This is a genomic window from Alcaligenes sp. Marseille-Q7550, assembly GCF_965112015.1.
In genome coordinates this window covers 1,761,541-1,816,418 of record NZ_CBCOPU010000001.1, presented here as the reverse complement: position 1 = coordinate 1,816,418, position 54,878 = coordinate 1,761,541, and the positions used below count along the sequence as shown (strand labels likewise).

Genomic DNA, 54,878 nt, shown 5'->3' with positions numbered 1-54,878 from the left:
TGAGCACTCCGGACATACCCGCGAAGATCAACGGCCGCCAGATGGGGGACTTTCTTGTCGCACATGCCCGCAGCGACACGCTTGAGTTTGTTGCCGACGCCTGGTGGCAGCCCGGAAACTTCGACCCCGCGCAGCGTCCCGTCGTTCGCGAGTCGATCCGCCAGAGGCTGCTGGAGCGTCACGACATCGACCTGATGCTGGCCATGGGCACCTGGGCCGGGCAGGACATGGTGGCATTGGGCGTTCCCGTCCCGACGGTGGTGGCCTCGGCCAGCGACGCCGTGGGCGCCCGCATCGTCGCCAGCGCAAGCGACAGCGGCCTGGACAATCTGCACGCCCGTGTGCAGCCCGAACGCTACCAGCGCCAGGTCCAGCTCTTTTTCGACATCGTGAAATTCAAGACCCTGGGAATGGTCTACGAAGACAGCCTCGAGGGACGCAGTTACGCGGCAGTGCCCGCTGTCGAGCAGGCGGCCCGGAAAGACGGTTTTCAAATGGTATCCTGCACCACCGGCACCAATGAACTGACCACGGCCCAGGCCACTCAGAACGTCATCGAATGCTACCGCAAGCTGAGCAACGAAGTCGATGCCGTGTACGTCACCACGCACAGGGGCATCACGTCCGAAAACATAGGCGAGATCGCCAGCGTCCTGCGCAAGGCTAAAGTGCCCAGCTTCGCCATGCTCGATTCCGCGCAGGTGCGCGCCGGATTGCTCATGAGCCTGGCGCAAGCGGATTATTCCTATGTCGGCCTCTTTCATGCAGAAGTCATTGCGCGCATCTTCAATGGCGCCAAACCCCGCCAGTTGAGCCAGATCTGGGTGGACCCCGCCAAGATCGCCCTGAACCTGGATACCGCCCGCATCATTGGCTTCGATCCGCCGGTGGACATCCTGCTGGCCGCTGACGAGGTCTACACCCAGCAGGACAAGCAGACGCCCTGAGAGGGGACAAGTCTTCGCGCTCCAGGCAGCCCGTTGTTTCAGGACAGGCTGGGCCTGAACTGCAAGGCCTCGGCCACATGCGCGCGCTGCACATCGGGCTCGTCCGCCAGATCGGCCACGCTGCGCGCCACGCGCACGAGCCGCCCATGGGTGCGTTCGGACCAATGCCAGCGGCGCCGCGCGTCAAGCAGCAGTTGGCGCGCATCGCCGGCCAGGCGTGCATGTTCGGCCAGCGCCGCCCCGGTCAGCCGCGCATTGCAGCCCCCTTGGCGCGCCAGTTGCCGCTCCCGCGCCCTGGCGACGCGCTCGCGCACGCGGCTGGAAGACTCCGCGGCCAGTTCCGGATCCTGAGACGGTTCGGTCATGGTCACGCACAGATCGATACGATCCAGCATGGGACCGGAAAGGCGCTGCCGATAGAGCTCCCGGCGCACGGGCGAACAACGGCAGGCCTGGTGCCGGTGTCCCGCCCAACCGCAGGGACAAGGATTCATGGCGGCCACGAACTGGAAGCGGGCCGGATACGTGGCCCGCTTCTGGGCGCGGGAAATGCGCACGCAGCCTTCTTCCAGCGGCTCGCGCAAGGCCTCCAGCACGCGCCGGTCGAACTCGGGCAACTCGTCCAGGAACAGCACGCCGTGATGCGCCAGGGATACTTCTCCCGGCCGGGGCAGCGCCCCGCCCCCAATCAGAGCGGCCGCCGATATGCTGTGGTGCGGCGCCCGGAACGGCGGACGGGCGCTGAAGCGCGGCGCCGCGTGCGCCAGGGCATGCAGCGCGGCCAGCTCAAGCTGCGCCTGCTTGTCCAGCACGGGCAACAATCCCGGCAGGCGCTGCGCCAGCATGGTCTTGCCCACGCCCGGCGAGCCGCTGAGCAGCAGGCTGTGCCCGCCGGCCGCCGCCACTTCCAAGGCGCGGCATGCCAGGGGCTGGCCGAGCACATCGGACAGGCAGAGTTCGGGGCCGTGTTCCTGCTCCGGCCAGGACGAGGCCGGCATGAGTCCCAGCTCCAGTTCGCCGCGCAGATAGGCGGCGGCCTCGGCCAGACTGGCCACGCCGCGCACCGGCAGATCGGGCACGTGCGCCGCCAGAGCCGCACTGTCCTTGGGCAGTATCAGACACAGCCCCGTATGGCGACGGGCCATGCCCAGGGCGATGGTCAAGGCATTCTGTACCGGCACCACCGCGCCGGTCAGGGACAGCTCGCCGGCCATGACGTAGCGCTCCAGATCCGGGACGGCGCGTTCCCGCCCCTGCCCGTCGGGGCGGCTGAGCTGGCCGCTGGCCAGCAGAATGGCCAGCGCCACCGGCAGGTCGAAACGGCCCGAATCCTTGGGCAGGTCGGCGGGCGCCAGATTGATGGTCAGGCGCGCCGCGGGGAAATCGAAGCCGCTGGCCTGCAAGGCGGAGCGCACCCGCTCGCGACTTTCGCGTATGCCGGCATCGGGCAATCCGACAATGTGGAAAGCCGGCAGGCCCGGCGCCACATGGGCCTCCACCCGCACAGCAATGAAATCCAGGCCCGACAGGGCGCAACTGTTCAGCACGGCCAGGGACATGAGCCCTACCCCCTTATGCGCAAATCCCCAGTCTGCCTGTCGCCGCCGGCGGATTCCATACGACGGACGCTGCAAGACGATGCGGACTTGTACCTATGCGCCGTGTTTCCTGAACCAATACGCTACAAGAACGCCCAGCCCGCCAGAGCGCTGCACAGCACCACCAGCCATGGCGGCATCCGCCATTGCGTCAGGACGAGGAAGGCGATCAAGGCAAGGGAGAAATCAGGCGCGCCGCGGATGGCGCTGGTCCAGACCGGATCGTAGAAAGCCGCCAGCAACAAGCCGACCACGGCGGCATTGACGCCTTTGAGGGCCGTCCGCGTCCTTCGCATCTGGCTCAGTCTGTCCCAATGGGGCAAGGCCGCGACCACCAGCAGCATGCCCGGCAGGAAGATCGCCAACAGGCACAGCACACCGCCTGCCGCGCCGCCCGCCCCACAAATGCCGCCGCGCCCAGAAAACCCGCTAGGGAGAACAAGGGCCCCGGCACGGCCTGGGCCGCTCCGTAACCTGCCAGGAATGTCGGCGCATCCACCCAGCCGGACGCGACAACTTCGCTTTGCAGCAAAGGCAGTACGACGTGGCCGCCGCCAAAGACCAGAGAGCCCGTGCGATAGAAGGCGTCGAATAACTGCCAGATTTGCCCGCCCTGCCCCGTCAACCCCGGCGCAAGCAGCAAGACCAGAAACAGCCCGCCGGCGACAAGGCTGGCTCGCCAGCCCTGGCTCAGACTGGCAGGCTGGGGCACGGAGGCTGGCTCAGCCGGAAAAAGCAGCACGCCCGCCAGCGCCCCCAGCATTATGCCCCCCAGCTGCCCCCAGGCAGACGGGATGGCCAGGGCCAGAATCGCCGTCAAGCCGGCCAGCGTGAGACGGCCGCGGTCCGGACACAGACTGCGGCCCATGCCCCACACAGCCTGCACCACCACCGCCACGGCGGCGATCTTCAACCCTTGCAAAAGCCCATCGGGCGTGTTTCCCGCCCAGGACTCCAGCCCCCAGGCCAAGGCAATCATGATCGCGGCGGATGGCAAGGTAAAGCCCAGCCAGGCGGCAATCGCCCCGCCCAGCCCCGCCCGCCGCAAACCCAGGCCCATGCCGACCTGGCTGCTCGTGGGACCCGGCAAGAACTGGCACAGAGCGACCAGGTCCGTATAGCGCCCGTCATCCAGCCATCGTCGCCTGTCCACGAACTCCTGGCGAAAAAAGGCAAGATGAGCCATGGGCCCGCCAAACGACGTGCAACCCAGCCGCAGGAATATCCAGAAGGTTTCCGCCGCAAGCCGCCAGGGCGGCCGGGCGGAATGTGTCGATGATGCCATCCCGTCCCCCGATTCAGTCATGGCGCAGTATACGGGCTCTGGATGACGAGCGGCGCATGCGGCAAGACTATATGCTTATTCAGAAAGCATGAATCCGGAGCAGGAACGCACCGCGCGCGGCGGAGCTGGGCAAACGCGGGCGCGAAACGATTCAGACGCTTTTGGCCGGGCGCAGACGGGCCAGCCGCAGCGACATCAACAGACCGACAATGGCAAAGCCGGCCGTGGCGACCCAGGCCCATTGCCAGCCGCCCAGCATCTTGACCGACCAGGCCACCACGGGCGGGCCCACGAACTGCCCCAAAGACGAACACTGCTGGACCCAGCCCACCGAGGAGGACGTGGTCTGCGGCGACGGCGCGACCGTGACCGCCAGGAAGAACAGAGTGGCCGGTATCAAGCCGCCCGTGATGGAGAACAGCAGGACGGCGACGAACTGGACCGTAATGTCCTGCGTCAGGCCGAATGCCACCACCGCCGCGCCCATCATGCTCAGGAAGCCGATCTGCAGCAGCCGGTATGCCGCCATCCCGGCATGAAGCAGGCGCCCGGCGCCCAGGTTGCCGATCACATTGCCGCCGGCGATGACGGCCGTGAGCAGTCCCGCGACGGCTACCGAGATATCCGCCTGGTTGTAGATGGTCGGCATGAAGCCCACCACGGCCGCCCATTGCGCGGCGTATACCCCGAAGCTCAGGGCCACGAGCCAGACGCGACCCGAGCCCAGCGTCTCGCGCAGCAGCAAGGCCAGGACAGGCCTTGCGCCCGATGCCGCAACGGCACGGGCGGGATCGCGCGGAACCAGCCAGAACGTCAGCAGCAACACGGTAAAGGTCAGCGCGGCCAGCGCCAGCCACAGGACGCGCCAGGAACCTGCGCTCAGCCAGGCGGCGCCCGCCCACAGCATCAGGACCGCGCCGGCCGGCATGTAGCAGCCCCACAGGCCCATGATGCGGCTGAGCATGGCCGCATCGGTCGTGCGCTTGATGAGCGCCGGCACGGGCAGCACGACCATCAGAAAGCCGCAGCCTTCGACGGCGCGGCTGAGCAGGATGAAACTGCCGTGATCGAAGAAAGGAGCGGCCAGGGACGTCAGGCTCAGAATGCCCAGGCCGACCAGGATGCAGCGGCGCAGGCCCACTCTTTCGGACACCAGCCCGATCAGCAGGCCCAGCAGCATGCCCGCCGTCTGTACGCTGGAGAGCAGAAACCCCGACTGGACCAGATCCAGCCCCAGTTCGCGCTGCATGGCGGGCAAGGCCGGCGGCACTTTCCAGATATGCAGCGCCGCGCACACGCCCGTCAGCACCAGGAACAAGGAACTGAAGACTCCAGATTTCGCCGTGCCGCGGGCCGGCGTCACGATGGCCAAGTTGCCCGCCGGATCAGTCTTGGCCCGGCTCCTTGTCCATCAAGGGCGCATCGGGTTGCACAACCGGCGTCTGCCGGCCTTCCAGGGCCTGCAGGCGGGTCTCCAGGGCGGCGATGCGCGCCAGGGCGCGCTCCAGCATCAGCTTGTAGGTGTCGAACTCGTCGCGTGTCACCAGGTCCATGCGATTGAATGTCTGGCCCATGAAGGCCTTGACGTTGCGCTCGATGTCGGCGGCCGGACTCTTGGCGATCAGCTCCGATACGTTTTTCTGCAGATCTTCCAGCCAGTCGCTGCGATTGATCATGACCTTCTCCTGTAAACATTCACAATATGAGCAGTATAAAAAAAGCGGGCGCCAAAGGCACCCGCTTTTAGGGTCGAACGGCCGGAACCGGTTCTGCTCTATCAGGGCTTGGCCTGCTCGGAAGGCACATTCGATGGCGCAGAGTTCACGCCATTGCCCAGTTCACGCTGGATGGCGTTGTCGGCCTTGGCGGCGCCTTCCTTGATGGCATCGCCTGCGCGATGAGCGGCGTCGGACACGGCATCCTTGGCTTCACCGGCCTTTTCCGACACCTTGTTGGCGGCGGCCTTGGCATCTTCCTTCAGGGCGGCCGTGTTGTCTTTGGCATTTTCCTTGGCTTCGTGAGCATCTTCCTTGACCTTGTCGGCCGTATTGGCAGCGGCCTGCTTCAGCTCTTGCGTCTTGTCGGCGGCCGACTGGTCAGTCGATGGAGCCGGAGCGGCAGGCGCAGGCGTGGATGGAGACGAAGTTCCAGGAGTAGTGGCAGCAGGCGGCGCGCCGTTGGCTGGAGCGGCGTTGTCGTCCTCTTTGGAGCAGGCTGCCAAAAGAGTCATCGAAGCAGCGACGGCCATCACAGCAAAATGAGCACGAGTCGTTTTCATAAGATTTCCTTCCTACTAGTCCAAAGTCGCTAGAAAAAATGATGCCGGGCCTGAAGCGACTGCCGGCTCGGCAGTGGGTCTGTTACAACTCCCCTAAGCACCATTCTAGCGAGGCGGACGGACGCGACCACCCTATTAGTGTAAATCCTGATTTCAATATTCCCGTGCCGTCCGGCCGCCAAGCGCCGGAAACCCTTTAAGGACAAGCGCCTGCGTCCCCAAGCCCTATGACAGGGTTGTTACAGACGGAATCATCGGAAAAGCCGCAAGCTCGCCCTGTTACAAAATAACGGCGAGAAACAGCAATGATTTCACATGCTTAGGCGGCTAATGTGGCCAGATCGATGCGCTCGGCCCGGTTCAGGGCGCTGGCCACCTTCACGCGCAAGGCATTGGAATGGGAAAGGCGCACTTCTTTCTTGACGTCCAGCAACTGCTGCGGATGCATGGAGAATTCCTTCAAGCCCAGGCCCAGCAGCATCCGCGTGACGGACGCATCGCCCGCCATTTCCCCGCACACGGCCACGGGCTTGCCTGCACGTTCGGCGGCGTTGATGGTGTGCGCGATCAGGCGCAGGACGGCCGGATGCATGGGGTCGTACAGATCCGCGACCTCGGCGTCGCCGCGGTCCACCGCCAGCACGTACTGGATCAGGTCATTGGTGCCTATGGATAGAAAGTCCAGTTCCTCGACGAAGGGATCGATGGCGATGGCGATGGCCGGCACTTCCACCATGGCGCCCAGCAGGTAATTGCGGGCGAAAGGCGTGCCGGATCTTTCCAGCTCGCGCGCCGCGGCCTCGATGGCCTGGCGCGTTGCGTAGACCTCGCTCATGGAAGAGATCATGGGAATCAGGATGCGGATCTGGCCATGCACGCAGGCGCGCAGCAAGGCGCGCAACTGGGTGGCGAACATCTCGGGCCTGTCCAGGCAATAACGGATGGCGCGCAGGCCCAGGGCCGGATTGGTGGCCACCGTGGCATCGCCATCCAGCGTCTTGTCCGCCCCGATGTCCAGGGTCCGGATGGTGACGAGCTTGCCGTTCATGGCCTTGACCACGCGCGCGTAGGCTTCGTACTGCTCCTGTTCGGAAGGCAGGTCGCTGCGCCCCATGAACAGGAATTCGCTGCGGAACAGGCCGATGCCGTCGGCCCCTGCCTTGAGCGCCAGTTCGGCCTCTTCAGGCAGCTCGATATTGGCCTCCAGACGGATGGGAATGCCATCCAGCGTCACGGCCGGCGCATCGTGCAGGGCTTCGAGTTCCTCGCGCTCGCGCAGATAGGCCTGCTGGCGGTCGCGGTATTCGGCCAGCACCGCCGGCGAAGGATTGACCATGACCGCGCCGGTGAAACCATCCACGATCAGCCAGTCGCCATCCCGGATCAGGCTGCGGAAGCCTCCCAGGCCGACCACCGCCGGCACGTTCATGCTGCGCGCCACGATGGCGGTATGGGAAGTCGGGCCGCCCAGGTCGGTCAGGAAGGCGGCGAAGTGCCCGCCGCGCAGGCGCAGCATGTCGGCCGGGGATATGTCGCGCGCCACCACGATCAAGGCCTCGTCCTGCGCGGCGGAGAAGCCCGGCAGCAGGGCTGGCTTGCCCGCCAGCACGCGCAGCACGCGCTCGATGACCTGGCGCACGTCCGCGCCGCGCTCGCGCAGGTAGGCGTCCTCCATCTGGGAGAACTGCTCCACCAGCATCTGCCCCTGGGTGGTCAAGGCCCATTCGGCGTTGTACTGGCGTTCGGCGATGATGGCGCAGGTCTGCTGCGTCAGCATGGGATCGTCCAGCAAGAGGCTGTGCACCGTCAGGATGGGCGCTAGCTCGCGCGGCGCATCGGCCGGCAGATGATCCACCAGCGCCTTGAGCTCGTCGCGGGTGCTGGCCATGGCGCTGAGCAGCCGCTGGCACTCCGAATCCACGTCCTCGACGCCGATGCGGTAGTGCGGCACCTCCAGCGCCGCCGCGCTCATCACCGCCGCCTTGGCGATGGCATAGCCCTTGACCACCGCCTGGCCCTGGGCCGTGAACATGGCGGTGAAATCGGACGCGGAGGGACGAGCGGCAGCAGAATTCATGTCGGACTACGTTGTTTTATTCGTTTTCGCCAAACTTGGCGTCGAACAGGGCCTGGATATCGCGCAGCGCCTGTTCGGCGTCCTCGCCTTCGGCGTCGACCACTACCGTCACGCCCATGCCGGCCGCCAGCATCATGACGCCCATGATGCTCTTGGCATTGACGCGCTGCGAACCGCGCGAGATGAACACTTCACTGGCATAACGGCCCGAAAGCTGCGTCAGCTTGGCAGCGGCCCGGGCATGCAGACCCAGCTTGTTGCTGATGACGATGGAGACTGTTGGCATAAGGTCGATCTGGAAAAGTGAAAAGAAAAATCCGGCTCAGCAATGGCAGTCGGCGTCGACGATGCCGCGCATGGCGCCTTCCATGACGTCCTGGGCCAGGCGCTCGGGATTGTCGCGGCGCTCGGTCAGGGCTTTCAGAACCATGCACATATTGGTGCCGGTCAACAGATGCACCGCCTGCCCCTTGTCCTGCAGGCCCTGCTGCACGCGGCGCGCCACATTGAAGGGCGTGGCGCCGTACAGGTCGCACAGGATCAGGGTGGCCGGCTCGGTCCGGGCTTCCAGTTGCGCGAGCAGCCGCTCCACCGCCTTGTCCGTGCACTCGTCAGCCTGTATGTCGAAGACGAACAGGTCGGGCTGCTCGCCCAGCACATGCTCGGCGCAGCTGGCAAAAGCGCTGGCCAGCGGCTCGTGCATGATCAAGGCCAGGCGGATCACGTTCGCTCCGTCGCGTTCTCGACGGCCTTCACGAAGAATTCGGCGACGTCAAAGCCCGTCTGCTGCGTGATTTCCACGAAACAGGTGGGGCTGGTGACGTTGATTTCGGTGACATAGTCGCCGATCACGTCCAGGCCCACCAGCAGCAGGCCGCGTTCGGCCAGCCGGGGTCCCAGCGTGCGGGCGATGCGCCAGTCGTGCTCCGACAGCGGCTGCGCGACGCCGCGCCCGCCCGCGGCCAGATTGCCGCGCGTCTCGCCGGCCAGCGGAATGCGGGCCAGGGCATAAGGGACGGGTTCGCCGCCTATGATCAGGATGCGCTTGTCGCCGTTCACGATTTCGGGAATGTAGCGCTGCGCCATGATGGTCTGGCTGCCATTGGCCGTCAGGGTTTCCAGGATGGCGCCCAGGTTGGGTTCGGGATCGCGCAGGCGGAAGATGCCCATGCCGCCCATGCCGTCCAGCGGCTTGACGATGACGTCCTTGTGCTCCTGGTGAAAGGCGCGCAGGCGCTGCATGCTGCGGGTGACCAGGGTTGCGGGCGTGAATTCGGGGAATTCGGTGATGGCCAGCTTTTCCGGATGGTTGCGGATGGCCGCGCCGGCGTTGAACACGCGCGCGCCCTGAGCCTGGGCAAAACCGAGCAGGTGCGTGGAATAGGCGTATTCCATGTCGAAGGGCGGATCCTTGCGCATGATCACCGCATCGAACACGTTCAGCTCGTCGTCGCCCGCCGGGCCCGGATGGGTCCACCAGGAGCGGCCCTGCAGGTCGGCGTCCTCGGCGATGTCCACGCCGATGTGGCTCGTGCGCACCCGGCTGTCGGCGATGTACAGCTCGGACTGCAAGGCCACGCTGACCTGGTGTCCGCGCGCGAGAAAGGCGCGCATCATGGCGACGGAGGAATCCTTGTAGGCCGACAGGCTGGGCAAGGGATCAATGATGAACAGAACGTGCATGCTCACACCTAGAGAAAAACGCCTTTGCAGGCGGGCTGCAAAGGCGGTTGCGTCCTGCCCGCCTGAACACGGCGGGCAGGACGGACAGCGGCCGCAGGCTGGGCCGGGGCGCTGAAATACGGAAGATCAGGCGGCCTTCTTGCGAGGAGCCAGCACCATGACCATCTGGCGGCCTTCCAGCTTGGGCATGGCTTCAACCTGACACAACTCGCTGACATCGTCGCGAATACGCTCCAGAACCCGCATGCCCAGCTCCTGGTGCGCCATTTCGCGGCCGCGAAAGCGCAGCGTCACCTTGACCTTGTCGCCATCGTCGATGAAGCGCTTCACGTTGCGCAGCTTGACCTGGTAGTCGCCCTCGTCCGTACCCGGACGGAACTTGACTTCCTTGATCTGGATGACTTTCTGCTTGGCCTTGGCTTCCTGCTGGCGCTTCTGTTCCTGGTAGCGGAACTTGCCATAGTCCATCAGGCGGCAGACGGGCGGCTGCGCGGCAGGCGCGATCTCCACCAGGTCCACATCGTGCTGTTCGGCCATGGCCAACGCCTCGGACACCTTCACGATGCCCAGCTGTTCACCCTCGATTCCAATGAGTCGCACCTCTGGGATACGGATTTCACCGTTGATGCGATGTTTTTTCTCGGTTGCGATGTCGAAAACTCCTAAAAATGTCGATAAAAACGATGCCGTCCTGATTTTAGTAACGGCTATCGATCTCTTGCTCCAATCGTGCGGAAAAATCGGCCAAAGGCATCACGCCCAGGTCCACGCCGCCTCGCGCGCGCACAGCGACCGTGCCGTTTTCGCGTTCTTTTTCGCCCACGACCAGGATATAGGGCACTTTTTGCATACTATGCTCACGGATTTTACGAGTGATTTTTTCACCGCGCAAATCGGAGGAGACGCGCAAACCCCGTTTCTTCAATTCCTGGGCCACGGCCTGGGCATAATCGGCCGAGCCTTCGGAGATGCAGCAGACCACGGCGTGCTCGGGCGCCAGCCAGGCCGGCAGCGCGCCGGCATGGTTCTCGATGAGCATGCCGATGAAGCGTTCGAGCGAGCCCAGGATGGCCCGGTGCAGCATGACGGGCACGCGCCGCTGGTCCTGCGCATCGACGAATTCGGCGCCCAGGCGGGCCGGCATGGAGAAGTCCACCTGGATGGTACCGCACTGCCAGTGGCGGCCGATGGCGTCCTTCAGGGTGTATTCGATCTTGGGGCCATAGAAAGCGCCCTCGCCTTCGGAAATCTCGAAGTCGCACCCGGTGCGGCGCAGGCTTTCGATCAGGGCCTGTTCGGCCTTGTCCCAGACGGCGTCGTCGCCAATGCGCTTCTCCGGGCGGGTCGCCACTTTATAGAGGATCTCGGTGAAGCCGAAATCCGCATAGACTTTCTGCAGCAGGGCCGTGAAAGCGGCGCATTCGTCCTGCAGTTGGTCTTCCGTACAGAAGATATGGCCGTCGTCCTGGGTGAAGCCGCGTACGCGCATCATGCCGTGCAGCGAACCGGCAGGTTCGTTGCGGTGGCACTGCCCGAACTCGCCGTAGCGGATGGGCAGTTCGCGATAGGAATGCAGGCCGGCGTTGAAGATCTGGACGTGGCCGGGACAGTTCATGGGCTTGAGGCCGTAGACGCGGTTCTCCGACTCGGTCGTGAACATGTTCTCGGCATAGTTGTCCCAGTGGCCCGTCTTCTTCCACAAGGACAGGTCCAGGATCTGGGGCGCCTTGACCTCCTGGTAGCCGTTGTCCTGGTAGACCTTGCGCATGTACTGCTCGACCTGCTGCCAGACGACCCAGCCCTTGGGGTGCCAGAAGATCAGGCCGGGCGCCTCTTCCTGGAAGTGGAACAGGTCAAGTTCGCGGCCCAGCTTGCGGTGGTCGCGGCGCTCGGCCTCCTCCAGCATGGTCAGGTAGGCCTGCTGCTCTTCCTTGGTGGCCCAGGCCGTGCCGTAGATGCGCTGCAGCATCTCGTTGTTGCTGTCGCCGCGCCAGTAGGCGCCGGCCACCTTCATGAGCTTGAAGACCTTGAGCTTGCCCGTGGACGGCACGTGCGGGCCACGGCACAAGTCGATGAAGTCGCCCTCGCGGTACAGGCTGATGGGTTCGTTGGACGGGATGGAGGCGATGATCTCCGCCTTGTAGTCCTCGCCTATGCTCTTGAAGAAGGCCACGGCATCGTCGCGCAGCCACTCCTCGCGCGTGACGACCTCGTCCTTCTTGGCCAGTTCGGCCATTTTCTTCTCGATGGCTTCCAGGTCTTCGGGCGTGAAGGGACGATTGTAGGAGAAGTCGTAGTAGAAGCCGTTTTCGATGACCGGGCCGATGGTGGCCTGGGCGTCGGGGAACAGGCTCTTGACGGCATAGGCCAGCAAGTGCGCCGTGGAGTGCCGGATCAGATCCAGGCCTTCGGCATCCTTGGCCGTGATGATGGCCAGCTCGCTGTCATGGTCGATCACATAGGAGGTGTCCACCAGGCGCGACTCGGCGCCGGGCGCGCCCACGCGGCCGGCCAGGGCGGCCCGGCCCAGGCCGGTGCCAATGGAATTCGCCACGTCGCTGACGGAAACCGGACCCGGGAACTCTCGCTGGGAGCCATCGGGCAGTGTGATTCGGACCATAACACTTCCTGAAATGAAAAACGCGGCCTTGAAAAGCCGCGCTTTTGAATTGAACGTTCTTGGAAAGCAAACGAAACGCTACGCGGCCACGGCTAGACTTGCCGACGGGTAGTTCGCGTGGTTTTCATAAGATTCTGCTTCCCGGATAACACTTTTGATTGCTTAAGTTTATCACCTTAGCCCATCAGTGCGGCCAATATCGCCACAAAAACCACATTCGGGCATCAATCAGTCCCGGCGCGGGAACCAGGTGCGGTAGAAAGCCCATTCCTCGGCTTCCGAGCCGTCCTGCATCCGGCAGGTGCCATAATTGCCGCGCGGCCCCTGGTACAGCAAGGTCTGCCCGCCCATGCGCTGACAAAAGGCCGCAGCCGGATTGGACTGCGCCACGGACCTGGGCTGCTCGGCGGATGAGGCGCACGCCGACAGAACCAGAGAACCTGCACACACCGAAAACAAGCGGTAAAACATGATTTCCCTTCCTGAGCGACCTGGGTTTGCGGCCCCGGCGGCCGGGGCGCCGGAACGAAAACAAGAAGTCCAAGAAATCCGCGTTCAACGGATGTTCGGCCGGGCCTTGAGCGCAGCGGGGGCCGGACCGTGAAAAGCAGCTTACTACACTTGCTTGAAGACTGAGGTCTTTGTGCACAAATTTGCAGAAAAAGCAACACCGGAAACGAAGGAAGGGCGTACGAAGCCGGCTGCGCGGAGCGCGAGGCATGGCGGCAGACCGATCAGGCGCGATGGAACCAGAATGAGGCCAGGATGAAGCCCAGGATGCCGGCGCCGGCCAGCATCAGCGCCATGGGCACATAATCGATCAAAAAGGTGGCGTTACTCATGACATCGATCCGAAACAAACAGTTAAATACAGGGATTGACGACATGGTAGCCGCGCCCCCGCCAGACATGAAGTCAACGATTGTGAAGACGTCCCGGCTTGCGGGCGGAGCGTGCGCGCCGCGGGCCCGGTGGGCCGCCCGGCCTAGCCCGCCCTAAACCGGACAGCAGATGCCCGGCTTTCGTGAATGACGTTAAATGAAGTCCTGGCCGGTGCAATCCGCCTGCCCCGGACCGACTTTTCAGACGAGAGCCACCATGCCCATCGAGCTTTACCGTTTCTATATAGGCGGCAGCTTGGCAGGCGTGCCCATCTATGCTGCATGGAGCCCCAGTTCACCGCTGCCGTCCTGGCTGCATGGCCTGCAGCAAGACCAGGAATACGTGCTGACGCAGGTTGAATTGAGCACGCCGCAAGGCGGACACTGGCGCTGGATGGCGTACCGCAGCCGCGCATGCACGCAGGACCAGGTCCGTTTGGAGATTCAGCAATACATCATGCGCCGCTCTCGTGAACAGGATGGCGCCTGACGGCGAGTCAGCGGTCCAGCAAGGTCACGATGCCGTAGATCACGGGCACGGCCAGCGGCGTGACCATCAGCAATGCCGTGTCGCGCAGCCAGGTCCGCGGGCGGGTATGGTAGAGCGTAAGCCCCAGAATGCCGGAGATCAGGACATACAGGACGACGATGATCACGATATGCGCCATGGCACAGCCTCTTGCTTGAGAAGGAACTACGCTTTGGGCCCTTCGTCCGGGCTTTCCCCCAGCATGGGGGCAAAGAGGTTTCCGGACCATTGCCCCAGGACGTCCGCGGCAGCCTGGGTGGCCTGCCGCAAAGCATAGCCCGGATCGCGGCGCCGGCACCAGGCCTGGGCGAAACGGGAGTTGAAGGCGTCCCCCGCGCCCACCGTCGAACGCACCGCCACCTGGCGGGCCGGCTCGAAATGGCGCTGGCCATCCAGAGCCAGCATCGCGCCCTGCACGCCCAGGGTGATCACCACGGCCTGCCCGGCATGGCGCTGCAGGCGCTCGGCCAGCAGGCCCGCCTGGGCCACGGGAAGATCGGCAAGGATATCGGCCGGCGCCACCCCGGCCAGCATCTGCGCCTCGACGGCGTTCAGGCCCAGCACGTCGGCGCGCTCCCAGACCTGCCGGAAAGCCTCGTCCCGATGCTGCACGCTGGACACGCCGGGATTGACCATCAGGCAGGCGGCGCGCTTGCCGCCCTGAGCCAGCGCCGCGGCCAGGCTTTCCATGGGCGGCCCAGCCAGCGGCGCCACGTACAGCAGGTCGGCGGCCAGGTCCTGCGGCCGCACGCGCAGGCCGCCGTTGGCGCCCCGCCGGGCCAGCACCGATGCGCCGCCCGTCGGTCCCACCAGCACGATGGCCCTGCCCGTCTGCTGGTCGGCGCACACTTGCACGCCGCTCGTATCCACGCCCAAGCCGTCCAGATGCGCGCGCAGGCGCGCGCCCAGTTCATCCCGCCCTACCGCGCCCAGCAGGCGCACCTGCTCGCCCTGGTCCAGAAAGCCCGCCGTGGCGTTGACCGCCCCGCCGCCCGGATACAGCTCGATCGCGGCGACCTCCTGCTTGTCGCCGCGCGCCAGCTCCGCCGGCATGCCGGATACGACGATATCGACGGTGATACTGCCCATGACCACGACCTGCACGACACACCTCTGGATTCGGAGATTCGGAATGCAACTGGCCTGGAAGTATACCCTTGCCGCCCCTGTCGCGCAGCGCCCTGCCCCGACGATGGGATGCCGTCCCGCGCCCCGGCATATACCCCATTTTGGCTATATCCGAAAACATGGCCGGCTCGTACCATACGCGCAATTTCTGACAGGCGCATCGCCTGCCACGCCTCCGGGAGCCTTGTCATGCCTTCATCGAAACCTTCACCGAACCGGCGCCGGCTGCTCGGCGCCACTGCCTGCCTGGGACTGAGCTGCGCCTGTGGCGCCGCATTCGCCTGGCCCACCGACGACTATGCCTCCCCGCCCGACCAGGATCGGCCTCCGGAGGAGGCGGCGCAGGGCGAGATCGCCTGTTCCTGGCCCGCCAGCTACGGCGGCGCGGGAGGCCCGGGCCCGCAACTGTTCAGCTCGACGGGCAATCCCATGCTCGATCAAGGCATGACGCTGGAGCATGCCATACTCAGCCAGACCTTCGGCGTGCGTCCGGGATTGTTCATGCTGAACGACGGCAATCAAGGCAATGCCTTCGCCACCACCGCGATCCTGGGCAATCATCCCTATCCGCATGGCACGGTGGTCTTCGGCATGACCTTGATGATGGAAGAGTTCATGAAGGCCGGCCCCATGGGCGGCAGGGCCGATCATGCCATGATGGACATTCTGGCCCACGAATGGGGGCATATCCTGCAGTTCATGAACGTGAAGGCTCGCCCGCCCGGCAAGGCCATGGAACTGCACGCGGACGGGCTGGCCGGCTGGTACATGGGCATGCGGGCCATGCAGCTGGCCCAGTGGAATCCCGTGGATCTGCGCACCACCATGCTGTCTTTTTTCGGCAAGGGCGACTATGCCTTCAACGATCCCTCGCGCCACGGCCCTCCCCAGGAGCGCGTCCAGGCCTTCCAGGGCGGCCTGCAGGCCGTCCACCGGGGCGCCAGCCTGCCGTCATTCTTTCAACAGTCGGCCGCCTGGCACGGCCTGCCGCTTTGAGTCGCATGGAGCCACGCATGAAACCGCACACCCTGTCCCTGGGCCTGGTCCTGCTGGCCGCCCCTTTGCTCGCCTGGAGCCAATGCAATGAATTGAACCAGTTGAGCCGGCACGCCGATGCCCTGTTCGACGACATCAAAGGGGCCGAGACGGACGACGATATCTACGAAACCACCTTCCTGCTGCCGGGAGCCGACGCCGAAAACTGCTATGTCACGCAGTTTGAAGAAGGCGGCGAGATCGAATCCGCTTACTGCCAATGCTCGTGGTGCAGGAGCAGCGAAGACCGCGCCCGGCAGGAGCTGGCCGACTTGATCGCCCTGGTGCAGCGGTGCGCCGGCCGGGCGCCCGCGTGGACGTCGAAGAACAACCGGCAGCAGGTCTACAAGGCCCGCTTCGACATGCCCAGCGCCCATCGCAAGGCGCAGCTGTACATCCAGCGCAGCCCGCCGGACGGCAAGACCGTCGAGCTGCAGTGGAAAGTGGGCAAGTGAACGCGGCCGGGCTCAGGCCTGCCGGTCCGAGGGGTGGTTGACGCCGTCGTTGACCGGCACATCCGGGATGTCGAAGGGATTGACGCCTTCCAGGCAGCCCACGTTGAAGCCGTATTCCTGCGGATTGGATCGACGCTGGTGATGCGTGTGCACGCCGCAAATCCCGCAGAAATAGTGCCGGGCTACCTGGGTGTTGAACTGGTAGAGCCGCAGGTGTTCCTGCCCCTGGACGATGTGGATGCGGTCCAGCCGGGTGGAGCCCATGATGAAACCCTTGCGCCGGCACAGGGAGCAGTCGCAGCGGCGCGGGTCGACCACGCCGTCCGGCAGGTCCAGTTCCAGGCGCACGGCGCCGCAGTGACAAGATGCTTTATGACGCGCCAGAACAGGCACGCCGCCGATTTCTTTCAAATTTACGGACATGGCGACTCCAGTGTCAGCCGGGGCAGGATGCGGCAGCGCCCCGGATCAGCCTTCGATCATAGCGCAACCACGGCATGACAAGGCCCTTTGAAAAACGCTCGCCAACACATCTGGCCCGTGCTAAATTACTGTTCATCCATACAGCAATAAAAAAGGATCCCGATATGTTCTACAGCATAACCCTGCACGACGCCCCTTCTGATATCACCGAACGCGCCCGGCGCGAAGCCGAAGAACGTTTCCGGCGCACGCTGGAAAAAGCCATGCGCGGCCCCGAGGCCGTCGTGCAGGCCTATCGCGCCTGGCAGTTGGCGGAAGAGACCGCCGAAACGGAACTGTCCGCGGACGATATCGCGCTGGCCAAGCAATGGATCGCCGCCGCCACCCGCGCCATGACAGACGGCTTTCGCGACCTGGGCGAATCCGAGGCCTACTTCGAGGTGCGCATCGAACGCTGAAGCAAGACCGCCCCCAAGGGGGGCGTTTCTTTTATCGTCAGCAATTGCCTTTCTTGGCCTGCCCCGGCGGGCAGAACGAGCCATTGCCATGCGGGCGGTCGGGATCCACCACCACGGAACCGTGGGGCGTATAGACGGCGCAAGCGCCCAATGCCAACAAAACGCACACAGCCAGCCATTTCTTGATCATGATGTGATCCTCCTTCCGTGGCGCTGATTCTGACAGAACGGCGAAGCTCTGCTGTAACAATGCGTACTTCCAGCCCTGCCATGCGGCGCATTCCCATGGCGGCGCGTGATGATCATGGTCTGCATCGCCACCTTCGACTGTCGGACCGGCCGGAGCGCGTGCTGCAGTCCTGATCGCCGTCAGGGCCGATCCGGCGTTTGGCTCAGCATCTGCGCCAAAGCCTCGAAGGCGGGCAAGGTCACGGGATCATTGGCGGCATTGCCCGCAATCGGATGCGAGGCATAACGCGCGATCACCATCTGCGCCGCAGGGTCGACATAAAGGCGCTGGCCATGCACGCCGCGCGCGCTGAAGGCGCCGCCTTCCTTGTCCGTCACCCACCACATGTCCCTGTAGCTCCAGCCTTTGAGCAAGGGGTAGTCCGCCTTGGCGAAGACCTCCCGATCGCCTCCTTGGCGGATCTGCCTGACCACCTGAGCAGGCAGTATCTGCCGGCCGTTGAACCGGCCTTCGTTGCGCAGCATTTCTCCGAAGCGCGCCAGATCGCGCAGCCCGGTGTTCAAGCCGCCGCCGGCAAAGGGCGTGCCGATGGAGTCCACCGTCATGTAGGCATCCTGCTCGGCCCCCAGGCGGCTCCAGATGCGCTCGGACAGCAGTTGCGCCACATTCCTGCCGGTCGCCCGCGCCATGATCCAGCCCAGCACATCGGTATTGATCGTCTTGTAGGCAAAGGCTTCGCCATGCCTGCCCTGCGGTTTCACGGTCTGGAGAAACTCGTAGTAGGAGCGCGGCCCCTGGTAATCGGGCGGCGGCGGCAAGGGACTGCCCGCACGCGCGTGCGCCCATACCTGGGCCTGGGGGTCGGCATAGTCCTCGCTGTAATCCAGGCCCGCAGTCATGTCCAGGATCTGGCGCACCGTGGCCGAACCAAAAGCCGAAGCCGCCAGCTCAGGCACGTAGTCGGCCACCTTCCGGGCCGGGTCGAGTCGCCCTTCAGCCACCAGCAGGGCCCCCAGCGTGCCCATGACGGATTTGGTGATCGACATGGCGGCATGCTGGCCGGATTCGGTCAGGGAGCCGAAATAACGCTCATAAACGATGCGCCCGCGATGCAGCACCACGATGCCGTCGGTGTAGGTCGCATCCAGGGACTGCGCCCAGCTCATGGGTTCGGTCGCGCCCAGCGGCGTGAACATCAGGGAATCGATGTCGCTGCGTTCGGCGCGCGGCAAGGCGACCGGCGCGCCCAGACCCCGGGACACATTGATGGTGGGCATCAGCTCGCGGAAATGCGATACGCTCCAGCGCAAGGCGGGAAACTGGAAATAACTGCCGTCGGCAAAGCGGATGATGCGCTCGGCCGGCGGCGGAAAACCCTGCATCCAGCCCAGTCGGGCGGGATCGCTTGCGGCGGCGCCCGGCGGCGCGGCTGCCGCTGCTGCGCCCAGACTGGACGCCGTCAGCACACCGGCGGCCAGAGCCCGCCGGACACGATATGCGATCTGCTTCATGACCCGCTCCTATGCTGGACATTCAGGCGCCGGTCGGCGCACCTTCATCAGTACAAGGTCTGCCGCAGGCGATCCGGCAGCTCGGCATCATAGCGCCGCCCGTCGATGCGCGCCTGGCTCAGCGCCTCCAATATCGTTCCAGCGCTGGGCAGACTGCCCGGTTGCACATGCGCGCCGCCGTCCCACAATCGGGCGCGCAAGATCGCGCGCGAGCACTGGAAGAACACCGTTTCCACCGCGATCTTCAGGACGCTGAGAGGCTTGGCGTTGCCGACGGCAAATCGCTCCAGCCACTGCGGATCGGTGGAAATGATCGCCCGCCCATTGACCCGCAAGGTCTCTCCGCCCCCGGGATCAAAAACAGCAAGGCCACACGGGGATCGTGCAGGATGTTGCGCAGGCTGTCGATGCGCTTGTTGCCGCGGCGATCCGGCAAGAGCAGGGTCTTCTCGTCCAGCACCTGCACGAAACCGGCCGGATCGCCGCGCGGCGACACGTCCAGGCCATCCGGGCCGCGGGTGGCCAGGGCCACGAACGGCGAAGCCTGGACATAACGTTGATAAAGAGGATGCAGATAGTCCACCTCCTTGCGCAACGACGCTTCCGCCGGCTCGCCGTACAACTGCAGCAGGGCTTCATGCGTCCTCACCTCGAACTCGTCCTGGAGGCGGCCAGCCGCCGATGCTTCCTTCATGGCGCGCCCCTCATCCATGGTGGGCGGGATGGTCGCGGCGCATCAGCTCCCATTCCTCGATCACCGTGCCATCCGGCAGCGTGCACATGCCCACCTGGCCTTGCGACCTGGTCACGATCTCCAGGCTGCCTCCCTGCTCCAGGCAATAGGCCGAGGCCGGGTTGGGCATGCCGATCGGGGCAGGCGCCGCGGATTCGCTGCTCGCACAGGCGGTCAAGGCCGCCGAAAGACACACGATTCCCCACTTTGTCATGGCATTCTCCTGGCTGATCACTGAAGGCCAGTGTACTGCGACCGGGCCTGGACGACAGCAAATTCGGGCAATGACGTCTCGCCAGCCCGGCGCAATGCGATAATTTCGGTTTGTCCATTCATGCATCAAGGAGTCTTGCCTTGGATATGCTTCAATCCAGCCAGTCCGTCATCATCGTGACCGGCGGCAGCCGCGGCATAGGAGCGGAAATTGTCAGGACCTTGCACGAAAGGGGACATCCGATCCTCTTCACCTATTCCAGCGCCGAGAGCGATGGCCCTGAACTGGCGGCCCGGCTGAACAACCAGGGGCCGGCCTGCCGGAGCCTGCGCATCGATATACGCCAGGCGCAGGCGCCGGACCTCATTTTCGATGCCGCCCAGGAAATGGGCCATGTCGGCGGACTGGTCAACAATGCCGGCATCACCGGGCCTCTGGGACGCCTGGAAGCGCTGCAGGACGCGGACCTGGCCGGCATCCTGGACATCAACCTGCTGGCGCCCATCCGTTTGTGCCGTGAAGCCGCCCGGCGCTGGAAGGGCCGCACGCAGCGCTCGCATATCGTGAATATCTCATCCATTGCGGCCCGGCTGGGCGCGCCTGATGAATACGTGGCGTATGCAGCCAGCAAAGGCGGGCTCGAATCCTTCAGCACGGGCCTGGCCAAAGAGCTGGCCCAGGAGAACATCCATGTGAACGTGGTCGCCCCGGGGACCGTGCTGACCTCCATCCATGCCCGCGCCGGCGAACCAGGCCGCCCCGAGCGCGTCGCCGCCCGCATACCGCTCAAACGTCCGGGACAGGCGCAAGAAATCGCCCAGGCTGTCGCCTGGCTGATGTCGGGGCAGGCGTCCTACGTGACCGGCACGGTGCTGACCGTATCCGGCGGACTCTAGGCGTGACGGAGCATCGGCCTTTCTGATCGCGATGCGCCCGGCTCGCCGACGCATGCGCCGCCCTCCCCCAAATGGGGGAGGCGCAACCATGGACACCAGGATTTCCGGTCATAGAATGATGCTGTTCGTCCTCTCCGGATCGCGAATCATGGCCAAGCTCAGAAACCCCATCAAGACCGTCACGAAAGGCGGCATTCCGGTCATCGTGACGGCCATCACCCGGCGCGCGGAAGGCCCGATAGACGGCTATGCGCCGCATCCCGAGGGCAGGAAGATACTGCGCTGGGACCACGGCGGGCACGCCCTGTGCGGCGACGCGCTGCTGGACCTGGACATGGAAAAAGAAGAGCACCGCCTGCTGCGCGGCCCCCTGCCCCGTTACGTGGCGAGCTGGCACCCCCGCTTCTGAGCCCTGGCCGCCGCTCAGTCCAGGACGTCGTACAGGCGAAAAATCCACAATACTTTATAAATCAGCGCCAGAAAGACGAAAACCGCCTGGTAGCGCTTGCCGGGCACGACGATCGCCGCCAGGGCCAGCAGGATCAGGGCGCCCTGCTGCAGCGGATACTCTATGCCCAGGCTCAGGAAATAGGTCTTGCCCTTGAGCGCGGTGTCCACCACGTCCATGAGCTGCACCAGGACGAACAGAATATAGAAGGAGCGCCGGCGGGCTTGGAAATAGTCCTCGAAATCCCGATATTCCTCCATGCTGGACGGAAACAGCAGGGACGCCATCAGCGCGAATACGCTGGTAAAGAAGATCAGGAAGAAATAGAGTTCGAAAGACCAGACCCGCACCTTGGCCAGGCTGAATTCATACCACCAGAAATGGATGATGGTCAGAAACAGGTACAGCACCCAGCCCAGATGGATGGGATATATTTTCTTGCGCTTGGGGTGCTGGATGAATTCGGACAGGCCGACGATCAACCGCGAAAGACTGATGCCGAGCACCATGCCGATGATGATGCGAACATGGACGAAGTGTTCGGGATGGCTCAACTCTACGGGCACGGGCGATCCTTGCGAAGTAGCAGTCCCGGTCCACCTTACCAGAGGCGCCCGCGCAGTCCAAGAGTGGTCTTCCCTGCCCGGAGCGCTTCCATAGAAACAAAAAGGTTCCTCGAAGAATTCCGGGGACTGAATTGCCAAGTCAATGCCGAACTGTTTTTTTGAAAACGCCGTTCAAGGCGCGGGAAGAGCGGACGGCGCTGATGGCTTGCCGGCGCGGCGCGCCGGTGCCCTGGTCGGAGCGCCTGGCCGGGCGCGTCGTTAACTCCGGCGGTTGCTCGCCCCCCAGGCGAGCAACAAGCGCCGCCGTCGAACAGAACGACGCTTGCACCCCGTCCCCACGCCCCGCCTGCGGCAAGCCATCTGACCCGCCCCGTCCGCTCTTCCCGCGCCTTGAACGGCTCAAAATGCCGATGACATCGACCCGGCCACAGGCATCATTCACCAAACAGAAAGCGGGATGCGGGGGCGGGAGGCAAGGGGCGTGCTGCTCGAACAAGACGCTTGTGATTCGTCCAGTGGACGAATCACCCTGTGAGGTTCACGCCCCGCCCGCCCCAGTATCCTGACCAGGGAACCCGCGCACAGCGCGGGCGAAGGACCCAGCCAAGCCGGCCCGCCCCGGCCGGCCTTGCGAGAACCCGAGCTTCTTTCCGCTTGGCCCGAACCGCTCGTCAAACACGGGGAAGTTCCCCGGAATTCCTCGAAAGACCAATAAAAAGCCCTACCCGGCCAGGCCCAGGCGATCATCGCACACACCGGCGGAGGCTGGAACGACAGCCGGCAAAGGCACGCGGCGGCTCTGCGCCAGGCAAGCCAGCTCCTCGTAAATGCTGGCCTGTATCGGCACCAGGCCGCTGGCCCGCACTTGCGCTTCCAGCCGCGCTCCGCGCTGGCCGGGCAGGCGCGCCTGCTCGCCGCCCTGGCGACGATAGCTGTCCGCCCAGGCCCCCATATAAGCATCGAACATCCCCTGGCTCAGGCCTTGCGGATCGATCAACAGCATCCAGGCGCTTTGCCGGCCCATGGCGCCGGCCGTCGGAATGAAAGCAGGCTGCTCCAGGGCTGCAACACTGGCGTCGCTGGCCGCCAGGCCGCCCGCCAGGCACTCCACCAACATGGCCAGACCCATGCCCTTGTGCATGGCGCTGGGCAGCAAGGACCCTTGCAATGCCGCCTGCGGATCGGTGGTCGGCCTGCCTTGGGCATCCAGCGCCCAGTCTCCGGGGATGGCGGAGCCCTCCCTGGCCTTGAGCAGGATGTGGCCGCGGGCGGCCACGCTGCAGGCCATGTCGAACACCAGGGGATCGCGGCCGGCGACGGGGCTGGCGTAGGCGAAGGGGTTGTTGCCGATGGCCGGTCCCTGGAACCCAGGCATGCCCATCAGGGGCGGCGTGCGTTGGGCCAGCAGGCAGAAGAAGCCCTGCTCGGCCGCCTCCAGCGCATACATGCCCAGGGCGCCCAGGTGACCGCAAGCCTGGATGCGGATCGCCGCCATGGCCTGCTTGCGCAGAAGCGGCAAGCCGTGATCCAAGGCCGCGCGCAGGGCAAGCTGCCCCAGGGCTCCATCCGCCTGCACGAGCAGGCCGCCCGCCTCGTCCGCGCTGACGCGCAGGTCCGGCCGCGCATTGACCTCGGCGCTCTCCAGCTTGTCCAGATAGGACGCCAGGCGGGTGATGCCGTGCGTGGCAATGCCCCGGGCGTCCGTGCGCAACAGGTAATGCGCCGCCACGCGGGCCTGCTCAGCGGGCACGCCCGCTGTCTGAAGCATCCGGGCGCACCAGGTCCGCAAGGGCTCGTACTGAACATGCACGACGCTCATGCTTGGGCCGTCCCGGCATAATGGCGCGCGAAGCCCAGCTCGATGCGCGAGATGGTGATTTCCGTATCGCCCAGCACCTCGCTGCGCGTCAGGCTGCCGCAGGCCACGCGCAAGGCGGCCTGACGCAAGCGGTCGGCGGCGTCCTCCAGCGACTGTCCCCGGCTGAGAATGGCGCTGACGTCCACATCGATATTGTCCCGGAATGCCTCGGCGGTGCGCGGGTTTCCGGTGACCTTCAATGCCGGGCTCAAGGCATGGCCGATGGGATTGCCCACTCCCGTGTTGAACACGATCAGGTGCGCCCCGCCAGCCGCGATCGCGCAGACGTTCTCCACGCCCGGCGCCGGCGCGTCCATGAAGACCAGGCCTTTTCGGCTGGGTTTCTGGCCATAGTCCAGCACTTCCATCAGCGGGCTGGTGCCGCCCTTGCGGATGGCGCACAGCGACTTTTCCTCCACGGTGCTCAGGCCGCCGGCGATATTGTCTTCGCCCAGGGGCCACAACTGCAGGCCCTGGAAATCCGACAAAGCCTCCAGCCGCTTGACGGCGCCCAGCAATTGCTGTGCCACCTGAGGGGTGGCGGCGCGCTCGGCCAGCAGGTGCTCGGCTCCGACGATTTCATCGGTCTCGGACAGGATCACGGTCCCGCCCTGGCGCACCAGCCAGTCCGATACCAGGCCGGTGACCGCATTGGCGGTCAGGCCCGAGGTGGCGTCCGAGGCGCCGCACTCCACGCCTATCACCAGCTCGCTCAGCGCAAAAGACTCGCGGCGCTGATGCGAGGCTTCGATCACCAGCTCCAGCGCCTGCTGCACCCCGTGCTGCACCGCCAGCACCGTGCCGCCTGCGTTCTGCACGTCCAGGCTGCGCACGGGACGGCCGCTCAAGGCGATGGCCTGCGCGATGCGGCGCGTGGTGACGCTTTCCAGCCCGATCACCAGGGCCGCCGCGACGTTGGGATGCGCACCGTAATTGATCAGGACCCGGTCGTGCCGCTCCAGGTCAACGCCGAACTGGCCACGCCCGTAGGCGGCGCAGACCGGCACCGTGCCCGCCACCTGTTCACAGATGCGGCGCACCACCGGATTCACATTGTCCATGACGGCGATCACGGCCACATGATTGCGTATGCCCACGCCGCCATCGGGGCGGGCGAAGCCCAGAAATGTCTCGCTCACGATAGATCTCCCCGGCCGCGCCGGCTTTCCACATTGTGCATATGCACGTGCCAGCCCTGGCCGATCGCCGCCGTGGCCACGCCCATGACGGCGCCGTACTTCAGGATCGGATCGCCCGCCGCCAGATCCGACAAGGCAAACTTATGTCCCATCGGTATATCCTCCATCACCGTCAGGGACGCAGCCCTGTGCGGCGCGGCGCAGGACGCAGGCAGGTCCAGCCGCGTGCCCGCGGCCAGGCGCCGCAAGGCCACGCCGACATTGTCCTTGTCGTCCAGCACCAGAAAACCCGGATTCATGCCATTACTCCTTGATTGAACGCCGCGCGGACAGGTCATTGCGCCCGGGCCGCCAGTTCGGCCGCATCGCGGTAGTACTCGGCCTCGGCGGCCAGTTCCCGGCGGAACGCCGCCGCCTCCAGGAAGCGAGGCTCCAGGCCGGCCTGGAGCAGGCGCTCGCGCACCGGTTCCTGCGCCATCACGGTTTTCAGGGCCGTCTCCAGCCGCGACCGGACCTCGGCAGGCGTGCCGGCGGGCACCAGCCAGCCAAACCAGGTCAGGGGTATCGCGCCGAAAGACTGGTCCAGCGCCTCGCCGACGGTGGGCACGCCGGGCAGCAGGCCCGATCGCTGCGGATTCAGCACCGCCAGTGCCTTGACCTGCCCGGCCTGGATCTGCCCCATGACGGTTCCCAGCGCGACCACGACCAGGTCGACCTGGCCGCCCATCAGGTCGGCCACGGCGCGGCCGCCGCCGTTATAGGGGATATGCTGGGGCGACATGCCGGCCTGGTCCGCCAGCTTGCTCATGATCAGGTGCATGGGCGTCAGGATGCCCGGAGTCGCATAGGTGACGCGATCCTGCGGGTCGCGACTGCGCTGCCGCCATTGCTGCACGGATTCGGGCCGGTCCGAGCGGGCCACCAGCACCATGGGCGCCACCGCAACCTGGGCAAGCGGCGTCAGGCGCTCCAGCACATCTTGCGGCGCAGGCGTTTTACCCGTCGCGGCCAAGGATATTTCCGAGCTGCCCGACACCAGGGTGTAGCCGTCCGGCTTGGCCCGCAAGGCCGCCTGCACGCCCACCGCGCCGCCGCCGCCCGGACGGTTTTCCACCACGAAAGGCGTTTTCAGCTCCTGGCCCATGGCTTCGGCCACGATGCGCGTGGCGATGTCCGCCGTCCCTCCAGCGGCATAGGACACGACGACAGTGATGGGCGCCTGCGGATAAGGCGTCTGCGCCATGGCGGATGCGGCGGCCGCCGTCAAGACGGCCAGCCCGCACCGGGCCAGGACCCGTGCAGCTCGGTTCATGATGTCTCCCGGTATGGAATTGTTATGCGGCCATTCTAACGTTTGAAAAACCTTCGGCGAATGCAATTGCCTTTAGAATAGCTAACAACCCGTCAAGCTTACCGAGCCGCCATGAAACGACGACGCCTGCCCCCCTTGAATGCCGTGCGCGCCTTCGAGGCCGCCGCCCGTCACCTGAGCTTCACCGCCGCCGCGCAGGAACTGCACGTGACTCATTCCGCCATCAGCCAACAGGTCAAGCAACTGGAAACCTGGCTGGACATGCACCTGTTCATGCGCCAGAACAGCACCCTGGCCCTGACGGACAAGGGTCATGCCTATTTGCTGGAACTGCGCCAGGCGCTGGACACCATCGACATTGCCACCCAGGATCTGCAAAGCGCGCGCCACAATGCCACCCTGACGCTCAGCGTGCTGCCCAACTTCGCCATGCATTGGCTGGTCCCGCGACTGTCCTCCTTCCAGCAACGGCATCCGGACATACGCTTGTGCCTGCTGTCAGGCACGCTGCCCCTGCAGCAGCTTTACGAATCCTGCGACCTGGCCGTACGCCCCTACGGCCACGCTCCCGAATTCCAGTTCGACCACCTCTGCGGCGCCGACATGCTGCCCGTCATGAGCCCCGCCTTCATCCGGCGCCACCGCATACGCGAGCCCGCGGACCTGCAGGCCGCGCCCAAGCTGCACATCACTCATTCACCGCAGGATTGGCCGCGCTGGCTGGGCTCCCTGGGTCTGCAGGACCGCCTGCCGCAGGAAGGCATGCTGTTCGATTCGCACGCCGTCGCCTTGCAGGCGGCCATGGCCGGACTGGGGGCGCTGATGGGACAGACGCCCTTCATCCAGGAGATGATAGAAAAGGGATGCTTGCAGGCGCCGTTCCCGCACAACGTGCAGACGGAACGGACCTGGTATCTGGTGTCGCCCAAGGGGAGGCTGCCCCACAAGGCCGACTGTTTTCGCCGCTGGCTGCTGGAACAGGCCCGCGGCCCGGCATGAAGCCCGCCCTCAATATCGCGGCGGCCGGGCGTAGCCGCCCTTGGAATCGGCGGGGAAAGGATTGGGGGCGGCGGCGGGTTCATGGGTCCGCAGCTCATACAGCACGACCCCTATCACGCCGATATTGCGGAAATCGCCCGCCAGGGTATGGCTGGCATAAGCCCTGTCCTTGCCGGAGAAGCGAAAAGCGGCGACCTCGTCGGCGCTCTTGCGAAAGCCTTCGATGCGCAGGACCGCGCCGGGCTGCAGCATATAGCCGTTGTTGCGCCGGCTGCCCGCCTGCCCCGACAGCACATCCAGACCGTCTACGGTGGTGACGATCTCGTAAGGCGTGCTGCTGCGATTCTCATAGACCAGCACGTAGCGCTCCCCGGCCTTGCCCGCCAGCTGGTAATTCTTTTGGCCGGGCGTGCTGTAGATGGGCAGGGGCAAGCCGCGCGCGTCCTGCACCGACCATTCCACATTGCCCCGATCCAGCAGGATGCTGCGCTGCGCGTCCAGCCCGCTTCCCAAAGCCTGGCGGATGCCGCGCTCATCGGAGTAGCGCAGTTGCTGCAGATCCCGTTCCGGCTCGATACGTTGAGCCTGGACGGTATAAATGTGCGACTCGCGCCCTTCGCCCCATTGCGTCCCCAATGTGGAGGCCGCCTGCGGCGCCATGCTTGAGGCCGCCGCACCGACCGCCTGGCGTTCCGGCGCATGCGGCGCCGTACTGCAGGCCGACAGGACAGCCGTCAGGCAGAGCAGGCTCCAGCGCTGTTTCCAGCGGCCGGCCAGGAATAGTTCGCGTGCGTTCATGTCCTTCCCCTTTGATGTCCCAACCATGTCATGGCGCCCAAGCAGACGCACAGGCGCTAGTGTCCGGCATACGCGCCGCCCTGGGTAGTCAGCAAATTTCAAAATTGAAATGGCTTGTATCTGCTTCGCCCGCGTGGCGCACGGACAAATGGCCGCTCAAGCCCCACGACTTGGCCTATCATGCAGACATATCCGCAACTTCGGACACCCTCTGATGAACATCGCCAACCTGCCCTTCTGTACCGTCGACTGGTCCACCATCACGCCCACCGAACACAAAGGAGAACAAGGCATGGCCTGGTGGCGCACGCAGCAATTCGGCCCCATACGCGTGCGCATGGTCGAGTACAGCCCCGGCTATCTAGCCGATCACTGGTGCGTCAAGGGACATATGCTGCTGTGCCTGGAAGGCACGCTGGAGACGGAACTGCAAGACGGCCGGCGCTTCACTTTGCAGCCCGGGCAGTCCTATCATGTAGCCGACAACGCCGAGGCGCATCGCTCTTCCACTCTTACGGGTGCGCGGCTGTTCATCGTCGACTGAACGCACTGTCCACTCCTACCCCAGGGCACGCTGACCGGATCGCGTCACAGCTTGCCCTGGCTCAAGCCGCACTGGGCTTTGCCGACGGCAGGCGTCGCCCAGCCAGGGGATGATCGATGCCGCCCGGTCGATGAATGCAGCGACAAGCGCGTCTGCATCGGCTTTGCAAGCAACTGCAGCATCTGCTTACCGATCCCGTACCGCGCCCCATTCCGCACCCGGGCCTGATCGCCTACACTGTCGGCGGTCCTGCGGCCGCCTCTTTTCAAAAACAACAAACCATCCATCACCGTGAAGCCAGTCATCCTGTTTGCCGCCATCGTCGGCGCCCTTGCCGGCGCCGGCGGCGTCGCCCTGACCCATTTGCAACCTTTCTCTGCCCGCCCCGCGCACGAATTGCCCCGTCTGCCCCTGGACCAAGCCGTGTCTGGCGAATTGACCAGCCAGAGCCACCTGAACCTGAGCGACGGGCTGCGCAGCATGGCCTTCGAGCTCCAGGCCCAGGCAGGGCAGCTGATTTCCCTGACTGCCAGCGGCCCGCTGCAGTCGCAGATCAGCGTGCTGCGCGATGGGCGCCTGGTGGCGCGCAAGCAGGCCTGCGAGTACTGCGACGACGAGCAGCAGAACCAGAATCGGGGCTCCACGCTGGGCTTGCGGATCGACCATACCGGCCCCTACGTGGTCGCCGTCAGCGGCATCGATGCCAGCGCCTACGGCCCCTTCCAGCTGACCGCCCGTGCCTTTCCGGCCTATACGGGCGATCCCCTGCAGCCGGGCCAGAATCTGACGGACCTGGCCATGGGCAAACTCAAGGCCTACCGCTTGAATATTGTCGAGGACGGCTTGTACACCATCACCATGGACGCCGACCACGCCTCCCTGGATCCCTATTTGCGCCTGACGGGCCCCGGCAAACGCAGCGAGCGGCTGCGCCTCGAGGATGACGACAGCGGCGGGCGGCAGAATGCCCGGATCCGGGCCTACCTGAAGGCCGGCAGCTACATCCTGCACGCCACCTCCGCGGCGGACATGTCCACCTTCCAGGGGCCCTTCACGCTGGGCGTCCAGCGCGAAGCCTTGCCGAAGAACCTGGACCTGAAAGACGGCGCCCGGCTGTCCCTGGACAAATTCTCCTACACCGGCCTGTTGACCGGAGCGGAACAGAATTTCACCGTCGCCCTTGAACAGCCCACCCTGCTCACCCTGGAAATGGATGCACAAGGTCCGGCGGCGGCTTTCACATGGGCCTGCATCAGTCCTCCACCAGCCGCAGTGATGATCAGATCCAGGTTCTGCGCGCCGTCGTCCCAGCAGGCACCCATACCGTCACCGTGCCTCAAGGCGCTTCTGGCGGCCTGTTCTCCCTGACCCTGGCCGGCGAGCCGGCGCCCGCAAATGCGGGCGGCGGACCGATGGCGGTCGGCGAACGCCGCCACGCCGTACTGCCGGCCGGCGTCAAGCGCGAAATCTACACTCTGACGATCGAAGAAGAAGGCGAGTACCTGATCGACATGCGCTCGGAGGCGTTCGACAGCTACCTGGTGCTGAACCGGGACGGCCAGGACATCTACCAGGACGACGACAGCGGCGGCGGCTACGACGCCCGCCTGGAAGCCTTCCTCTTTCCCGGCGAATACCTCCTGCAAGCCGTGAGCCTGGACAACAGCGACAGCCCGGCCGAATACGAGCTGCAGGTCCGCAGAAACTGAAGCCCGTTCAATCCGGGATCAAACGGCGCCCCAGGCAGACCACGTCGTCCTGCCGATAACCCAGGCGATGATAGAAATCCAGCACCTGACGGTTCGAGCTTCGGACCAGCAGGTTGACCTTGGGGCAGCCGCGCTCGCGCAACCGTTCTTCTATCCGCTCCATCAAGGCCCTGCCATGCGAGCGCTGACGGTGGGATGGCGCCACCGCCAGGTAGTAGACCCACGCCCGATGCCCGTCGAATCCCGCCATCGCCGTGGCCATGACGGCGCCGTCCAGCTCGCCGACCAGGAACAGCTCGGGCTGCTCGCCCATTTTGCGCTCGATGTCCCGGACAGGATCATTCCAAGGCCGGAGCAGGTCGCATTGCTTCCATAGCGCGATGACTGCGCCCTCATCCTGCGCGCAGTAAGAGCGTACCTTCATGAGCTCTGCATCCCCATCAATCAATTAAAAGCAGCAGGTATCGGCAGAGCAGGCTGCCGCCCGCCCAGCCGCCGCACATTTCGCCAGTGGCGTTCTTTGTCGATTGGAACATCGTACCGGCTCGCCGATCAGTCCCCCACGGCGCAACAGTCCCGTTATTGCAGCAAACGTGATAGTGACTATCACCGCGACCCAATGCCTGCTCGCTTAGCGAAAATTACACTACCAAAACGTTTTGGTTAACTATAAAATTCAAACCAAAACGTTTTTAGCCAAGAACTTCAATGACAAACCCACAAAGACCGCGCAGCGGCATCGCCAGGCGCAAGGCGCGGCGCAGGAGACAACTATGAAACACACGCAATGCGCGCAGGTGGACGAATTGCATTCGCCCCAGCGCATGATCACCTTCGGGCTGCAACATGTGCTGGTGATGGCCGCTTCACCCATCGCCGCCGTTTTCCTGATGAGCAAGGCCCTGGGCCTTGATGCTTCCCTGACCACCCAATTGCTCAGCGCCACCTTCCTGGTATGCGGCATAGGCACGCTGATCCAGTCCTTCGGCCCCGGCGGGATAGGCGCGCGGCTGCCCTTCGTGATGCTGCCCGGGGGGGCGCCCATCGTCCTGTTCATCCTGATCGCCCAGCAAAGCGACTTGCCCACCGCTTCCGGCGCGGTGATCCTGGCCGCCGTGCTCTACTTCCTGATCGTCCCCATCTTCAAGCGCTTCCTGCGCTATTTCCCGGCCCTGGTCATCGGGACCATGCTGCTGCTGGTCGCCGTGAACCTGGCCCAGATCTCCGGCAAGCTGATCGCCGGCGCGCCGGGAACGCCGGAATTCGGCAATACCGACAACCTGCTGCTGGCCCTGGTGACGATCGCCGCCACCGTATTGTTCGCGCGCCTGCTCCAGGGCATGTGCCGCCAATTGGCCATACTGCTGGGCCTGATCGTCGGCGCTCTGGCCGCGGCGCTGATGGGCCACGTAACGATAGGCGATCCGGGCGCCGGCCCACTGCTGGCCCTGCCTTCCCCTTTCCCCTTCGGCCCGCCCCGGTTCGACCTGGTCGCCGCCTTGCCGCTGCTGCTCTTCACGCTGATCTCCATGGTGGAGGCCACAGGCCAGACCATTGCGCTCAACGAAGTGCTGGGCAAGGAAAGCGAGGCCGAGCAGCAGCGCGAAGTGCCCAACACCATACGCGGCGACGGCCTGGCCTCGCTGCTGGGCGGCCTCTTCGGCACCTCCCTGATCATCACCAGCGGCGAGAACATCGGCATCATCCGCGCCGCCCAGGTGCGCTCCCGCTACGTCACGGCCGTCTCGGGCCTGTTCCTGATCCTGTTCGGCATTTTCTCGCCCCTGTCCGCCCTCATCAGCGTCATTCCCGGCGCGGTGATCGGCGCCACCGGCTTGGTCGTCTTCGCCATCGTGGGCACCATGGGCATAGACATGCTGCGCAAGGTGGACCTGCGCAATCATTCCGCCATGTACGTGGTGGCCACCGCACTGGCCGTGGGCCTGCTGCCCATCGTGGTGCCCGGCATCTACGACCAGTTGCCCTCCCAGTTGCGCCTGCTGCTGGCCAATGGCGTGGCCATGGGCGCCGTCACCGCCGCGGTGCTGAACTACCTGTTCGTCCATCTGGGCCGCGGCGCCGCCCAGCCTTCCGCCGCCCCCGCACCTCACCCCTGATCGAGCTTCATCATGACTATGTCTCCCGCATTTGAACCTGTCGCCCTGTCCCAGGCCCGGATTCTCGAACCCGACCATCTTCTGCTGCCCGAAGGACCGGTGCGCGGCCACGCCGTGGTGATCGACGCCGGCCGCTTCGCCGACATCGGCCCTGCGCAGGACGTCATCGGGCGCCACCCCGGCCTGCCGCGCCTGGCCCTGCCCGGCCACCTGCTGATGCCCGGCTTCGTCGACGCCCACCATCACCTGACGCAGTCCTACGGCAAGTCCCTGGTCTATGGCGAGCCCTCCGAAATCTTCCGCCGCGTCTGGGTGCCCCTGGAGAGCACGCTGAACGCGCGCCATCTGTACGTTTCCTCCAAGCTGGCGGCCCTGGAAGCCCTGCGCGGCGGCTTCACCACCGTCTGCGACGCCGGTACGCGTTCAACCGAAGGCCTGGACGCCATCGTCCAGGCCACGACGGACGCCGGCATACGCTGCGTTCTGGGACTGATCTGCAACGACCGCCAGGGCGACGCTCTGCTGGAGGCCGCCCCCATCCTGTCCCGGGCGCAGGCCCATCTGCGGCAGTGGGAACATCACGACCTGATCACCCCTTCGCTGGCCATCTCCATTCCCGAAGCGGCCAGCGACGCCATGCTGCATCGCATCTATGCCATGAGCGAAGAGGCCGGCCGCATATTCCAGACTCATGCCAACGAGCACCTGGTGGCCGTGGAGCGCTCCCTGAACGCGCATGGTCGCCGCCCCATCGAGCATCTGGCCCATATCGGCGCCCTGGGGCCGGCCGCCCTGCTGGCGCATGCCACCCTGGTCACGCCCGGCGAGCTGCGCCTGCTGGCCGATCTGGACGCCGCCGTCTCCTACAATCCCGTCGCCAGCGCCTGGAAAGGCAATGCGGTGGCGCCCGCGCAAGCCATGCTGGCTCAAGGCATACGGTTGGGCATGGGCACGGACGGCACCCGCAGCGACGCCTTCCGCATGATGGATTACGCCGAGGCGGCGCAACGCTTTGCTTTCGGCATGATGGTGGGCGACTCCTCCTGCGGCGCGGGCTGGACCTGGCTGGACATGGCCACCCGCGGCGGCGCCCAGGTATGCGGCCTTGGCGCGCAGACCGGCCAGGTGCGCGTGGGCGCGCAGGCTGACTTTCTGCTGGTTGACCTGCGGGTGCCGGAGATGACGCCCTCGTGGGACCTGCCTTGGGAACTGGTGCGCGTGGCCGCGCGCGACCAGATACGCGCGGTGGTGGTACAGGGCCGGCTGCGCCTGTGGGAAGGCCAGCCCGTGGACTGGGATCCTCAGCCCCTGCTGGACGAGGTGCGAGAGCTGGCCCGCCACGCCATCGCGCAGGCGGACATCCGCAAGCTCCATGCGCCGTCCACCGAACACCTGGCGCGGCGCGCTGAACGCGAGCAGGTCTTGGCATGACGGCTGGATTGTTCGCCGCCTTCGCGGCCGTGCTGGCCGGCGCCTTCATCCAGGGCGCCAGCGGCATGGGCTTCGCCCTGATCGTCGTTCCCGTGCTGGCCCTGGTCCACCCGCAGGCCATTCCCGGCGCGCTGCTGTTCCTGATGCTGCCCCTGAACGCCTATGTAGCCTGGCGGGAACGGAGCGCCGTCGACCGCCGCGGCACGGCCTGGATCACGGCGGGACGCCTTTGGCGCACCTTCCCCGGGGTGGGCATTCTGCTGGTCCTGTCCACCTACTGGCTGAATCAGTTCGTCGGCATCAGCACGCTGCTGGCCGTGCTGGCCTCCGTGCTGGCGCCCAGCTTCACGCCTGGCCGCAATGCCTTCATCGCCACAGGCCTGGTCACGGGCATTACGGAGACCGCCACCGGGATCGGCGGCCCGCCCCTGGCCCTGGTCTACCAGCATGCCCCGGTCGTCACCCTGCGCTCGACCGTGGCCTTGTGCTTTCTGATCGGGGAAGTCATTTCCCTGGTGGTGCTGGGGCTGTCGGGCTCCCTGGCCTGGTCGCACCTGAGCTATGCCTTGCTGTGCGTGCCCGCCCTGCTGCTGGGCATGGCGCTCAGCCATCTGGTGCACCACCGGCTGGACCAGCGTCGCCTGCGCCTGGGCGTGCTGCTGTTCGCCACGGTGTCGGGAATTGCCGTGATGGCGGCCGGCTAGGCGGCTGCCTGGGTGGAGGCGCGAGCCCTGAGTTCAGGCTCAGGGCCCGCCGCCCGCGAACGACGGGTATCGCCGGACAAGTGTTCGAAAAGCAGGTCCACCGCCAGGGTGGCCACCTGCTCCAGGTGCAGGTCCACCGCCGTCAGCGCCGGCTCCGCCGTACGGGCCCGCAAGCCGTCATAGCGGGTCGCCACCATCACATCCTGCGGCACCTTCCGGCCGGCCTGCCGCAGGGCTGACAGGGCCCCTACGGCGAAGGCGTCCACTGGCACGCACAAGGCGTCCGTGTCCGGATATCGGGCAAGCAGGGCCGCGCAGGCGGCCCGGCCGCCCTCCTCGCCCTGCACCTCGTCCACCTCCGCATAACACGGCCGCATGCCTCGCAGGGCCGCGAACTCGTCATAGACTTTCTTGTGGCTGGCGTAGGAATCCCGCGCCGCGCTGCCCTGCACCAGGGCGATGCGCCGGCGCCCCTGAGCCCACAGATGCTCCAGCAGCAGGCGCGCCGTCGCCGTGGACTGAAGATCCACAAAAGGGATCGTATCGGCCGTCCCGCCCTGGCGCCCGATGGACACCAGCGCCACGCCGCGCTCCTGCAGCAAGCGCACGTTGGGATCCTCAGCCAGCGGTTCGATCAGAATGGCGCCGTCGATATCCAGTCCTTCCAGCAGGGCTTGCGCGCTCTCCAGCGGCGGAACAAACACCAGGGCCAGTCCGCGCCGCATGGCGGCTTCGGCGGCGATGCCGGCCACCTCCATCATGAAGCCCAGCCGCGACACGCCGCCCGACACGGCGAACGGCATGGACGACACCAGCGCAATGCTGTTGGCCGCTCCCGAGCGCAGCCGCTGCGCACGGACATTAGGCCGGTAGCCCAGCTCCGCCGCCACTTGCTTGACCCGCGCCCGCGTTGCCGGATCGACCACGCCGCGGTCATTGAGCGCATGGGAAACCGTGGTCAGGGACACCCCCGCCGCCTTGGCGACGTCGCGGATGGTGATACGGCGGGAGATGGAAGAAGTCATGTCTGCTTGAGTCGAACAACAGGCAGCCGCCGCGGCGGCTGGAAATACACGAATTACCGCAAGGTGTCGTATTATCGCTGCTCCGTCGCCAGGCGTGCATTGTCCGCCGCCGCGTCCGCAAGCCCAGGCGCCAAGAGCGCAATACACGTCACTTTACCCCGCCGACCGGAATCATGCCCATTCTCGTCCTGTTGCCGCTCATCACCCTGCCGGCCATCGTCCTGGCCTGTCGCACGCAAGGCGCGAACCGTGCGCTCAGCCTCATCATCGTCGCGGCGAGCCTGGGTGCAAGCGCCTGGTACATGCAGGGCATCCCGGCGCTTTGAGACCCGGCCGGCTCGCGCCCGCCTCCACGCCCGACAGGGCCCGGATTATCATTTCCGTGACGAAATCGACAAAGGGGCCGGGAACAGCCCCGTCCCCGGCCCCATGCTTAACCTTGGCGCAGCAGGCTCAGAAACTTTCCCAGCCCTCGTCCGGGGCTCCGACAAGGGCGGGCTTGGCCGGCGCAGCCCTGGACATGGCGGGCATACTGGAAAGCCGCTCCTGGCCTGACTTGGCCAGGGCATAGGCCCGAGGAGCGCCTGCCTGAGCCTGGGCAGTCACGGCAGCAGCCGGCTTGGCGGCCCCCTCCTGCCGGGCTGCGATGCGAAAGACCGCCACGGCGTCGACCAATTGCTCTGCCTGATCCTTCAGGCTGGCGGCGGCCGCGGCGCTTTGCTCCACCAAGGCGGCGTTCTGCTGGATGGCCTGGTCGATCTGGGCGACGGCTTCGCCCACCTGGGCCACTCCCACGCTCTGCTCGTTGCTGGCAGCGCTGATCTCGCCCACGATGTCCGTCACCCGGCCTATGGCCTGCACCACCTGGTCCATGGTCTCTCCGGCCTTGTCCACAAGCGTCGAACCCTGCTCCACCCGTTCCACGCTGACGGTGATGAGCTGCTTGATCTCCTTGGCCGCCTCGGCGCTGCGCTGCGCCAAGGAACGCACCTCGCCGGCGACCACCGCAAACCCCTTGCCCTGCTCGCCGGCGCGCGCGGCTGACACGGCCTGCTCATAAAATGATAAAAATAGCCCAAAATTGAAACATAAGTATCATATTGATATTTATTGCACGATAAAACTGAAACATCGCAAAAAACAGAAAATAGTGTGGCAAACAGCCACACAAGCTCTGCGCGCCAGGCGCAGCCCAGGGGCAAGAGTTGGAATTGCCGCGCACGAGCGGAGCTCCCGGTTGACCGCCCGTCTTCCGGCCCATGAGAAAAGCCGCCTTGAAGGCGGCTTTCTCCGTTGACGTCTTACTTTCTCGCAGGCATGTAATCCTCGGGCTTGTCATGCTTGCTTGGAAAATCGCTGGGCCATCTCATTGGTTCCATATCAAACCCTCCATCATTTCCGTCCCTACATTAAGCACACGGCGAAACGCCTGCCATAAGCCGAACAGCTCCCCCTGTACGGATAGTGACGGGATCACAGCGAATGGATCCGGCATATGCCAGTAAGACTTCCCCTGTCTGGAAAAAATCCCCGCTGAGTCCAGATAAAGACCGGGTCATGCGCGAGCAAGACGACACGCGCCTGCAAACACTCCTGGATCAGGGCTAGCCGACGGCGCCGGCCCAGAGACACCGCCGCACCCTAAAGGAAAGCGCTAGCGCTACCGTAAAAGCAAGGGCGTTCAGCAGTCATGCCGATTCTTGCTGGTTTCACGCAATGACCCGATATCAAACCCTGCAACTTTCCGAACCAGTCCCTCTCTCGCCGGCATGGGCGCCGGTTTGCACGTGCGGAACGGTTCATTTTTGAACGACATTGCCCAATTTGACCCGAAGGAACCCTAAGCGCCACCCGGTCAACAGATCAAAAAAACCATAAACAAAAGGACAAACACCATGATGCGCAGCACTACCGCATTTGATGACCAGTTTATTTTGCATCCTGATAATGAGTCGCAGACTCAAGCTTCGGTGCCGACAGTGCAGGCCCAGCCAAGCGATGAACGCCAGCGCATGGGCAAGGCGCCGAACGATTGCATGAGTAGTATTTCCAAACGATAATAATGATCTCTTCGAGGACAGCGACAACAATGCGTTGCTGAACGGCATTACGCTGCTGGCGCCGGCCGGCAGGCCGCCCTCGAGGCTGCCAACAAGGAGACCTGCCAGTGACCGACGCCATCGCAGTCATGCTCGCCATCACCGCAAAGGATTGGAATCTGTCCAGCCCAGTGCCGGAATTTCGACGGAGGAAACTTCCCGTCCACAGGCGAACTGCTCAATGGCTGGCAGTTGCAGGAGCGCCGTTGCCGTTCACCCCGAAGCGCTCCAGCCCGAGGGCGCGTTCTGCAACTGCGCTGCGTTCAGCCCGCAGACCTGCAAGCGCAGCATCTTCTGCCGCCAACTCGTTCGCATGGACGGCGCCCATGGCAGAGAATGACTCCGCCATATACAACAGACCCGCAACACAGGATTGACGCCTGGAGACAGCAGGCATACCGTCTAATACAGACCCTCTTCCAAGGAGAGCGTTATGTGTGGACGTTTCAGCCAGCGAGCAGCGGTCGAGACCTATGTAGCCAAGGCGGGATGGAAGCCCGCGCGGGTCGAAGTGGGAGACGGCCTGAAGTACAATATTCCCCCGGGCACGTGCCCCATCGTCCTGCACCGGTGGGGCACAGGTGGGGACCAGGTCGACAGGCTGTTCTGGGGCTATAAGCCGCGCTGGTATTGGCGCGGGCCCGAAATCAACGCTCGCCTGGACAAGATTCTGAAAAGATCACGGATGTGGCGCAGCCTGCTGAATCGACGCGTCATCGTCCCGGTGGACGGCTGGTTCGAATGGCCTGGCAATCAGGAACGACTACAGCCCTGGTACATACATGCCACAGACGGGGATCCGATTTTCTTCGCCGCAATCACGGCCTGGGAGCCCGGGGAAAACTTCGACGTCAAGCATGGTTTCGTCATCGTCACGGACGACGCCGTGGGCCCGATGCACGGGCGATACAAGCGCCGGCCCATGGCGCTGACGCCCGATGCCGTACGCGAGTGGACGTCGCCCGATGTCAGCGTCGAAGCCGCCTTGGAGCTGCTCTCGACAGCGCGGCCACAGCCTTTGAATGGCATCCCGTCACGCCGCAGATGAACAATGCAAAATACCAGGCGCCGAACGCCAACTACCAGATCGCGGATTGAGACTGCTGCAGCACATCCTCCAGCGCGGAATTGGCGCAGCGCCAGCCCCTCCTCCACGACCTCTGATGGGCGGATGCGCCCCCATGCCATTGAACTCCGTATCGGTCAGGAGCATGCTGATGTATGAAGGAAGTTGCCTTTGCCAGGAGATCCGCTATCGACTCACTCAAGAGCCGGGCGAATTTGGCTATTGTCATTGCGCAAGTTGCCGCAAGGCCAGCGGTTCGAGCCACGCAGCCAACGCTCCGGTGAAGCGCGAGCACTTCCATTTGCTTGAGGGTGCGACCGTACTGCGAGAGTTCGAATCTTCGCCGGGGATGTTTCGAGCCTTCTGCTCCAACTGCGGTTCACCTATTTATGCGTTCCGGGCGGAGCGGCCGGAATTGCTGGGCATTCGGCTTGGCTCGCTGGACACACCCTTTTTTAAACTGGCGAAAGAGCACAGGTACGTGGCCGAGAAAGCGCCTTGGGAATCGATCACGGACCAGCTTCCACAGTACCCGGGCCCGCACACCGGCTAAAAAACGGCAAAAGCTTGAACCAGGAGCCGTCCTGCCACGCAGCAAATATGCGATACGCAATACCGGGCATGACTTATCAACCATCCATTTATCGACCGGCGGTACCAGACTTTAGCTATGACTCATGAGGAACTGCAAACGCTTGCCAGCCTGCTGCGCCTTGACCAGGGCGTCATCACAGCCGCGAGCCTTGTTCTGGTCGAAGGCCAGCAGGTGGCTGACGCGGCTCGCGCCCACGGAGCCGACGCCGCCCTGCTTCAGCAAGCCATCGCCAGTATCGTAGATGCAGAACGTCGAGTTCGCGCTACGTTCGTGTGCCACTCCCCTGGTTGTTGCGAAGTAGTCGTGGGCCATAACGACAGCCACCGGGCCCCAGGGCTGATCTCGCTTGACATTGATGATGAGGTCCGCCTGATATGTGCCAGAGTTGGCGTGATGGTGCCTGTGCGGGTCACCCGGCTTCCCGGTACGCCCCGCGGCTACTACAGGGGCGTCGTGCTCGACCTGGAGCACTCGAGCATGCGTTACCGACGAGGCGACGGAGTCATGTTCAGCGACGACCAGGCCGTGCTGCCGGCAGGAGTTCGCCGGTCGCGGCGGCCGATACCCGTGTAAACGCTCGCTTTGCCAGGCGGGCAGCGGCTGCAGAAGCCAGGTGTGAAGCAGGCCTTGCGACAGCGGAAGCTGAACGATGCGCCTATGCTGTAGCCACAGCCAAATGGATGCCGATCAAATCCCGGCGAACACCGTGGCATCCGCAATCTCTTTCCGTATGGAGGACTCCATAGCCGATTTGCCGACCGCCTCCTCCGTTATTCGGTTTATTGCGTCCATCATCCATAATGGCGACTGATAATGCATGACGACATTCTCAACAAGGCGCGACAAATCGACCTGGATCGCCTGTCCGGTCCGGCTTGTCTCTCTCTCGATATCCACATTGGGATTATACAGAATCGCCCTGACCTCTTTTTCCGATTCGAAAGCGCGTGACTTCTGCAAGAACAATGTAGCATTACCTTTTATGTCATGGATTGCACTTGATTTATCAACATACTTAACGTCCTCCAGAATAATTTCATGATCGACAGGGACAATCAGGGAATCTTTAAGCCTGTCCACCGACGACAGCATCATGACAGATCCAGCCCCGGCCCCATAGGCTCTCCACATGTCGACTCGCTCATGATCAAACCTGTTCCAGCACCATATATCCACCCAGGACGCCATTCTTTCCACATCTCTTGAATACCCGCTTTTCGGCCTTTTGCCAAAAAGACTCTGATATGAATCTTCTTCCCTGAGGATGTCTTTCTTGTCATTTTCGGTTTTTTCCACCGAAGGCCAAAGATAGTCCATTGCCAAGTCAAGAATTTCCGCTCCGCCATTTCTTAAAAGCAGACCGCAGGGGCTCCACCTCCCTTCCAGCGGATCGCCCTCGTTGCCATTGACATTCCGAAGACCCCTTATATTGGGGAAAAATGCATAGCCGAACTCCATTAAGTAAAAGAATTTCTCGAAGCTCATATAGCGAGCCACCCGCGTATCCGACCTCAAGCTGGTAAGAAAAGACATGGACCTGATCCAGTATCAACGGTTTGAATTCCACCCATCACTGCGTGTTTGTGCATGCACCATGCGCCCCGCCCAAGCAGCCCCCGGTCCGGCGCGTCAACAACAACCGCCTCCAGGATCTTGGGCAAGCCTAGGCGGACTGATGCGGCGCCTCCGAGCGCTACTACGAGGCCATCAATCCACGGCCCTGCCGGGAAAGAAGTGATGGATGGGTTTGTCTGGGGCGGGCGGTAACAAATTTCATGCCCAAGCGCTCCGGGCCTTGCTTGGGAAATCTGGTTTGCCGATTGTTCAAGCCCGTTAGAATGAAGCTTTAATCAATCAGCCAGCACACAGCGAATGCCATAGGCTTGATTTTCGAACTGAACGGCAGCATTCCTTCGGTATTGTTCTGACAAGTACCGAAGTACATCAAATCCGCAAACGCAAGCGCCGGAATCAAGAAAGCCGCCCCTTAGGGCGGCTGTGCTGGTTGGTTTTACCCGTTCACAAACTGATTGTGATGATCATGTTTGCCAGGGAAGTCACTGGGCCAGTTCATGGGCGTGTCATTCATGTCCTATCCTCCTTCATTCGTTAATCAAGGAAAGCGTAGAACCGAGTCTTCATGGTATCAGGTCTGCATACAAACTCAAGCGCTTACACCACGGGACTTTTCATTTTTCGATGATCGGCTTTTCATCGTCAGGCGGGGACTCATCCAGATACGGTTCGAAATCGCGTCTTGCACGCCTCGAGAAGCGCCGAATGCCCACAGCTCGTTCAGTATTTCTCCCGACCCATGACAACTGCCGGCGCCATGAACAGAACATCGAAACAATGGATGGCGCAGGCCAACTGGATTAGGATATACATGTACGTCCTGCGCTCCAATTCACGTCCAGCATGACAGCAGACAACAAGCATCAGGCGTTCTTTCCAGCGTAGCCCTCCTCCCTGCCCGGCCGAGGCTGCGCGGCCCGTCGGACACCGACTGATGCAAGGGCTGACGCGCGGCTGCGCCAATCTGCAGCCAGCCTGCGAAAGGGCAGCTTCTGTTCTTCTGCCCTTTCGTGATGGGCACGCCCGAGCCCCTGGAGCCGGCCAAGCGCGACCAGGCCTTCGGACAGATGGAGGGCGTGCCGTCCTGAATGGTCGGCCTGCAGTGCCAGAAGACAATGCAGAACGACAGCATCTGTCAGAGGTTCCCAATGCCCACACGTCCCGTACAGATACGATCGCGACTGGCCTGCGCCGTGTTCGCGCTTCTCAATCCCATCCCCTTCGGACTTTTCGTCGCGGCGCTGATCTTCGACGCGACCTATGCATGCAACGCCAATGTATTCTGGGTCATCGGCGGCCTGGCTGAACGCGTTCGGGCTGATTTTTGCCATCATCCCGCGCCTGATCAACCTGGTGCACGTCTGGATTCCGGCAAATCGCAGCACTCGCGTCGAGAAGCTCGACTTCTGGCTCAATCTTGTTGCCATCGCCGCCGCCGTCGCGAATGCCTTCGTTCACAGCCGGGATGCCTATGGCGTCCTGCCCGAAAGCCTCTGGCTCTCGGCCATCACAGTGGTTCTCATCTCGATCGCTTGCATCGCGACTGCACTGCAGTAGGCATCAGCACAGGGAGCTCGCCATGAATAAAGCGGATTGGTCCAAGGCAGGCGCCTTGTTGTTGGCAATGGCGTTGGCTGGCTGCGAAAAAGCGACTTACGAACCGGCGCAACAGTCGGGTCCGAACCCTCCGCTGCCAGAGCCAAAGACATTCCTCGTTCCGCCCGTCAAGGTGCCTGATGCGACGGGCTGGGCGGAAGGCGAAAAACCCGCCGTCGCAAACGGGCTGAAAATCGAAAAGATCGCCTCCGGCTTGATGCATCCCCGGCAATTGCTGACCTTGCCCAATGGCGACGTGCTGGTGGTCGAGGCCAATGGCCCGGGCACCGAGCCCATCACCTCGCCCAAGCAGATGATCGTCGGCGCCGTCGTGAGCCGTTCCGGCAAGGGCGGCAAAGGCGGCAACCGCATCACTTTGCTGCGTAAACCGACCGGCCGGGAGGGCGAGTGGGAAAAGCACGTCTTCATCGAGAACCTGCATTCCCCGTTTGGCGTGCAATTGATCGGGGATGCGCTGTACGTCGCGAACACCGACAACATCATGAAGTATCGCTACACGCCGGGCGAGACGCGCATGTCCGATCCCGGCGTGGAGTTCACGGACCTGCCCGGCGCCATCAATCACCACTGGACGAAAGCGCTGCTGGCCGGCCCCGATGGCAAGAAGCTCTATGTGGGAGTCGGCTCCAACAGCAACATCACCGAGAATGGTCTGGACGTGGAGTACCGGCGTGCGAACGTGCTCGAGGTCGATGCACAGACCGGGGCAAGCCGCATCTACGCTTCCGGCATCCGCAACCCGACGGGATTGGGCTGGGAGCCGGTGACCGGAAAACTCTGGGCCATTGCGAACGAACGCGATGAGATCGGCGCGGACCTGGTGCCCGACTACCTGACCTCCGTCCAGGAGGGCGGGTTCTACGGCTGGCCCTACAGTTATTTCGGACAGCACGTCGATACGCGCGTGCAGCCGCAACGGCCGGACCTGGTGGCCAAGGCCATCCGCCCCGATTATGCCCTGGGCTCGCACGTGGCGCCTCTGGGCCTCTGGTTCTACCAGGGCCGCAACCTGCCCGAAAAATACCATGGCGGCGCGTTTGTCAGTGAACATGGAAGCTGGAACCGCGCCCCGCTGAGCGGGTACGACGTCGTCTTTGTGCGGTTCAAGGATGGCAAGCCCGAGGGCGTGCCCGAACGGATCGTCACCGGTTTCGCGTCGGACGACGACAGAACCTCGAGAGGCGCACCCGTTGGCCTGGCCGAGGACGCCGAAGGCGCGCTGCTCATCGCAGATGATGTCGGCAACACCGTCTGGCGCGTCTCGTCTGATGCTGGCGGCCAAGCGGGGGCACGGTGAACCTGTGCCGTGCGTCTTCCGGCGGCGCCGATTCGACGCCCTTACTCCACTGCTTGAAAGCAACTGGGCACGGGCATGTCGGCAACAGGCATGCGTCCTTGCGCCACGAGCTCTAAATCGGGCACATGACGCGGGACGAGACCACGCTCGGAAAAAAGCATTCAGCTTTTACGCAGCTTGACGGACAGGCGCTTTCTCTTGGAGAGCCGCCAACGATTGGTGGAGGAGATTCAATGCCTTGCGGCTACGAGTAATCCCGTCCAAGGTGCTCGTACCCAGAGCCTGCAGACATTTGTTCAACTTTTCCTGCCGCGCCAAGGGCTGCAGCGCCTGCAGCCGTTCCTTGGGCAAAGACCGGAGAAGAATGTCCAGATACCGGCCCTCATCCAATTTCGTACTTACCTTCCTGCTGGTTTCCAGATATTCGGCCACGCTGATCAGCGACCTCTTCAGCCTCAACTTATCGATCGAATAAGTGGACAGCAATCCGGCAATCTGCCCCAAACCGTCCTCCGCCAAACCTCTGGTCCGTCGGCGTTCAATAGCTGCATCGACCTGTTCCAGAACCTCGAGTGCCTGGCTGCGCCCATCACCAGGCGGCATCTGGTCCAGCTCCCGTACGACGCCATCCGGACGACGCAACGCCCCGGTTACCAACGCCCTGACATCTGAATCTTTCAATTCATCCGTGTAGTTCAACAGACAATACATCCCCTCCCACAGATTATTCAAATCACCGCGTGACACCAGCCCCAAGTAGATCAGCTCGTCGGCGGCTCTGCGCTGGGCCTCGACGTGGCGCGGTCCGGCAGTCAGATATCCCAGCAAATTTCCTATACTGCGGCTGTAGAGGCGAGCGTGAGACAAGTAGTGTCGCTGCTCCCCTGCGTCAACCCGTTCCATCCATGAGTCATCGTGACTATCCGGAAGGGTCAAAACATCCACCACTATTCCCAACATATCAGACCCAGCACGTCTCAGGATCGACAGCCCCACTCCGGGGACGGTCGCACGCGCAGTCCCGCCCTGTGCGGCACTGAACTGCAGGTTGCCAACGGTCCCCAACGGACAAGAGCCCAGATCCTTGCGCTTCACCTCGCCATACACTTGATAACTTGCCTGGGCAAAAGGATTAGAAGCTGTAGTACGCATGGTGATACACCTCGAGAGAATCAGGCCGGCATGCCCAAGCCTGGTAAAAAAATGGTTGATTCGCGCCATAGTTGCACTTTCGTCACCACAAAGGCGCAACCACCTCTTCCAAGAGCCCTTGAGTAACCGGATGACCCCAAGCGTTCCTTTATCCGCGAATTCGGCATCCGGCCAGATAAAAAAAACGCCCAAACCAAACAGTCAAAAGGTGTAACACCCGGAATTGTCATGCATGACGTTTGCCCTTCTTGTGCGGAGTAAATGGCGTAGGATTCTTCATTCGTTATGGCGTTTTGTTTATAGCCAGACGAAACAAAAACAGTGAGTCCTGCTGGAAATTCCTATCTTTTTACTCGAACACAGGAGACAAACATGGAGGCCTGTCGAAGTTTCAACGTCTGCAACCAACAGGATGTGGGCGAGAGGCGCTTTTCAGCGCGAACCGCTCTTACGGCGTTCTTGTGCGTCGGACTCTGCGCCTGCGGAGGAAATGGCTCACCCGCAGCGCCGCCGCCTCAGGCGCTACTGCAGTGCGACCAGACTCTCAAAATCCGATTCATCCCGGATCCGAACACCAAGGTAGTGGCAGTAAAGGCTTTCAAGGCTGGCGATCCGATCACGCTCGCTGATACTCCAGACGCATCGCATCCGGTCATCGCCGAGAAGGACATGTGCCTGGTCAAGCTGCTTGTCGGCCCAGGAAATCCTGGAACGCCAGGGCTGCCTTCCACCTCGGAAGGCATTGGGATGGAGATCTGGCTGCCGGCCCGCGGCGACTGGAACCATCGCATCCGCAACCTCGGGGGCGACGGGTGGGCCGGAGGTCAACATGCGTCGCCGGCAACTGTCGCGAATCCGGCTCTTGCGAGGATAGCGTCACAAGGCTGGGTGACAGGGCATACGGATGCTGGCCACCAGAGCCCTGACATACACAGCGACGGCGCATTTGCAATGAAAGAAGATGGCGCCGTCAATACCGCGCTTTGGAACGATTTCGCTTACCGAAGCGTGAAAGAGCTTGCGCTCAAGACACGCGCGCTAACCCTTGCATACTATGGAAGGCTCCCGGAGTACGCCTATTGGGATGGCTGTGCCACAGGCGGCCGTCAAGGCTACAAGATTGCTCAAGAGGATCCCGAGCTTTACGATGGATATTTGATTGGCGCCCCGGTCGTAAACTGGACCAGGTTCCTCACGAACCTGCTCTACCCTCAGATCGTCATGTATCGCGATCTAGGAGACGTGATGGATGCAGCCAAGATCACGCTGACGACTCGTGCTGCGATCGACTCCTGCAACAAGGTAAACGGGCAGAAATTGCCATTCATATTGAATCCCGCCCAATGCCGGTACGACCCGACCAAGGACCCGGCAGTCCTGTGCGCCGGCGGCAAGGGGAATGATGGGGTGGCCGGCGCCAGCACGGCCAGGGCCTGCGTCAACCTGGCGGAAGCCATTGCGCTCAACAAGATCTGGTACGGACAAACGGCGGACGGTTCCGTTCCCGATCCTGCATTGGACAATGCAGGCCAAGCAATGTCTGGCAGTCCGATCCACTTGTGGTGGGGAATTGCCCGAGGCACTGATCTGGCAAGAGTCGCGGGCACGGAACCGTTCAGCATGGCTACCGAAATGGTGGCGATGGAGCTTCAGGATCCGAGCATCGCCACTCCCGCCTTCAAGAACCCGGCGGGCAACGGCAAGGATGGCTACAAAGATCTGTCGTATGCGGATCTTGCCCTTGCCTATGCCCGGGGAGTGCAGCTTCAAGACGAACTTGGACATGTGAACACAGACAACCCTGACCTGAACAGGCTGCGCACTGCAGGCGGCAAGATCATCACCTACCACGGCTGGCAGGACGAAGTCATTCCGCCTATGGGAACGATCAACTACTACAGCCGCGCGGCAAGCTCCGTCGGTGGATACAGGAAGCTTGCGGAGTTCAACAGGCTTTACATGGTGCCGGCCTATGGCCATTGCAGGGGCGTCGGATCGCTGGCCCCCGCCTCCGGACCGGCTCTCGATGCAAACAGTGTGCCTCTGCCCGGCCCTGACCAGTTCTTTACCGCGCTCGTTGACTGGACGGAGAAAGGCGTGGCGCCCGCAAGCATTGTATTGAAATCGGCCGACGGCAGCGCGTCTCTGCCTGTGTGCCCCTATCCGGAACAAGCTGTCTACAAGGGCGCCGGTCCCGCAAACGCGGCGTCAAGCTATACATGTCGAGAGCAAGGCCGGTAGCTGGAACCCGGGATTTCTTCGGCATGACATCCTGCACTTTCTACAGCCCGCCCCTTGGCGGGCTTGTTTGCGCTCGTTCTCCACCTCCATGATGAGCAATGCGAAACGCAAGCGCGCACCGCTCAGGCGCCGGCCTCGGCCACCGCCCGCCGCACGGCCTCACGGGCTCCGACCCGCGCCAGGTACGCGCCAAGCTTGGGAAATTTGCTGACATCAACTGCATCCCCGTCCAGCCACCCGCCCACGGTGTACAGATAGCCATCAGCCACACTGAACTGCTCGCCCAGCACCCAGGGGCCGGCGATCTGCGATTCCAGGAAAGCAGCGCACGCCGTCATGTTTTGCGGCACCTTGGCGCGCATGGCCTGCTCGGCGGCCGGATCGTCTGCCCAACGGGCGCCGCGGCGCTTGTGCGCATGCGCCACATGCACGGTGGAAGCCAGATAGCTGGTCAGTTCCTGCAGTCGGGCAAAGGCAAAAGGGTCGTCCAATGGAGCAAGCCCGGCGGCAGGGAAACTCTGCGCCACGAAGGCCAGCAAAGCCGGGGTTTCGGTGAGCACGCCTTGCTCTGTCACGAGCGCCGGAACACGCCCCTTGGGATTGACACGCAGAAACTCCGGACTTTGCTGCTGATTGGCGCCGAAATCCAGCTTGACCAGCTCAAAGTCGGCTCCGGCCTCATGCAGCGCAATATGCGTTGCAAGCGCGCATGTGCCCGGCGCGGAATAAAACACCCAACGAGACATGTCGATCTCCTCTTGTGCAATAAATGAAGGGATCACTATCACCCTGAAGTCCGGGAAGAAAAAAGCCGCCGGGCATATGCTAGCAGCCCTCTGCAATGGGCCGCGCCCTCCGCACTTGGATGAAACTTGCCGGACACAAGCATCAAGAAGGGACAGCGCGCTGCACTCTGGCAAATAGCACAGCGCCACATAACGATTCTGCGATGCTGATACGAGGCAACCGGCATTCGGCCCGCCGCGATTGAACAAACTCACGCGCTGCTGCAAGATGGGCATGTCACCATCTCCCCGTCATCGAGGCAAAGCATGTGCGGACGAATTCGCCAGGCTCATGAGCCTGTTGAGTACGAGAAGACGCTTCACTGGAAGCCGCGGAACCTTGGCCAGCTCGCCGATGGGCTGAAATACAATGTGCCGCCCGGCACTCGCCCCATTGTCATGCATCGGCTCGGCGACGGGTCCGACCAGGTCGACAGGCTGTTCTGGGGGTACAAGCCGCCTTGGTACAAGCGGGCGCCGGTCATCAACGCCCGCCTCGACACGATCCTGAAGCGGTCGCCAATGTGGCGTGCGCTGCTCGGCCGGCGCGTGCTCGTTCCTGCCGATGGATGGTTCGAATGGACCGGGGAACCCGGCGACAAACAGCCATGGTTTATCCGTCCCAAGGACGGCAAGCCGATCTACATGGCCGCCATCACCGCGTGGGCCCCAGGCAAAGACGAGGACGTGGAGCACGGGTTTGCCATCGTCACGGACGACAGTGCCGGCGGCATGCTCGATGTGCACGACCGGCGACCCATCGTGCTAACTCCAGATGCGGCAAGGGAATGGGCATCACCAGGCACGAGCATCGACTCGGCGCTGGAGCTGCTGTCGACGGCAAGGCCCGAGACGGCGTTCAATTGGCACCCTGTGACGCGGCAAGTGAGCGACGCGCGGTATCAGGCGCCGAACACGGATCATCCCATTGCGGACTAATCAGCCACGTAGCTGCTCTGTTCCTGTCCCGGACCACTGATGACCTCGGCTACCAACCTGTACCTGTGCCCAACCTCGCCACGCCTGCATCAAATGCGGTCACAACGAACCGTTATTCAATGCATTGATTGCCCTCCCGCGCCTGACTGAACGTTTGCGTAACTGCTTATAGACGACCAACACCAGCATGAGAATCACAACCATCATGAATGCGCCGGCAAGAGGACGATTGAAAAATGTCATCATGTCGCCCCTTGATAACAAAAGCGCTCGACGGAAATTCTCTTCAAGCATTGGCCCCAGCACGAAACCCAGCAATAAGGGCGCAGGTTGAAAGCCCAGAGACACAGCAATGCACCCAAAGATCCCCAACCCCAAGACCACATAAACATCGAATAGATTATTGTTTGAACTGTAGACCCCTATCGCTACCAGGAACAGAACCACGGGAAAAATCAGTCGATATGGCACCGAGAGCAGCTTGACCCACATGCCGATCAGCGGAATGTTAAGCAGCATCAGCATGACGTTGCCAATCATGAAGCTGACCAGCAGGCCCCAGAACAGCTCGGGATGCTCCACCATCAGTTGCGGACCCGGCGTAATGTTGTGGATCATAAGCGCGCCCAGCATCAGCGCCATCACGGCGTCCCCGGGAATGCCCAACGTCAGCGTCGGGATGAAGGCCGTAATGGCTGCCGAGCTGTTGGCCGCCTCCGGGCCGGCCACGCCTTCGATGGCCCCTTTGCCGAAACGGCCTGGCTCCTTGGCAACCTTTTTTTCCATGGCGTAGGACATGAACGAGGCCATAGTGCCGCCGGCACCCGGCAGAATGCCCAGCACCGAACCGATCCCCGCGCCTCGGCCTATAGCCCCCATGGACTGACGCACCTCTCCTTTCGCGGGGCGAATGGACTGGCTGTTGACTTTCTTGGAGATCAGGCTGCCCTCGCCGATTCGGCCGGCATTCTTCAGCACGTCGGAAATCCCGAACAGGCCCATGGCCAGCGCCACCAGCGCCAGGCCGTCCTGCAGCTCGGGAATGCCGTAGTCAAAGCGCGCCACTCCGGTATTGACATCCGTGCCGACCACGCCGAACAGCAGACCGATCACCACCGAGGCAATCCCTTTGACAGGCGAGCCCGTAGTCAGGGCCGAGGCCGCCAGCAGGCCCATGACCATCAGGGCAAAGTACTCGGCCGGACCGAACAGAAAGGCCATATCGGTGAGCATGGGGCTGAAGAACATCATCAGCACAATGCCCAGCAACACGCCCAGGAACGACGCAAACATCGCCATGAAGATAGCCGCACCGCCCCGGCCCTGCAAGGCCATGGGATTGCCGTCCACACACACCACGGCGTGCGAGGCCGTGCCTGGCAGATTGAGCAAAATGGAAGTCGTCGCGCCCCCGAAGCTGGTGCCGTAGTAAAGGCCGGCCAGCATCAGGATTCCTCCTGTAGGGTCCAAGCCATAAGTGACGGGCAACAGCATGGAGATGGCCGCCAAGGCACCGATTCCCGGCAGCACGCCGATCAGATTGCCCAGAAAGACGCCCACAAAGGCGTACATCAAGTAATTCCAGGAGAAAGCCGTCTGGAATCCGATGATCAGATTATCCAGCATGATCAACCCCAGGTAAAAAGAGGGAACAGCAACTGCAGTCCATAGTGGAAAATAGCCCCGGCTGCCGCCGTCACGCCCAGCGCCAGGAAGAAGGCGCTCTTTACGCTGTTCTTATGGTCTCCCAGCGCCGCTACCAGAATCATGACAAAGGTCGCCGGCACCAAACCGCCCCATTTCCCAATCACGATAAAGAGCAGCATGGATGCGCCGACCGCCAGCCACGGCCGTGCCTTCTGCCCCCAGGGCTGGCTATCCCCCTCCTGGCTGGCAGCCGCTTCCTCCTCGGCCGCTTCCGGACTGATGAACACCAGCACGGCCAATAAAAGCAGCAAAATGCCCAGCATCAGAGGAAAATAGCCCGGCCCCATCCGGGCGGCGCTTCCTATGTTGTAGTCAAAGCTTTGATAAACGGCGATGAGCCCCAAAAAGATCAGCAATGCCGCTGAACTGGCCCGTTTCCGATAGTTTTCCTGTATTTTCATGTGTGATCTCAAGATCATTCTTTGTCAAACGCGTCCTTCACAACAAGAACGCCCCCTCACGCAACAGTAAGCTGCCGAACCAGTGTAGGGGTGGCGGAAACTTCGGAACATTACGAAACGGTCATGTTTGCCAGTGGGCGCGCCAACGCCCAAGCTCAACAACGTTATTCACCTTTTATAGGGTTTACACTATCAGGGCCAACCCCATAGGCAACGAAGCCCTGGAGAATCAGCTTCAAGGCCCCGATACACGGCAGCAACTTGACCGGTAAAGAACAGGCCACGCCGGCAGAGCAGGCGCGGCGCGTGAGCTCCCGCCTCCCAATAAAATGACCCGCATCATGGACCTGGGCCACGCTACAAAGACTGGCACCAGCGAGATAGCCCTGGCCGCGCTCGATCAGCAGCCACCGCGGTCGGTCGCGTAGCGCGTCATGTCAGCTATTATGACTGTCGATCTGCAGCCATGTGATGAAGGTGATGTCGTGATCTCTGTCAGGCGTATCAAGGCGAACGAGTGGCGCAAATACCGCGACCTGCGGCTGCGCGCGCTTCGTGACTCGCCAGATGCTTTTGGAAGCACTTACGAAGCAGAAAAAACAAGAAAGAATGAGATGTGGATGACGCAGATTGGCGCAGCCGCTTCCTCCGGCATAGATTGTGCTTTATTTGCGGAAAAACATGGAGCCGCATGTGGTCTGGTTTGGTGCAAGTTGTCTGTCACTGATCCAGGCGCGGCAGATATCTACCAGATGTGGGTCGACCCCGCTGCACGGGGATCAGGAGCCGGTTACGCCTTGCTCGATGCCGCTGTCACATGGGCAAAAAGGACGGGGGCTCGCCGCGTCCGCTTGGGCGTTACCGATGCCGACTGCCCGGCAATGCGACTGTATAAGAGCTATGGCTTTCGTCAGACAGGAGAAACATGGCCGCTGCGTGACGGTTCTCTACTGAAAGCGCAGACGCTGGAGCTGGAGCTCGGCTCCGTCTAGCCATCCAGTTATCGGAAACACGGCCCTCAGCGTCTCCTTGATCACATGCGACGAATCTGAGCTCGAACAGCCGTTTCCGGCAGGGCTTCTCTCCACCTCAATCCCGCAGGCTGCACCACAGCCAGCCTATAGCTTTTATGCCACTTCCGTCGCCACACTTCAACAATGCGTGGGGAAAAAATAGTTGTGCTCGTCACTACAGGCACCGCCCAGGGTAGAGGTTATCTGCTTATAGGCAAACCTGGGGCGATCAGAGATCCGTCGAACTCAAGGGGGACGCTCATGGAAGACGAGCGTCCGGCTTCTACGCGGCTAGAGCCTTACGCTCATCTCGAAGGGGAATCAGCTCATTTTGGAGGACAAGCAGGGAGTCACAGATGAGATCCAACATATTACGGGCGCGTACTGCCTCGTCTGGCTCAGCTTTGTTCAGAGCCAGTAAACATTCCTCTCTTTTCGACCCCTGTACAAGAGTCAGCAAATGCCAATGCATCCTGGGCGACTTCTCGATCAAGACGTTCATATGATGCGCCTCATCGAACTCCGGGCCAAACGTCTTGACGGCCTCCATGTCGCCGGCCAGCCTGATCAGTGATTCCTTCAGATATTGGCCGTCTATTGGGTCGCAGAGTAGCAACTTCGCAATCTGCTTCAGAGGCTTCCTCGCGAAGACTGTAGCCAATCGCTCATCCAGGGCGTCCTTGATCTGGTCGAGCAGTTGGGACGCTTGGTGACGTAATTTACTAGAGGGCATTTGATCCAGCACGGCGTCACGTTCAGTTGGACTGCCTAATACCCCGCCGCGCAGAGCGACGAGATCTGCAGTTTTCAATTCATTCAGATATGTGACCAGGCAGCCCTGTCCCCACTGCATATTGGCCAGATTGCCATTCGACAGCGCATTTACGTGCATCAGCCCTTGGACGATCGCGGACTGGGCCCTGGCATCGGCTGCCGGGGCCGTCAGACTGCCCAGCAAGTCGCCGATATAACGGCGGGCCTCGATCATGGACCTGCGCTGCGCCCGTTGTGCAGCCAAGGACTCGCTATTTTGAAAAGAGGCCGGATTGGCATTCAGCATGGCCAATGTATACAACGCCCGCGCGCCTAAACGGCTGGAGCTTGCGGCTCTGCCCTGCACTGCGTTGAACGGCAGGTTGGCGACGGCCCCCATTGGACAAGAGCCTGGGCCTCCCCGGCCATTGCTTGAATCCCGATAAGCCCCCGGAGAAGAATTAAGAGCTGGAATATGCATGATGATCTATCTCGAAAAAAATCAGGTCAGCGCAGCCTAAGCCTGGTGAAAAAACATTGCTGGCTTGCGTCAGAAATGCACTCACCCCGCAGCAATGACGCCATCGCCTTGTCTTGAGGTATCAGTAACGGGCACCCACCTGGCGTTCCCCAGCCGCGTGTTGAATGCGTCGCCAGCTCAGCCATATCCGTAATTTGGAATACCGCCCTCTAAAGGAGAACCCCCAATGCTTAGCCAAACCGCATGGAAGCGAGAAGCTGATCCATTTATGAGTGTTCAGCTTCTACGCGGCCTGGCGGATACGTTGGTCTCTCCGATGCGAAACACTGGCAACCAGCGGCTTATACGCTGGGATCCGGCTTTTGGACGATAGCCTTTGCCCATGCATGGAATTCTTTCAGACGTACAGAGGTTTGTTTTGCCTCATCCGTGTTGTCCTCGTCCAGAGCCATTAAACACTCGTTCAACTTTTCCTCCTGCATTATGATCCGCACCTTATTCTGTTGCTCTTCGGATAAAGTCTCGTAAGTGTCGTCCGCAGGATACAGCCATTTGCACACGTGAAGCAGTGACTCCCTCAGATCCTGTCTGTCGGTTTTATCGACGGACAGCAGCTCGCCAAGCTGCGTCCAAGACTCTCGCACGTTTTTGAGCCCTCGAACTTTCAGGGCATCACGAATGCAATCCAAGGCCTGGAGCGCCCGCCTGCGCGACGGATCATCCACATTCTTTGAAATCTTGTCCAGTAGCACCTCGACATCATCCGATCCCCACCCAAAATACAGGTTACAGAAATCTGAACCGTTCAGTTCTTTCACGTAGGAGGACAGAGATTCCTGCATCCCTTTCAAACTGGCCAGATTTCCCTGCGACAGCTCACCCAGAAGCGCCAGCCGTTCGGCAATTCTGGCGTGGTCTTTAGTATCATTCGCCATCGCCTGCATGTCATTCAGAAAATCAACGATGAGGCGGCTGTGCATGCGAGGCACCATTTCATGACCCACGGCCTCCATAACGTTCAGCAGCAATTCCATTGCCTGCGAACCTGCGTCATGACGGAATATCTGTTCCATCAGCGCTCGCCAAGCATTCGCACTAGACAGCACCCCCTCGGTCAGAGCCTTGAGATCTACATCTGTCATCTCCTCGAGATACCAGTCCAAGGACTCCCGCCCGCCCTTCAGCTTATCCAACCTCCCCCCGACAGCTTGGCTAGCTCCATCAGTCCATTGGCGATGTTGGCCAGGCCCTGAAGATCGCCTGGCGGCGACGTCAGGTTGCCCAGCAAATTTCCCATGGAAGACTGTTATCGTAGGCTTTCAACAGATCCTCGTACCGCGCACGCGTTTCGTTGGACACAAAGTTAAGGCTATGTGCCTGATTGACCACAAAGTTGCCCAGAGAGTTGAACGCATGAGAAAAAGCCACGCCGGCGGCACTGGCACGCGCTGTCCCGCCTTGGCTGGCAGTATATTGCCGGTTGCCGACCTCCCCAAAAGGACAAGGTGCCACGTCAGCTCGCTCCAGTACCAGCGCCTGCCGGCTATCTGCACGAACAGACGTATT

General features: G+C 62.9%; 58 protein-coding genes and 3 pseudogenes (2 of these 61 only partly in view). 23 read left to right on the top strand and 38 right to left on the bottom strand.

All coding sequences use genetic code 11. The features are described from left to right. Positions 1-947, top strand: the 3' portion of a protein-coding gene (locus tag ACWPWO_RS08710; RefSeq protein ID WP_454006334.1) for an ABC transporter substrate-binding protein. Its footprint begins 247 nt before the window's first position; 947 of the gene's 1,194 nt are visible here — the last part of the coding sequence; its start codon lies off the left edge, out of view; it ends in the stop codon at positions 945-947. Positions 948-985: 38 nt separating this feature from the next. Here ACWPWO_RS08710 and ACWPWO_RS08705 read toward each other — a convergent pair whose 3' ends face one another. The 12 genes and pseudogenes from ACWPWO_RS08705 to ACWPWO_RS08650 form a co-directional block, all read right to left on the bottom strand. Further along, a complete protein-coding gene (locus ACWPWO_RS08705) occupies positions 986-2,506 on the bottom strand; it encodes a YifB family Mg chelatase-like AAA ATPase (protein ID WP_454006001.1) in 1,521 nt (506 codons plus the stop codon). A gap of 122 nt (positions 2,507-2,628) precedes the next feature. Continuing rightward, positions 2,629-3,851, bottom strand: a pseudogene (gene chrA, locus ACWPWO_RS08700) (chromate efflux transporter). 130 nt (positions 3,852-3,981) lie between these two features. Then, on the bottom strand, positions 3,982-5,193 hold the full coding sequence (locus tag ACWPWO_RS08695) for an MFS transporter (RefSeq protein ID WP_454006332.1): 1,212 nt from the start codon (positions 5,191-5,193) through the stop codon (positions 3,982-3,984). Between the two features lie 22 nt (positions 5,194-5,215). Then, positions 5,216-5,506, bottom strand: coding sequence for an accessory factor UbiK family protein (locus ACWPWO_RS08690; protein ID WP_454005999.1), 291 nt, complete (start codon positions 5,504-5,506; stop codon positions 5,216-5,218). A 101-nt stretch (positions 5,507-5,607) separates the two neighbouring features. Continuing rightward, entirely contained in the window at positions 5,608-6,108 is a 501-nt protein-coding gene (locus tag ACWPWO_RS08685; protein ID WP_454005998.1) for a hypothetical protein, read from the bottom strand. A 319-nt stretch (positions 6,109-6,427) separates the two neighbouring features. Then, positions 6,428-8,116 carry a phosphoenolpyruvate--protein phosphotransferase gene (gene ptsP / locus ACWPWO_RS08680; protein ID WP_454006330.1) on the bottom strand — a complete coding sequence of 563 codons (1,689 nt, stop codon included), beginning with the start codon at positions 8,114-8,116 and terminating at the stop codon, positions 6,428-6,430. Between the two features lie 85 nt (positions 8,117-8,201). Continuing rightward, positions 8,202-8,471 carry an HPr family phosphocarrier protein gene (locus tag ACWPWO_RS08675; protein ID WP_394065599.1) on the bottom strand — a complete coding sequence of 90 codons (270 nt, stop codon included), beginning with the start codon at positions 8,469-8,471 and terminating at the stop codon, positions 8,202-8,204. Positions 8,472-8,507: 36 nt separating this feature from the next. After that, positions 8,508-8,909, bottom strand: coding sequence for a PTS sugar transporter subunit IIA (locus ACWPWO_RS08670; protein WP_394065598.1), 402 nt, complete (start codon positions 8,907-8,909; stop codon positions 8,508-8,510). Then, a complete protein-coding gene (gene gshB, locus ACWPWO_RS08665; protein ID WP_394065597.1) occupies positions 8,906-9,868 on the bottom strand; it encodes a glutathione synthase in 963 nt (320 codons plus the stop codon). Before gshB ends, ACWPWO_RS08670 begins: the two co-directional genes overlap by 4 nt. Before the next feature lie 126 nt (positions 9,869-9,994). After that, positions 9,995-10,564, bottom strand: a complete 570-nt coding sequence (infC, locus tag ACWPWO_RS08660) for a translation initiation factor IF-3 (RefSeq protein WP_394065803.1) — start codon at positions 10,562-10,564, stop codon at positions 9,995-9,997. Position 10,565: 1 nt separating this feature from the next. Beyond that, a complete protein-coding gene (gene thrS, locus ACWPWO_RS08655; RefSeq protein WP_454005996.1) occupies positions 10,566-12,488 on the bottom strand; it encodes a threonine--tRNA ligase in 1,923 nt (640 codons plus the stop codon). 228 nt (positions 12,489-12,716) lie between these two features. Then, a complete protein-coding gene (locus tag ACWPWO_RS08650; protein WP_454005994.1) occupies positions 12,717-12,878 on the bottom strand; it encodes a DUF333 domain-containing protein in 162 nt (53 codons plus the stop codon). Positions 12,879-13,586: 708 nt separating this feature from the next. Between ACWPWO_RS08650 and ACWPWO_RS08645 the strand changes: the two genes are divergently transcribed. Beyond that, positions 13,587-13,859: a hypothetical protein gene (locus ACWPWO_RS08645; protein WP_454005992.1), complete on the top strand. Its 273-nt coding sequence runs from the start codon at positions 13,587-13,589 to the stop codon at positions 13,857-13,859. Between the two features lie 7 nt (positions 13,860-13,866). Here ACWPWO_RS08645 and ACWPWO_RS08640 read toward each other — a convergent pair whose 3' ends face one another. After that, positions 13,867-14,037, bottom strand: coding sequence for a hypothetical protein (locus tag ACWPWO_RS08640; protein WP_454005990.1), 171 nt, complete (start codon positions 14,035-14,037; stop codon positions 13,867-13,869). A 26-nt stretch (positions 14,038-14,063) separates the two neighbouring features. After that, on the bottom strand, positions 14,064-14,987 hold the full coding sequence (locus tag ACWPWO_RS08635) for a carbohydrate kinase family protein (RefSeq protein ID WP_454005988.1): 924 nt from the start codon (positions 14,985-14,987) through the stop codon (positions 14,064-14,066). 228 nt (positions 14,988-15,215) lie between these two features. Between ACWPWO_RS08635 and ACWPWO_RS08630 the strand changes: the two genes are divergently transcribed. Beyond that, on the top strand, positions 15,216-16,022 hold the full coding sequence (locus tag ACWPWO_RS08630) for a hypothetical protein (RefSeq protein ID WP_454005986.1): 807 nt from the start codon (positions 15,216-15,218) through the stop codon (positions 16,020-16,022). A 17-nt stretch (positions 16,023-16,039) separates the two neighbouring features. Continuing rightward, complete coding sequence (locus ACWPWO_RS08625) at positions 16,040-16,516, top strand: hypothetical protein (protein WP_454005985.1); 477 nt, start codon at positions 16,040-16,042, stop codon at positions 16,514-16,516. 12 nt (positions 16,517-16,528) lie between these two features. Here ACWPWO_RS08625 and ACWPWO_RS08620 read toward each other — a convergent pair whose 3' ends face one another. After that, positions 16,529-16,939, bottom strand: coding sequence for a GFA family protein (locus ACWPWO_RS08620; RefSeq protein WP_454005984.1), 411 nt, complete (start codon positions 16,937-16,939; stop codon positions 16,529-16,531). Between the two features lie 164 nt (positions 16,940-17,103). On the opposite strand from ACWPWO_RS08620, the gene ACWPWO_RS08615 reads away from it, so the two are divergent. Then, positions 17,104-17,397 carry a hypothetical protein gene (locus ACWPWO_RS08615; protein ID WP_454005983.1) on the top strand — a complete coding sequence of 98 codons (294 nt, stop codon included), beginning with the start codon at positions 17,104-17,106 and terminating at the stop codon, positions 17,395-17,397. Positions 17,398-17,434: 37 nt separating this feature from the next. On the opposite strand, the gene ACWPWO_RS08610 is transcribed toward ACWPWO_RS08615, so the two are convergent. The 4 genes and pseudogenes from ACWPWO_RS08610 to ACWPWO_RS08595 all read right to left on the bottom strand — a co-directional run bounded on the left by ACWPWO_RS08610 (position 17,435) and on the right by ACWPWO_RS08595 (position 20,045). After that, positions 17,435-17,587, bottom strand: a complete 153-nt coding sequence (locus tag ACWPWO_RS08610) for a hypothetical protein (protein ID WP_454005982.1) — start codon at positions 17,585-17,587, stop codon at positions 17,435-17,437. A gap of 179 nt (positions 17,588-17,766) precedes the next feature. Beyond that, complete coding sequence (locus ACWPWO_RS08605) at positions 17,767-19,098, bottom strand: serine hydrolase domain-containing protein (protein WP_454005981.1); 1,332 nt, start codon at positions 19,096-19,098, stop codon at positions 17,767-17,769. A 47-nt stretch (positions 19,099-19,145) separates the two neighbouring features. Continuing rightward, positions 19,146-19,792, bottom strand: a pseudogene (locus ACWPWO_RS08600) (pyridoxamine 5'-phosphate oxidase family protein). 10 nt (positions 19,793-19,802) lie between these two features. Then, on the bottom strand, positions 19,803-20,045 hold the full coding sequence (locus ACWPWO_RS08595; RefSeq protein ID WP_454005979.1) for a putative hemolysin: 243 nt from the start codon (positions 20,043-20,045) through the stop codon (positions 19,803-19,805). Between the two features lie 146 nt (positions 20,046-20,191). On the opposite strand from ACWPWO_RS08595, the gene ACWPWO_RS08590 reads away from it, so the two are divergent. Together ACWPWO_RS08590 and ACWPWO_RS08585 are read left to right on the top strand one after the other, a co-directional pair. Further along, a complete protein-coding gene (locus ACWPWO_RS08590; RefSeq protein WP_394065801.1) occupies positions 20,192-20,941 on the top strand; it encodes an SDR family NAD(P)-dependent oxidoreductase in 750 nt (249 codons plus the stop codon). A gap of 148 nt (positions 20,942-21,089) precedes the next feature. After that, complete coding sequence (locus ACWPWO_RS08585; protein WP_454005977.1) at positions 21,090-21,350, top strand: hypothetical protein; 261 nt, start codon at positions 21,090-21,092, stop codon at positions 21,348-21,350. A gap of 14 nt (positions 21,351-21,364) precedes the next feature. Here ACWPWO_RS08585 and ACWPWO_RS08580 read toward each other — a convergent pair whose 3' ends face one another. The 5 genes from ACWPWO_RS08580 to ACWPWO_RS08560 form a co-directional block, all read right to left on the bottom strand. After that, on the bottom strand, positions 21,365-21,955 hold the full coding sequence (locus ACWPWO_RS08580; protein WP_454005975.1) for a hypothetical protein: 591 nt from the start codon (positions 21,953-21,955) through the stop codon (positions 21,365-21,367). A 721-nt stretch (positions 21,956-22,676) separates the two neighbouring features. Next, a complete protein-coding gene (locus ACWPWO_RS08575) occupies positions 22,677-23,774 on the bottom strand; it encodes an Ldh family oxidoreductase (RefSeq protein WP_454005973.1) in 1,098 nt (365 codons plus the stop codon). Further along, positions 23,771-24,952, bottom strand: coding sequence for a UxaA family hydrolase (locus tag ACWPWO_RS08570; protein ID WP_454005971.1), 1,182 nt, complete (start codon positions 24,950-24,952; stop codon positions 23,771-23,773). Before ACWPWO_RS08570 ends, ACWPWO_RS08575 begins: the two co-directional genes overlap by 4 nt. Beyond that, positions 24,949-25,251 (bottom strand): UxaA family hydrolase, encoded by a 303-nt coding sequence (locus ACWPWO_RS08565; RefSeq protein ID WP_454005969.1) that lies wholly within the window; start codon positions 25,249-25,251, stop codon positions 24,949-24,951. The genes ACWPWO_RS08570 and ACWPWO_RS08565 overlap by 4 nt, the downstream gene beginning before the upstream one ends. Before the next feature lie 35 nt (positions 25,252-25,286). Beyond that, on the bottom strand, positions 25,287-26,264 hold the full coding sequence (locus tag ACWPWO_RS08560) for a tripartite tricarboxylate transporter substrate binding protein (RefSeq protein WP_454005967.1): 978 nt from the start codon (positions 26,262-26,264) through the stop codon (positions 25,287-25,289). 111 nt (positions 26,265-26,375) lie between these two features. Here ACWPWO_RS08560 and gcvA point away from each other — a divergent pair, with 111 nt between their 5' ends. Continuing rightward, positions 26,376-27,263, top strand: coding sequence for a transcriptional regulator GcvA (gene gcvA, locus ACWPWO_RS08555; RefSeq protein WP_454005966.1), 888 nt, complete (start codon positions 26,376-26,378; stop codon positions 27,261-27,263). Positions 27,264-27,272: 9 nt separating this feature from the next. Here the strand turns inward: gcvA and ACWPWO_RS08550 are convergent, their stop codons facing one another. Beyond that, complete coding sequence (locus ACWPWO_RS08550) at positions 27,273-28,061, bottom strand: hypothetical protein (protein WP_454005965.1); 789 nt, start codon at positions 28,059-28,061, stop codon at positions 27,273-27,275. Positions 28,062-28,275: 214 nt separating this feature from the next. Here ACWPWO_RS08550 and ACWPWO_RS08545 point away from each other — a divergent pair, with 214 nt between their 5' ends. Beyond that, the gene (locus ACWPWO_RS08545; protein WP_454005963.1) at positions 28,276-28,605 is read left to right on the top strand and encodes a DHCW motif cupin fold protein; all 330 of its coding nucleotides are present in this window, start codon (positions 28,276-28,278) and stop codon (positions 28,603-28,605) included. Between the two features lie 44 nt (positions 28,606-28,649). Here ACWPWO_RS08545 and ACWPWO_RS08540 read toward each other — a convergent pair whose 3' ends face one another. Continuing rightward, positions 28,650-28,910: a hypothetical protein gene (locus tag ACWPWO_RS08540; RefSeq protein ID WP_454005961.1), complete on the bottom strand. Its 261-nt coding sequence runs from the start codon at positions 28,908-28,910 to the stop codon at positions 28,650-28,652. Here ACWPWO_RS08540 and ACWPWO_RS08535 point away from each other — a divergent pair. Together ACWPWO_RS08535 and ACWPWO_RS08530 are read left to right on the top strand one after the other, a co-directional pair. Continuing rightward, the gene (locus ACWPWO_RS08535) at positions 28,897-29,973 is read left to right on the top strand and encodes a hypothetical protein (protein WP_454005959.1); all 1,077 of its coding nucleotides are present in this window, start codon (positions 28,897-28,899) and stop codon (positions 29,971-29,973) included. The genes ACWPWO_RS08540 and ACWPWO_RS08535 overlap by 14 nt on opposite strands. Further along, a complete protein-coding gene (locus tag ACWPWO_RS08530) occupies positions 29,937-30,314 on the top strand; it encodes a hypothetical protein (protein ID WP_454005958.1) in 378 nt (125 codons plus the stop codon). The genes ACWPWO_RS08535 and ACWPWO_RS08530 overlap by 37 nt, the downstream gene beginning before the upstream one ends. Before the next feature lie 7 nt (positions 30,315-30,321). Here ACWPWO_RS08530 and ACWPWO_RS08525 read toward each other — a convergent pair whose 3' ends face one another. Next, positions 30,322-30,738, bottom strand: coding sequence for a GNAT family acetyltransferase (locus ACWPWO_RS08525; protein ID WP_454005957.1), 417 nt, complete (start codon positions 30,736-30,738; stop codon positions 30,322-30,324). A gap of 349 nt (positions 30,739-31,087) precedes the next feature. Here ACWPWO_RS08525 and ACWPWO_RS08520 point away from each other — a divergent pair, with 349 nt between their 5' ends. Genes ACWPWO_RS08520 through ACWPWO_RS08510 form a run of 3 tightly spaced genes read left to right on the top strand, consistent with a single transcriptional unit; the run spans position 31,088 to position 34,566 of the window. Beyond that, positions 31,088-32,431 carry a uracil-xanthine permease family protein gene (locus tag ACWPWO_RS08520; RefSeq protein WP_454005955.1) on the top strand — a complete coding sequence of 448 codons (1,344 nt, stop codon included), beginning with the start codon at positions 31,088-31,090 and terminating at the stop codon, positions 32,429-32,431. 12 nt (positions 32,432-32,443) lie between these two features. After that, on the top strand, positions 32,444-33,862 hold the full coding sequence (locus tag ACWPWO_RS08515) for an amidohydrolase family protein (RefSeq protein ID WP_454005954.1): 1,419 nt from the start codon (positions 32,444-32,446) through the stop codon (positions 33,860-33,862). Then, positions 33,859-34,566, top strand: a complete 708-nt coding sequence (locus ACWPWO_RS08510; protein WP_454005952.1) for a sulfite exporter TauE/SafE family protein — start codon at positions 33,859-33,861, stop codon at positions 34,564-34,566. The genes ACWPWO_RS08515 and ACWPWO_RS08510 overlap by 4 nt, the downstream gene beginning before the upstream one ends. On the opposite strand, the gene ACWPWO_RS08505 is transcribed toward ACWPWO_RS08510, so the two are convergent. Then, positions 34,563-35,591 carry a LacI family DNA-binding transcriptional regulator gene (locus ACWPWO_RS08505; RefSeq protein WP_454005950.1) on the bottom strand — a complete coding sequence of 343 codons (1,029 nt, stop codon included), beginning with the start codon at positions 35,589-35,591 and terminating at the stop codon, positions 34,563-34,565. The two genes, ACWPWO_RS08510 and ACWPWO_RS08505, sit on opposite strands and share 4 nt — an antisense overlap. Positions 35,592-35,764: 173 nt before the next feature. Between ACWPWO_RS08505 and ACWPWO_RS08500 the strand changes: the two genes are divergently transcribed. Beyond that, a complete protein-coding gene (locus tag ACWPWO_RS08500; protein ID WP_454005948.1) occupies positions 35,765-35,917 on the top strand; it encodes a hypothetical protein in 153 nt (50 codons plus the stop codon). Between the two features lie 127 nt (positions 35,918-36,044). On the opposite strand, the pseudogene ACWPWO_RS08495 reads toward ACWPWO_RS08500, so the two are convergent. Further along, positions 36,045-36,641 (bottom strand): annotated as a pseudogene (locus tag ACWPWO_RS08495) (methyl-accepting chemotaxis protein); the annotation flags it as partial. Positions 36,642-37,486: 845 nt separating this feature from the next. On the opposite strand from ACWPWO_RS08495, the gene ACWPWO_RS08490 reads away from it, so the two are divergent. The 3 genes from ACWPWO_RS08490 to ACWPWO_RS08480 all read left to right on the top strand — a co-directional run bounded on the left by ACWPWO_RS08490 (position 37,487) and on the right by ACWPWO_RS08480 (position 39,309). Next, positions 37,487-37,651, top strand: coding sequence for a hypothetical protein (locus ACWPWO_RS08490; RefSeq protein ID WP_454005947.1), 165 nt, complete (start codon positions 37,487-37,489; stop codon positions 37,649-37,651). A 472-nt stretch (positions 37,652-38,123) separates the two neighbouring features. Further along, positions 38,124-38,738: an SOS response-associated peptidase gene (locus ACWPWO_RS08485; RefSeq protein ID WP_454005945.1), complete on the top strand. Its 615-nt coding sequence runs from the start codon at positions 38,124-38,126 to the stop codon at positions 38,736-38,738. A gap of 163 nt (positions 38,739-38,901) precedes the next feature. After that, complete coding sequence (locus ACWPWO_RS08480) at positions 38,902-39,309, top strand: GFA family protein (RefSeq protein WP_454005943.1); 408 nt, start codon at positions 38,902-38,904, stop codon at positions 39,307-39,309. 111 nt (positions 39,310-39,420) lie between these two features. On the opposite strand, the gene ACWPWO_RS08475 is transcribed toward ACWPWO_RS08480, so the two are convergent. Then, on the bottom strand, positions 39,421-39,630 hold the full coding sequence (locus ACWPWO_RS08475) for a hypothetical protein (protein WP_454005941.1): 210 nt from the start codon (positions 39,628-39,630) through the stop codon (positions 39,421-39,423). 408 nt (positions 39,631-40,038) lie between these two features. Further along, the gene (locus ACWPWO_RS08470) at positions 40,039-40,884 is read right to left on the bottom strand and encodes a DUF2971 domain-containing protein (RefSeq protein ID WP_454005940.1); all 846 of its coding nucleotides are present in this window, start codon (positions 40,882-40,884) and stop codon (positions 40,039-40,041) included. A gap of 1,302 nt (positions 40,885-42,186) precedes the next feature. Here ACWPWO_RS08470 and ACWPWO_RS08465 point away from each other — a divergent pair. Further along, on the top strand, positions 42,187-42,483 hold the full coding sequence (locus tag ACWPWO_RS08465) for a hypothetical protein (protein ID WP_454005938.1): 297 nt from the start codon (positions 42,187-42,189) through the stop codon (positions 42,481-42,483). Between the two features lie 22 nt (positions 42,484-42,505). After that, complete coding sequence (locus ACWPWO_RS08460) at positions 42,506-43,840, top strand: PQQ-dependent sugar dehydrogenase (protein ID WP_454005936.1); 1,335 nt, start codon at positions 42,506-42,508, stop codon at positions 43,838-43,840. A gap of 168 nt (positions 43,841-44,008) precedes the next feature. Here ACWPWO_RS08460 and ACWPWO_RS08455 read toward each other — a convergent pair whose 3' ends face one another. Then, positions 44,009-44,992: a hypothetical protein gene (locus ACWPWO_RS08455; RefSeq protein ID WP_454005934.1), complete on the bottom strand. Its 984-nt coding sequence runs from the start codon at positions 44,990-44,992 to the stop codon at positions 44,009-44,011. A 372-nt stretch (positions 44,993-45,364) separates the two neighbouring features. Between ACWPWO_RS08455 and ACWPWO_RS08450 the strand changes: the two genes are divergently transcribed. Then, positions 45,365-47,233: a tannase/feruloyl esterase family alpha/beta hydrolase gene (locus ACWPWO_RS08450; protein WP_454005933.1), complete on the top strand. Its 1,869-nt coding sequence runs from the start codon at positions 45,365-45,367 to the stop codon at positions 47,231-47,233. Positions 47,234-47,355: 122 nt separating this feature from the next. Here the strand turns inward: ACWPWO_RS08450 and ACWPWO_RS08445 are convergent, their stop codons facing one another. After that, positions 47,356-47,979 carry a glutathione S-transferase family protein gene (locus tag ACWPWO_RS08445; protein ID WP_454006328.1) on the bottom strand — a complete coding sequence of 208 codons (624 nt, stop codon included), beginning with the start codon at positions 47,977-47,979 and terminating at the stop codon, positions 47,356-47,358. Between the two features lie 306 nt (positions 47,980-48,285). Between ACWPWO_RS08445 and ACWPWO_RS08440 the strand changes: the two genes are divergently transcribed. Next, on the top strand, positions 48,286-48,957 hold the full coding sequence (locus ACWPWO_RS08440; RefSeq protein WP_454005931.1) for an SOS response-associated peptidase: 672 nt from the start codon (positions 48,286-48,288) through the stop codon (positions 48,955-48,957). A gap of 99 nt (positions 48,958-49,056) precedes the next feature. On the opposite strand, the gene ACWPWO_RS08435 is transcribed toward ACWPWO_RS08440, so the two are convergent. Further along, positions 49,057-50,583: a tripartite tricarboxylate transporter permease gene (locus tag ACWPWO_RS08435; protein WP_454005930.1), complete on the bottom strand. Its 1,527-nt coding sequence runs from the start codon at positions 50,581-50,583 to the stop codon at positions 49,057-49,059. A 2-nt stretch (positions 50,584-50,585) separates the two neighbouring features. Further along, entirely contained in the window at positions 50,586-51,065 is a 480-nt protein-coding gene (locus ACWPWO_RS08430) for a tripartite tricarboxylate transporter TctB family protein (protein WP_454005928.1), read from the bottom strand. Positions 51,066-51,511: 446 nt separating this feature from the next. On the opposite strand from ACWPWO_RS08430, the gene ACWPWO_RS08425 reads away from it, so the two are divergent. After that, positions 51,512-52,057: a GNAT family N-acetyltransferase gene (locus ACWPWO_RS08425; protein ID WP_454005926.1), complete on the top strand. Its 546-nt coding sequence runs from the start codon at positions 51,512-51,514 to the stop codon at positions 52,055-52,057. 304 nt (positions 52,058-52,361) lie between these two features. Here the strand turns inward: ACWPWO_RS08425 and ACWPWO_RS08420 are convergent, their stop codons facing one another. The 3 genes from ACWPWO_RS08420 to ACWPWO_RS08410 all read right to left on the bottom strand — a co-directional run. After that, positions 52,362-53,231: a hypothetical protein gene (locus ACWPWO_RS08420; RefSeq protein ID WP_454005924.1), complete on the bottom strand. Its 870-nt coding sequence runs from the start codon at positions 53,229-53,231 to the stop codon at positions 52,362-52,364. 422 nt (positions 53,232-53,653) lie between these two features. Continuing rightward, entirely contained in the window at positions 53,654-54,475 is an 822-nt protein-coding gene (locus ACWPWO_RS08415) for a hypothetical protein (protein ID WP_454005922.1), read from the bottom strand. Between the two features lie 109 nt (positions 54,476-54,584). Next, on the bottom strand, positions 54,585-54,878 hold the 3' portion of the coding sequence (locus tag ACWPWO_RS08410) for a hypothetical protein (RefSeq protein WP_454005920.1). Its footprint extends 36 nt past the window's final position; the window shows 294 of its 330 coding nt (coding positions 37-330); its start codon lies beyond the right edge, outside the window; the stop codon is at positions 54,585-54,587.

Bases quoted from the DNA above. Each gene is read 5' to 3' on its own strand.
- ACWPWO_RS08640 (WP_454005990.1), bottom strand. From the start codon at position 14,037: ATGGCGCATATCGTGATCATCGTCGTCCTGTATGTCCTGATCTCCGGC.
- ACWPWO_RS08585 (WP_454005977.1), top strand. From the start codon at position 21,090: ATGGCCAAGCTCAGAAACCCCATCAAGACCGTCACGAAAGGCGGCATT.
- gcvA (WP_454005966.1), top strand. From the start codon at position 26,376: ATGAAACGACGACGCCTGCCCCCCTTGAATGCCGTGCGCGCCTTCGAG.
- ACWPWO_RS08685 (WP_454005998.1), bottom strand. From the start codon at position 6,108: ATGAAAACGACTCGTGCTCATTTTGCTGTGATGGCCGTCGCTGCTTCG.
- ACWPWO_RS08705 (WP_454006001.1), bottom strand. From the start codon at position 2,506: ATGTCCCTGGCCGTGCTGAACAGTTGCGCCCTGTCGGGCCTGGATTTC.
- ACWPWO_RS08460 (WP_454005936.1), top strand. From the start codon at position 42,506: ATGAATAAAGCGGATTGGTCCAAGGCAGGCGCCTTGTTGTTGGCAATG.
- ACWPWO_RS08455 (WP_454005934.1), bottom strand. From the start codon at position 44,992: ATGCGTACTACAGCTTCTAATCCTTTTGCCCAGGCAAGTTATCAAGTG.
- ACWPWO_RS08480 (WP_454005943.1), top strand. From the start codon at position 38,902: ATGCTGATGTATGAAGGAAGTTGCCTTTGCCAGGAGATCCGCTATCGA.
- ACWPWO_RS08515 (WP_454005954.1), top strand. From the start codon at position 32,444: ATGACTATGTCTCCCGCATTTGAACCTGTCGCCCTGTCCCAGGCCCGG.
- ACWPWO_RS08575 (WP_454005973.1), bottom strand. From the start codon at position 23,774: ATGAGCGTCGTGCATGTTCAGTACGAGCCCTTGCGGACCTGGTGCGCC.
- ACWPWO_RS08510 (WP_454005952.1), top strand. From the start codon at position 33,859: ATGACGGCTGGATTGTTCGCCGCCTTCGCGGCCGTGCTGGCCGGCGCC.
- thrS (WP_454005996.1), bottom strand. From the start codon at position 12,488: ATGGTCCGAATCACACTGCCCGATGGCTCCCAGCGAGAGTTCCCGGGT.
- ACWPWO_RS08550 (WP_454005965.1), bottom strand. From the start codon at position 28,061: ATGAACGCACGCGAACTATTCCTGGCCGGCCGCTGGAAACAGCGCTGG.
- ACWPWO_RS08430 (WP_454005928.1), bottom strand. From the start codon at position 51,065: ATGAAAATACAGGAAAACTATCGGAAACGGGCCAGTTCAGCGGCATTG.
- ACWPWO_RS08545 (WP_454005963.1), top strand. From the start codon at position 28,276: ATGAACATCGCCAACCTGCCCTTCTGTACCGTCGACTGGTCCACCATC.
- ACWPWO_RS08625 (WP_454005985.1), top strand. From the start codon at position 16,040: ATGAAACCGCACACCCTGTCCCTGGGCCTGGTCCTGCTGGCCGCCCCT.
- ACWPWO_RS08435 (WP_454005930.1), bottom strand. From the start codon at position 50,583: ATGCTGGATAATCTGATCATCGGATTCCAGACGGCTTTCTCCTGGAAT.
- ACWPWO_RS08520 (WP_454005955.1), top strand. From the start codon at position 31,088: ATGAAACACACGCAATGCGCGCAGGTGGACGAATTGCATTCGCCCCAG.
- ACWPWO_RS08440 (WP_454005931.1), top strand. From the start codon at position 48,286: ATGTGCGGACGAATTCGCCAGGCTCATGAGCCTGTTGAGTACGAGAAG.
- ACWPWO_RS08490 (WP_454005947.1), top strand. From the start codon at position 37,487: ATGATGCGCAGCACTACCGCATTTGATGACCAGTTTATTTTGCATCCT.
- ACWPWO_RS08635 (WP_454005988.1), bottom strand. From the start codon at position 14,987: ATGGGCAGTATCACCGTCGATATCGTCGTATCCGGCATGCCGGCGGAG.
- ACWPWO_RS08645 (WP_454005992.1), top strand. From the start codon at position 13,587: ATGCCCATCGAGCTTTACCGTTTCTATATAGGCGGCAGCTTGGCAGGC.
- ACWPWO_RS08675 (WP_394065599.1), bottom strand. From the start codon at position 8,471: ATGCCAACAGTCTCCATCGTCATCAGCAACAAGCTGGGTCTGCATGCC.
- ACWPWO_RS08590 (WP_394065801.1), top strand. From the start codon at position 20,192: ATGCTTCAATCCAGCCAGTCCGTCATCATCGTGACCGGCGGCAGCCGC.
- ACWPWO_RS08560 (WP_454005967.1), bottom strand. From the start codon at position 26,264: ATGAACCGAGCTGCACGGGTCCTGGCCCGGTGCGGGCTGGCCGTCTTG.
- ACWPWO_RS08505 (WP_454005950.1), bottom strand. From the start codon at position 35,591: ATGACTTCTTCCATCTCCCGCCGTATCACCATCCGCGACGTCGCCAAG.
- ACWPWO_RS08450 (WP_454005933.1), top strand. From the start codon at position 45,365: ATGGAGGCCTGTCGAAGTTTCAACGTCTGCAACCAACAGGATGTGGGC.
- ACWPWO_RS08420 (WP_454005924.1), bottom strand. From the start codon at position 53,231: ATGGGGGCCGTCGCCAACCTGCCGTTCAACGCAGTGCAGGGCAGAGCC.
- ACWPWO_RS08595 (WP_454005979.1), bottom strand. From the start codon at position 20,045: ATGACAAAGTGGGGAATCGTGTGTCTTTCGGCGGCCTTGACCGCCTGT.
- ACWPWO_RS08425 (WP_454005926.1), top strand. From the start codon at position 51,512: ATGACTGTCGATCTGCAGCCATGTGATGAAGGTGATGTCGTGATCTCT.
- ACWPWO_RS08525 (WP_454005957.1), bottom strand. From the start codon at position 30,738: ATGAAGGTACGCTCTTACTGCGCGCAGGATGAGGGCGCAGTCATCGCG.
- ACWPWO_RS08540 (WP_454005961.1), bottom strand. From the start codon at position 28,910: ATGACTGGCTTCACGGTGATGGATGGTTTGTTGTTTTTGAAAAGAGGC.
- ACWPWO_RS08610 (WP_454005982.1), bottom strand. From the start codon at position 17,587: ATGATCAAGAAATGGCTGGCTGTGTGCGTTTTGTTGGCATTGGGCGCT.
- ACWPWO_RS08630 (WP_454005986.1), top strand. From the start codon at position 15,216: ATGCCTTCATCGAAACCTTCACCGAACCGGCGCCGGCTGCTCGGCGCC.
- ACWPWO_RS08465 (WP_454005938.1), top strand. From the start codon at position 42,187: ATGCATGCAACGCCAATGTATTCTGGGTCATCGGCGGCCTGGCTGAAC.
- ACWPWO_RS08620 (WP_454005984.1), bottom strand. From the start codon at position 16,939: ATGTCCGTAAATTTGAAAGAAATCGGCGGCGTGCCTGTTCTGGCGCGT.
- ACWPWO_RS08605 (WP_454005981.1), bottom strand. From the start codon at position 19,098: ATGAAGCAGATCGCATATCGTGTCCGGCGGGCTCTGGCCGCCGGTGTG.
- gshB (WP_394065597.1), bottom strand. From the start codon at position 9,868: ATGCACGTTCTGTTCATCATTGATCCCTTGCCCAGCCTGTCGGCCTAC.
- ACWPWO_RS08500 (WP_454005948.1), top strand. From the start codon at position 35,765: ATGCCCATTCTCGTCCTGTTGCCGCTCATCACCCTGCCGGCCATCGTC.
- ACWPWO_RS08690 (WP_454005999.1), bottom strand. From the start codon at position 5,506: ATGATCAATCGCAGCGACTGGCTGGAAGATCTGCAGAAAAACGTATCG.
- ACWPWO_RS08470 (WP_454005940.1), bottom strand. From the start codon at position 40,884: ATGTCTTTTCTTACCAGCTTGAGGTCGGATACGCGGGTGGCTCGCTAT.
- ACWPWO_RS08565 (WP_454005969.1), bottom strand. From the start codon at position 25,251: ATGAATCCGGGTTTTCTGGTGCTGGACGACAAGGACAATGTCGGCGTG.
- ACWPWO_RS08485 (WP_454005945.1), top strand. From the start codon at position 38,124: ATGTGTGGACGTTTCAGCCAGCGAGCAGCGGTCGAGACCTATGTAGCC.
- ACWPWO_RS08445 (WP_454006328.1), bottom strand. From the start codon at position 47,979: ATGTCTCGTTGGGTGTTTTATTCCGCGCCGGGCACATGCGCGCTTGCA.
- ACWPWO_RS08615 (WP_454005983.1), top strand. From the start codon at position 17,104: ATGTTCTACAGCATAACCCTGCACGACGCCCCTTCTGATATCACCGAA.